This window comes from Flavobacterium sp. LS1P28, from assembly GCF_003970335.1.
GTDB lineage: Bacteria > Bacteroidota > Bacteroidia > Flavobacteriales > Flavobacteriaceae > Flavobacterium.
This window is the reverse complement of record NZ_RYDI01000002.1, coordinates 173014-230684: the sequence shown is the minus strand read 5'-3', so window position 1 is coordinate 230684 and position 57671 is coordinate 173014. Positions and strand designations below refer to the sequence as shown.

Below are 57671 nucleotides of genomic sequence, written 5' to 3'. Positions count from 1 at the left end.
AATTTTTGGTGTCTGAAGGGAAGTTGTCACATATCAACGAACAAGACAAGTACTATTATCAGGTGGAAAATTGCGGAACAGAGTTCTATCCTTATTTTGCGGACGGGAGATTATACGAAATCACATTATCGGCATCAGAATGTCTATACAAATTATTCCAAGAAAAATACAAATTACCTGCTCTAAAGAAAATAACTTACCAAGAAAAATCTGTTTGGGAGGACAATCCTAAATATAGCCCCGCAATGTCATATCTTGATGAAAATAACAAGTTAATACGATTACCAAATGCTTTTATAGATAGTTCTAATCTAGCAGGTTTAAAGGACGAAGAAAATAAAGGTATTAGTAGTGAAATGTACGTTCTACAGCAGGATTCAATTTCAGTTAAAACCTCTACCGCCGACATAATAATTTCACAACATCTTGAACAAAGTCAAATACACAAACCAAGTATAGAGTATTCTTTAGATAAGAGTCCTGAAATGGCTAAATATAGAAAAAGTGATGAGGGTGATAAGATGCTAGGTGGTTTATTTGCTACAAAACAATCAAGTTTTATTAACACAAATTCTAGATTTAGGAAAGTAATAAGAAACACTGAGAACATTATCTACATAAGGTATATTTCAACGGAATACAAACATAAAAGAAAGTTGGATAATGACAAAAACGACGAACAACAAAAACTCTTAAAACAAAAAAAAGCTGAAAATGAAGCTATCAAGGAAATATAATATTACAGAGGAGTTAAGAAAAACTGAAGATTTCACCCAAAATTTTAAAATTAGAATAAAAACCTGAAATGAATAACTTAAATTTTAATACGGAAAGATTGAATTTGCGAACAATCGCAGAAAGTGACATTGATAACATTCACAAATTACATAGTTTGGCTGAAACTGATGAATTTAATACATTAGGAATTCCAAATAATATTAACGAAACCAAAATTATTGTCGAAAATTGGATTTTTAACAATAATTTGGAGAATAACAAGCATTTCTCTTTTGCGGTCGAATTAAATGGAGAAAAAGAATTTATCGGATTAATTGGAATAAATTTAGGAAAAGAAAAGTATAGAAATGCTGAAGTTTGGTTTAAATTTGATTCCAATTATTGGAATAAAGGTTATGCTACAGAAAGTTTAAAAAAGATAATAGCTTTTGGTTTTGAAACATTAAAACTTCACAGAATTGAGGCAGGTTGCGCGATCGGAAATATTGGCTCAATAAGTGTTTTAGAAAAAGTTGGAATGTCAAGGGAAGCGCATACAAGAAAATTGTTACCTCTAAAATCAGGTTGGTCTGATAATTATGGATATGCCATTTTATGTACTGATTAAAAATAAAAATCCCCGCTAGCGCAAGCGCAATGTCATTAAGTTAAGATTTTATACCAGCTCCGAAAAGTGTTCATTCAAAGCATAACTTTGTCGTAAAAGCTGCGTAAAAGTCTCTGACTTTGCGCCCATAATAATGAGCAAATAATAAATTGATGTAAAGAGTTACCGGCATATAATTTAAAATTAATTCAGAACTACCCGAACCAGATGGCTCGGAAATACACTCAGTTTTCTCTTTAACAAATAGCGCGGTTTTGCAAACCGTGCCCATTCCAATTGGTAATTATAACACTTAGTCGGTAGGTAGCCGAAGAAGTAAAGCTAACAAACCCATAAAAAAAACTGACATTAAAACGTAAAAAAGCTATTCCGTTTTAAGGATATAGCTTTTCTGACTTGTTTTATCTGCATTCGTTGGTGGGCACGGTTTACAAAACCGCGCTAACCTTAGTGACGACATATCTGATAGACCTGGAAATTTTAAAAGCCAAATTATTAGTTGGACAAAAGAATGACATCAACGCTACATCGTGTTTATTCAAAAATAAATCTGTCGTTTAATCCTAATAAAAAACCCTTCTTTTTCACTTCAAAAGGTTTTCATAGCAATTACAAACACCGTTATTTAAGAAAAAGTAATGGTGTTTTTTTATTGCTACAATTTTGTATTTTGCAACACCATTTAATTCTAAAATAAAAACATGAATACTAATCATACAGATATTATTATAATAGGGGCAGGATTATCTGGTATAGGCGCCGCGTGTCATTTGTCACGTAAAAATCCAGACAAAAACTATATTATTTTAGAGGCAAGAACGGAACTTGGAGGTACCTGGAGTTTGTTTCAATACCCTGGAATCCGTTCCGATTCGGATATGTATACTTTTGGGTATTCCTTCAAAACATGGGAGGATCAAAAGTCTTTCGCCGACGGACCTTCTATATTAAAATACCTCAATGAAGCCGCAGACGAATATAAAGTGCGAGAGCATATCATCTACAATCAACGCGCTCTTTCTTATAACTTCGATACAGAAAAAAAATCATGGACGGTCACTACCGTAAATACTGTCACGGAAGAAGAAACAGTTTATAGGTGCCAGTTTATCTTTAGCTGTAGCGGCTATTATAATTATAACAAAGGGTACACTCCTGAATTTAAGGACCAATCCCGTTTTGAAGGTAAAATTGTCCATCCTCAAAAATGGCCTGAAAAATTAGATGTTGCCAATAAAAAAGTGGTTATAATTGGCAGCGGAGCCACTGCTGTGACCATCCTTCCGGAGCTTGCCGCCGAAGGTGCACAAGTTGTTATGCTGCAACGATCGCCAACCTATATTGCTGCTTTACCCAATAAAGACAAAATTGCTGCTCGCCTTAAAAGGCTATTCTCAAAAAAAGTAGCTTATAGACTGATTCGTTATAAAAATATTTTCTACGCTATTGTCTTTTTTAATCTGTGCAAGTTCTTTCCAGAGGCAATGAAAAAATTCATTATAAAAGGGGCTGAAAAGGCTTTGGGTAACTTTCCCGTGGACCCTCATTTTATACCTAACTACAATCCATGGGAACAACGTTTTTGCATTGCGCCAAACGGAGATTTTTTTAGAGCCATCAGAAAAGGGAACGCAGCGGTAGTTACGGATCATATCGATTGTTTTACAGCAAATGGAATTTTACTAAAATCGGGGGAGACACTGGCCGCCGACATTATAATCACCGCAACTGGACTTGATTTAGTGGCGTTTGGAGGCGTAAAAATTCAACTGGATTCGCAACCTTTTGATGTTTCTAAATCTTTTGTCTATAAAGGCCTCATGTTAAGCGACCTGCCCAACTTCTTTATTTTTGTTGGCTATACCAATGCTTCGTGGACGTTGAAAAGTGACCTTACCAGCGAATATATATCTCGGGTTTTAAATTATTTGGACAAACACCATTATAAAGCGGTGCAGTCAAAAGTAGTCGAGACAAATTTAAAACCGGTTCCACTACTTAACCTGAATAGCGGCTACATTAACAGAGCAGCGAATACGCTTCCTAGTCAGGGAAACAAAGCACCTTGGCGTATTTACCAAAATTATGTGCTGGATTATAAAATGCTTCGCTTGGATGCCGTTAAAGACAAACGACTTACGTTTTTCAAATAAAGGAGGTTCAAGAGTACAGTAAAGAATTAGGTACTAATAATCCGGAAGTAAACGGTCTTCGAGCTCCAAAATCCTAATAAAACCTGAGAACGTTCAACAACATATCAATAATGCAAATTAAATAGATTGTCAAAGTATTTAAAGCACGTTTAGAGCAATCTAAACGCCCAATTCTTTGGCTAAAAGAAAAAATATGCTATTATTACTGCATTGATGATTGGAAGGTCAAACGGAATGAACGTGGGAGACCATACGATTAACGGAAACCAAAATCATACGGAACAAAAACATAAAAAAGATTGATTTGATTGCTTGTACATACGTTGACACACAAGACATGAACAAGAATAGTATTAGCGGGTTGATCTGCAGCGTCTCCCGACTATTAATACTATTTCAGTAAGCAATAAATTTGAGTAAGAAATCTGGAAACTTAGTCAACGGATTACCTCATATTCACGAAAAGAAAAGGCCATTTAAATAGAAATCAAAATGGTAATAGCATCACCAACAGCAACAAGACCAGTTCCAGAACCGATCAAGTTTTGTCCAAACAACACATTATTTCCCGATGTCCTGTATTTTGCCAAAGTCCGCAAAGGATCTTTTCCTGATGTCACTCCTTTTTCTTGGTCTACAGTTGTCATTACGCATCTCCCGCAAGGTTTCACTCCAAAAAAAGTCAGCTCACCTATTGTGAATTCTTTCCAAGAATCCTCTTCATAAGCATCACCACCTGTAACAACAAAATTAGGTCGAAACCGATTCATCGGCAGTGCTTTTTTTAAACGGGAATTCAAATCATCCAATGACGATTGACCAATCAACAAAAAAGGATAGCCATCCGAAAAAGAATTAATATCAGCTTGCGTAACGGCATATTTAGCCTCTACTTTTCGGTGACTTTCCTCAGGCATGTATACCAAACGAGCCGAAAATCCCAATATTCGAGAAAACCAATCTGAAACAACTGAATCTACTTCATACGCCTGAATGGAGTCCTCCCAGACCATCACATCAATTTTAGTTTCGGCTTCCGAAAAAGATTGCTGCAGCGGAAGTTGTATTGTTTCTAATTGCATGCGATGTGTAATCTTCAGGAAATTCCCTATAATTTCAGGTAGAAAAAGAGCTAATTCCGGATGTTCCCTTTGCGACAGAAACATTCCGTTTTCATCAATCAACAACCAACGGCGGTCGTGTTCCAATCCACGATCGGTCACTTGAGCTTTTTGCAATTTAATTCCACCTAATGATTTTACAGGATAAATCCAGATTTCTGAAAGTTGTACCATAGCACTCTATTTTTTCCAAAATTACAAAAACAAAGTATTCCGTTTTTAATAATTCAAACTCAATCCAAAACCCATTCCCATATCGCTGTCATAATGCGTGGTAATTCCAAAATTTCTCTTGACTATATACCGCAATCCCGCCATGTATTCTTTGTCCGTATTCCACATTAAATTCATGCGCAATCTTTTAGAAACCGGAATATCCATGCGTTCAAATTGCAACCTGAAATTCCCGTCGGTATACACTTCGGCTTGCGCTTTAATCAGCATTGGCATGGTATATTCGACTCCGGCACTAAAAACGGCGCGATTGTCTTTGGTATTGGTTTGCCCAAAAAGATTCTCTTCCATTGCTCCCATTTCCATTTTTCGATACCGCCAGTCAAAACCAATAAATGGCATTAGCCACTGCATTTTCCCTAAATATCGTCCAATATGCGTTTCCGTTTCATACCCGTGATGATCGGTATAACCCAAACGCCATTCGGTACCAATACTCCAACGCGTGTTTTGAATCATCAGCATTCCATCGTTCCCATTGGTGGCAAAATCATTTTCAGCCATCACATGGAAGGCTCTGTCATCGGCAAATAATTTGCGTTGCGCTAATTTTGGATTTGGAATCAAAGGATTGGGCTCTTGATTTTCATAACTAAAAACGCGACCCATTCCCGCCATCATGTGATAGAGAATGTGACAATGAAAAAACCAATCGCCTTTGACATTCGCATTAAACTCAATCGTATCGGTTTCCATCGGCATAATATCGATGATGTTTTTCATGGGAGCGAACTCTTTCTGACCATTCAGGACTCTAAAATCATGCCCGTGTAAATGCATCGGGTGGCGCATCATGGAACCATTGAAGAGTACAATTCGAACATTCTCTCCTTTTTTAATTAAAATTTTATCGGCTTCAGAAACCACTTTATTGTCCAGACTCCACACGTAGCGATTCATATTTCCTGATAATTCAAACCGCAGTTCTTTTGTCTCCCCAGCCCCCGAAGGGGGAGTTGGAAGCGTTGTTATAGTGGGTGATTTCAGCATGGCATAATTTAAGGTAGTAATATCAGATAATGCATTACTATTATAATCTTCCTCCGTCATTTTCATACCATCCATCTTCGGAGCGGTTGCCTCCATTTTCATTTTTCCCATATCATGAGACGAATGATCCATCTCCACTTCTTGTTGTGTTCCTTCTTTAGAATCTATAGGCCCCGTAATTTCAGGATACATTACTACATTCATATCCATTTGGTTCAGCGACATTTTCATTCCCATATCATCTAAATCGCCATTCATTTTCATCATGCCGTTCATCATTTTCATTCCTTCAAAATATTTTAATTTTGGCAAAGGCGACATCAATTGCTTGATTCCATCTCCTAAATACAACGAAGCTGATTTAGTTCTATCTTCCGAAGTAACTAAAAATTCATACGCCGTTTTATCTGCTGGAATCGTTACAACAACATCATACGTTTCAGAAACAGCTACGATTAATCGGTCGACTTCAACTGGTTCCACATCGTTTCCATCACTGGCCACCACGGTAATTTTTCCACCGGCATACGTCAGCCAAAAATAAGTAGAAGCGCCACCATTGGCAATCCGCAACCTCACTTTATCTCCCGCTTTGAACTTCCTCAACCCAGACCCCTCTTCAAAGGAAAGGGGAGAAGAAACGCCATCTATTTTACTTTCATTTTTGCCGTTGATCAAAAACTTATTGTAATACACATCGCTTACATCCATCGCATTCATTCGTTTCCATTCGTTGGTAATTTTTGTCTTAAAATGTCCTGCTTTTATGGCTTCGGCATAGCTCTGGGTAGTTCCTTTTTGAATTGCAAACCAATCGGTTGCATTGTGCAGCATCCGATGGACATTTTTTGGATTTAAATCCGTCCATTCACTCAAAATGATTGGAACGGTTGGTAAATCATCAATTCCTGCTCTAAAAGTTGGATCCTCATTTCGTTTGTTCATAACAAAGGAACCGTACATCCCAATTTGTTCCTGCAACCCCGTATGACTGTGGTACCAATGTGTTCCGTGTTGAATAATTGGAAACGTATATTTATGGGTGGTATGCGGTTTTATTGGCATTTGAGTCAAATAAGGCACGCCGTCTTCTTTATTGGGTAAAAACAATCCGTGCCAATGCAGTGAAGTATCTTCATTTAATTCATTGTGTACATAAATTTCGGCAATATCGCCTTCGGTAAACGTGAGTGTCGGCATGGGAATCTGTCCGTTTACGGCAATCGCTCTTTTGGGTGTATCGCCAAAAGTGACAATCGTATCCCGAACATATAAATCATACCGAACTACTTTTTGCGCTTCAGCATTCCAAGCAAAAAGCAAGAGTATAATTATTATGGAGTATTTTTTCATAATTAAAATTTTAAATTACGCAATCGCAACGCATTTGCAATTACTGAAACAGAGCTGAAACTCATGGCCAAAGCCGCAATCATTGGCGAAAGCAACACGCCAAAAAACGGATACAAAACACCCGCTGCAATTGGAATTCCAAGCACATTGTAGAAAAAGGCAAAGAATAAATTTTGCTTAATATTTCGCATCACCGCATGACTTAAGTTTTTGGCTTTGACTATTCCTTGCAAATCGCCTTTCACTAACGTTATTTTGGCACTTTCGATAGCCACATCTGTTCCTGTTCCCATAGCAATTCCTATGTCGGCTTGTGCCAAAGCCGGCGCATCGTTGATTCCATCACCTGCCATGGCTACAATTTTCCCTTCGGCTTGCAATCGTTTAATTTCTTTGAGCTTGTCTTCAGGCAAACAACCCGCTTTATACGAACTCAAATGCAACTCCTGAGCCACTGCTTTTGCCGTATTTTCATTATCACCGGTAAGCATGATTACCTCAACTCCCTGACGCATCAGTTCTTTTATAGCTGTGACGCTTGTGGCTTTGATGGCATCTGTAATCGAGACAAATCCCACCGCAATTCCGTCAATTGAAATATAAGAAACCGTTTTTCCGAGTTTCTGTTCGGCGATAATTTTATTTTCTAATTCTTCAGAAATCGTGGCATTTACCTGCTCCATCAATTTTTTATTTCCGAGTGCCACTTTTTTATCGACTACGGTTCCAATAACTCCTTTGCCGGAAATCGCTTCAAAATCCTTGACTTCGATTAATGAAACTGCTTTCGCTTTCGCAAAATTGACTACGGCTTGCGCCAAAGGATGTTCGCTATACTGATTTAAAGAAGCAATACTTTGCAACAAAGAATCTTCTTCATTATTTAAAGAGAATACTTTTTCAACAGAAGGCTTTCCTTCCGTAATGGTTCCTGTTTTATCGGTAATCAGCACATTTACTTTATTCATATTCTCTAACGCTTCGGCATTTTTTATCAAAACTCCAGATTGCGCTCCTTTACCAACACCAACCATTACGGACATGGGCGTCGCCAATCCCAAGGCACACGGACAAGCAATAATTAATACTGCAATCGCATTGATAAATCCATACACCATTGCGGGTTCAGGACCAAATTGTGCCCAAACAAAAAAAGTGATTATGGAAACCCCAACTACAATTGGTACAAAATATTTAGCGATTCTGTCCGCTAGTTTCTGGATTGGTGCTTTAGACCTACTGGCAGTGTTGACCATTTGTATAATTTGCGAAAGCACCGTTTCCGAACCTACCTTTTCAGCAATCATCACAAAGGATTTATTGCCGTTAATGGTTCCGGAGCTAATACTATCGCCTGTTTTTTTATCTACAGGAATGGGTTCACCTGTTATCATCGATTCATCAACAGTACTTTCTCCATCGGTAATTTTTCCATCCACCGGAATTTTATCTCCCGGTTTTACCCGCAATAAATCTCCTTTTTTGATATCATGAATCGAAATCACTTTATCCCCTTCATTGCTAACCAAAACAGCTTCGGTTGGCGCTAACTTCAATAATTCTTTTATCGCTCCACTGGTTTTACTGTGCGCTCTAGCTTCGAGTAATTGCCCCAATAAAACCAAAGTTAATATCACCGTTGTAGCCTCAAAATAAAGATGAACCGCTCCGTTATCCGTTTTAAATTCATCCGGGAAAATAGCGGGAAAAAACAATCCAACCAAACTAAACAGAAAAGCGACTCCAGAACCAATTCCAATCAACGTAAACATATTGAGATTCCAAGTAACTATAGATTTCCATGCACGCTCAAAAAACATCCAACACGCATAAAAAACGACAGGAAGTGAAAATAATAATTGTACCCAATTCCACTTTTCTAAATCCATAATTTTCATTATTGGATTATTCGGAATCATATCTGACATGGCAATAATAAAAATGGGAACTGTAAAAACTACCGCTATTTTCATTTTGCGGACTAAGTCATTGTACACTTTGTTTTCTTCAGAAGCGGTGGGTTCCATTGGTACTAAATCCATTCCGCAAATGGGACAGGAACCGGGACCGTCTTTGATTACTTCGGGATGCATCGGACACGTGTACCTTGTTTTTGCAACACTCAATTCGGGAACTTTTTCCAGATTCATTCCGCACACAGGGCAACTTCCCGGTTTATCATAGACTTTTTCCCCCTCACAATGCATCGGACAATAGTATTTGCCTTGCGCAGTAGCGGGTAAAATTACGGTTGATTTCTCTTGTGGTTTATTCGAACTGCAACATGACTTCTCAATTGGTTTTTCAGTAATTCCATGAGAATCAACACTAGTATTCATTTCTATGGTGTAGTTTCCAGCGCCAGTTAAAACCTCTTGTAATTGAACTGTGGAAATGTGTTGATCCATTGTTATAGTCGCTATTGGCGGATTCAAAGTAACTGTCGCTTGAATTCCATCAATAACATTCAATGTTTTTTCTACTTTGGAACGGCAACCGTCGCAAGACATTCCAGTGACTGTATAAGTATGTTTCATAATGTTGAATTTAAAAAAAATCGGTTCTATAAAAGTATAGAACCGATTTAAAAAAACTTTAATGTTGATGATTCTCTTCTTTTGTATCACTTGCTTTTGGAGTCATCTGCATCCCACATTTTGGATATTTTACAGATTTATCACTCATTTCTTTCGGGTGCATTGAACAAGAATACATTGCTTTATGGGTTTCCTTTTGGGAAGATTTCACCACTTCTTGAGCTGATGCTATGGAATTCACTGCTAAGAATACGCTTGGTACGATAATTAATGTTTTCATTTTTTCTATTATTAAAATATTTAGCTAAACATTCATTGCTACTAAACAAAGGTACATAACCTTCTATTTTAACTTGTTGTAGAATTTTGGAAATGATTTGTAAGTTTTACAACCTATCAATTTGCAATCTGTTATTTTCTACTAATTCGACTTCTCCTAACTTCACCGAAACAGGAAAAATTCCAAGTTTTTCGAGCTCGGATTTCACAACCATTATACAGCGACCACAAACCATATTTTTGACATAGAATTTCATCGCTATTGAACGGTTCCTATTCTCCTGCCACAATTTAGCATCTCCGCACCAAAATAGGGATTAATCACGTCTTGGGTTTCACTGATCCAATACCCGTTTTTTCCTGCTCCATACATGGGACAGTAATCCTGATATACGGTTTGTTTGGTTCCAAAGGCTTTTATCAAATCAAAAACATCTTTGCTCAATAACGAAAAATACGTTCTTTGATGCTCCATTTTACCGGCATTATCCCCAATATGTTTGACATTTACTTTGGCATCCGCCACAAAAGCATTGTATTTATTTTTTAATTTGGTGTCTAATGAAGTTGCGCTGGAACTATTCAATATAGTATGCAAATCTTTTGCCGCGATGGCTGCTCCTTTTGAATCGTCTTTGGTTAATGCATTTTTAATTTTGAGATAATTAGATACAATAGCATCGGTTGGAAAAGTAATTTTATCAGCACTCTCCGTTTTGAGCACCGCACCGGATTTTGCCCTGTTTTCAACAGGAGTTAGCTCTTTTTCAGTAGGGATTGTTTGCACCACTTTCTCGGTTAATTCCATCCCGCATTCTGAACATTCTCCACCGGATGCACCAGTAACTTCCGGATGCATCGGACAGGCATATAATTCCGTAGCTTTTTCTGTTTTTTCAGAACTTGTAGCTGCTGCTTCTTTGTTTTTCTGGTCACAAGAAACCGTCATAAATACCGTTATTAAGGACAAAAGCATTATTTTTTTCATTGTGTTTTTTTTATAATTACAAATTTACTTTTATTTAAAATCAATTATTCATTGTTATAAATCTAAGCTTTATCTATTTATTTTATGATATTAAAAAAATTATATTCTAAATTTAAATAAATTCCATTGGGTGCTGTACGCATCATAGAACTCATAATTTCCCTCCGGTAAGCCAAATCCAAACGGGCTTGACTATTGAAAATAAATTGTATTGCCGGAACCACATCAAGATACGATTTTCCATTTTCATTGATCGTTTGCCCAACAAATTCAACCATCAGGTTAATATTTGTTTGTTTAAAACTGGTGTATTTTTTGGGATACATCAGTTTGCCAAAAGACAAGGTATAATTCGTGGCGTTATTGCCTAATTCACTTGGAAAAGGATAATTTGGTTTATTATCAAATGCCTTTTCAAAACTTACCGACGAACTAATTGCTACTTTTTTTATCAGTTTCGTGGCTACTAATCCGGTCTCAAAACCCGTATTGTGCCCCATTATTTCAATTTGATCCTGATGAATATCTGCGTTATTAAAACTATACCTTCCAAAAGCAGCCAAACGAAAATGACTGTTTAAATCATCTGTCGAGAAAAACCGGTATTTAGCATAAAAACCGCCTCCTTCTGTAACCAATTGACTGTTTCTATTACTGACAAATGCGGTAGCCCTAACCATCAAATTTTTATTCAAACCATAGGTTACTTCCGGCATCAAATGATAGTTGTACTCTTCACTAAATTGCTCCTCAAAAAGGGATTGTGACAGTCTTACACTCAATGAATTTGCAGGGATATTACTGGCTGGGTCCGTAACAACAAATAATTCCTGGGCTTGCATTTGAGCCGATATCAGGAATAGGACAGCAAAGCGTAAATAACTCATATTAAATTGTTTTAAGGTGAAAATTATTTTCATTTTCGACCAGATAACTAGGGTATTTCGACAATGTTTTAAATGTTTTTTTATACTCTTTTTGAGTAACAAAACCTTTATCAACCACTTTTAACTTTGTTTCCCCGTTCATTGTCTTTGCTTTCACATCAACAAATATAAAGGTGTGTTCACCCTTTTTCAATGCTAGGTTGTCTTCTATTTTCAAATTATCGAAAGCCATTGTCAACACCATGGAGCCCACAAAAAAACCAGCTTTTTCGACACTCGTTTTTAAAGTTTTTGGACTTATTGAATTATTTTCCTTCAAATAAACGGTAAACGTATTCGTATTTAGATCTGTACTGACGCTGTCTACTTCAGTCATGGCCTTTAGCTGTTTGTTAATTGCATTCGAACACATGGAACACGTTAAACCCGTTGCAATTATGTCTGCTTTTGAAATTTGAGAATAGGACTTCATGCTTGCCATCAAAACCAAACAAGCAATACCAATGAATTTTATATTTATATTTTTCATCTTATTTTATTTTTTTATTTGCATTAAAATTTGTTCTTCTGTTGGATTTACAGCAACCAGTTTCCCTGTTGCATCAAAAAGATAGGCACTAGGCAACTGCTCTACGCCAAAGACTATAGCCGATGGCGCATCAAACCCTTTGGGATCAATCAACTGCTCATATTCTAATTTGTCTTTTTGAATGGCACTTATCCATTTCGCTTGATCCGTATCCAGGGATATCCCTATAATTTCGAAATTTTCTGTTTTATACTGATTGTAAAAAGGCACCAGCTTTTTATTGGCCATTCTACACGGTGCGCACCAAGAAGCCCAAAAGTCAATTAAGACGGTTTTCCCTTTTACAGAAGCCAAACTTACAGTGGCCTCTTTATTATTTTTAAGTTCAAAATCAGGTAAATTATCTCCAATTTTCATCTGGGCATTAGCCGTTGAAAAACTGATTATTACACTTACTACCAGAATTATTTTTTTCATTTTATTTTCCTTTAAATAATTATTGAAGCGTCTCTACCGTTTTTCCACAAGTCATCATTTGCGAACCGTAATACGGATTCTTAACGGCATTTTCTTTGCTCAACCAGTTGGCTCCTTTACCGCCATTTGCCATAGGACAAAACTGAAGATAAACCGGAGTCTCGTATTTAGCCACTTTTATCAATTCATACATCGATTTTGATAAATCCATGAAATGATCTCTCTGATGAGAAATATCTTTTGTATCACCAATATGCTCTGAATGTTCTTTTAAGTCATTCAAAACTTTCATCCAAACAATATGTTCTTCCGATTTTAGTGTTTCCATCTTCACGGAATTGATTGCCGTTAATAAATCCTTCGCTTTCAAGGAAGTACTGTTTCCGTCTGTTTTCACTAAAGCATCTTTTAAAAGAAAATAGCTATCAAAAACAGCTTTTAATGTAGTATCTACTTGTTGTTTTGGAACTGCATTATCTGAGTGATTGGCGTGGCCTGCATGATTTTCTGTAGTGACGGTTTCCATTTTCGTTGCTGGAGAAACGGCTACTTTTGCTTCTCTTTCATATTGGCAACAGCCATGTAGTTTGTCATAAACAGCATCTGGAGCAAGAAACTTATCACTGTCATACCCTGCTAAAGCAATGCGTTTCAGGATTTCGTCTTGACTTGTTTTAGTCGAGTCATACGTGAGTGTTGCCATTTTGGTGTCTTTATTCCACTCGACTTTCGCTGCTTTTTTCAGGTTACCTGTAGTTTCTATGGTGCTTTTACACATCTCACAGTTGCCATATATTTTTACCGTTTCTGTTGTAGCATTTTTAATTTGCGCATGGCTGATTGTGATTGAAAGCAACAGAGTAGTTGCCATCAATATTTTTTTTATTGAATTCATTTTGATATTATTTTGAAGTGAATTAGTCACAAAACATTGAAAACAACAGCTTATTTTGCTCTGTTTTTTGAATTGTAATTGACTACGTTTATTGGTTTTTAAAGCATATACTGCTTTGAACAAGACAGTTTTTTGGCTGTCAAAAAAGAAATTTAGCTTATTTTAGGTGGAAGCCAAATAGAACGGAAATGGGATGAGATAAAGATTTCCGAGTAATAATAATTTTGTTTTTCAGTAGAAAAACTAAAAATTTGCTTGTTTAATTCCGTGTTAAATATGGATGTTAAACCCAAATGAATTGCTGTACTGCCACAAGAAATACTCTTGCAAGCACCGTTACAACCATCATGCAACCCTTTATTTGATTTTTTTTCTTTATTACAACAGTCTTTTTGCTCCGTTTTTGAAGAGAATTCTTTTTTGCAACACGATTTCTCTGCTTTTATTCCACACGCAATAGCTACGCTTGGAGTCATAAAGAACCCAAGCGTAACTAGTAACAATATGTAAAAATTTTTAGACATAGTATCGTTTAAATAAAGTACAAAGATATTGATTGATTCTTAATTTCAAATGCATTACGTCATAAATACGTGTTAAAAATAGCCTATTATTTTCCCTCGCCTAGAATTCCATTCATTATAGACTGCGATACGGATAATATAATACTAAAAAACAAGGCAGTCCAAAACGTATCTACGCGAAAACCGTCCACAATTTTTGTACACAACAAAATCATCAGTGCATTAATAACCAATAAAAACAAACCTAAAGTTAGTATCGTTACCGGCAAAGTTAGTATCACTAATATTGGCTTGATAAATATATTAAGTAATCCAAGAACAATTGCCACAATCAAAGCCGTGGCGAATCCATCTACACGCACACCCGGCATAAAGTTCGCAATAAGCAATACTAAACCAGAGGTAATAAGAATTTTGATGAGTAAATTCATAAGTTTATCTTTTTAAATTTTAATAAATGTAGTGAAAATTAGAAACCATCTCCTTTATTTTAAAAAAGAAGTGACTTTTTGATAGAACTCAGCTGGATTTTCGGCATGAAGCCAATGCCCTACATTAGGAATCGTTTCAATATTTGAATCCGGGAAATGCTGTTTTATAATTTCAAAATCGCTGTCTATAATATAATTTGATTTTCCGCCTCGAATGAACAAGGCTGGTTTCTCGAAAACGGAATTCTTAGGCAACGGAATTCCTATTTCATCCATTTTTGTATTGAAAACTGCCAAATTAAATCGAAAGGCAAGTTGCCCGGGCTCTTGCCAAAACAAATTCTTCATCAAGAATTGTCTGGTTCCAAAATCAGGAACAAACTTCTCCATGATTTCTTCGACATCACTTCGACTTGGTTTTTTTGAAAAATCAACCGCATTCAATCCCGCCAAAATATCCTGATGATGCTGCGGATAAAATTTTGGTCCTATGTCCGCAACAATTAACTTATTAACTAATTCAGGATGCAACGTTGCCAGAAACATGGCTATTTTCCCGCCCATGGAATGCCCAATGACATTAATTTTTTCTAATTTATGAAATTGGCAATAGGCGACTACATCCTGAACCATGATTTCGTAGGTAAAATTCTCTGAGTGCAGGCTTCGTCCGTGGTTGCGTAAATCGAGAATATGAACCTGAAAATCAGTTGCGAATTGCGTTCCGAGTGTTTTCCAGTTATCAGACATCCCCAGAAATCCGTGAAGAATTAAAAGTGGCTGTCCTGATCCTTCTATTTTTGAAAAAAGCATATAATTTTAGATTTTAACGTTATGATTTAAATTAAAAACCATTAAGAAAGTAAAGCTATTAAGCTTAAAACTTAATCCATCATAATTTCTTAATGGTTAAAAAAAACTATTTTAATTTTTGCAAATACATATTCACCACATTGTCTAATCCCAGATAAATAGCTTCGGAAATCAGCGCATGACCAATAGAAACTTCGAGTAATCCCGGGATATTTTGTTTAAAAAATTGAATATTATCCAAACTCAAATCATGACCTGCATTGATCCCTAATCCAAGCGCATTGGCTAGGATGGCAGCGTGTGTGTATGGCACAATTCCGTTTTGATTTCCTAAACTGTATTGGTGTGCGAATGCTTCGGTATACAATTCAATTCTTTCGGTTCCAATTTTTTTTGCTCCTTCAATCATTTCGAGAACAGGATCTACAAAAATGGACGTTCTAATTCCGTTCCGTTGAAACTCCTGAACAATTTCAGTCAAATAAGAAGCGTGCTTTATGGTATCCCAACCAGCATTAGATGTTATGGCATCTACAGCATCCGGAACTAGAGTTACCTGAGTCGGTTTTATTTCCAGAACAAGGTCGATAAAGGTTTTTTCTGGATTTCCTTCTATATTATATTCCGTATAAACAGTCGTTTTTAAATCCCGTGCATCCTGATAGCGAATGTGGCGCTCATCCGGACGGGGATGTATGGTAATTCCTTGCGCTCCGAACTTTTGAATGTCGGCAGCTACTTTTAATAAATCAGGAACATTTCCTCCACGAGCATTACGTAAAGTAGCTATTTTATTGATGTTTACACTTAATTTTGTCATTGGAACCCTTTTTGATTAAACCAGTACTATTTCTTGAAGCAAAAATACAAAGTAAAACTTAGGAGTTTTTGCTTATTTTTGATTATTTTGCATGAAATATTTTTGCCTTATTTATGATCGGAATTACAGACTATATAACCAATGATTTTAAAGCGATTAACAACCAAGATACTATTGCGGTTGTTCAAGAATTCTTCAATGACGTCCACTTTTCACATTTCCCAATAATCGAAGAAGAGGTGTATCTGGGCAGTATTGCCCGCGAAGATCTAGAAACTTTTGACAGCACTAAAAAAGTATCTGATTTTCGCTATTCACTGGAAGGGTTTTTCACAAGAACTAATACAATATGGCTTGATGTGCTGGAAGTTTTTGCAAAAAATCAGACTAATTTAGTTCCGGTTTTAGACGAAAACAACACCTACGTGGGTTATTATCAAATAGAAGACATCATGAAGTTTTTTCATGAAACTCCTTTTTTAAAGGAACCCGGCGGCGTTATCGTTGTCAAGAAAGCCGCTTTAGATTATTCTATGAGTCAAATTACCCAAATAGTCGAAAGCAACAATGGTAAACTTTTAGGTGTATTCGTCTCCGAATTAGATGTTGAGAGTGTTGAAGTTACCTTAAAAATAACGTTAGGTGCTATCAATGAAATAATACAGACTTTCAGAAGATATGATTATGAAATTATATCCGAGCATCAAGAAGACAATTACATCAATAATTTGAAGGAACGCTCTGATTATTTAGACAAGTACCTTAATATATAGTGCTCGTTTAACCGATTATTTGTTTAATCGATTAAATACTAAAACAAACATATCAACATTAAACGATTACACAAAAAGATGAAAGTAGCGATCTACGGCCAATATTATCAAAACAGTACCGAACCTATTATAAACGACATCTTTGTTTTTTTTAACAAAAATAATGTAGAGATGATTATTGAGTCTCATTTTTTGCTGATGCTCAACGAAAGGAAAATTGTAGAAAAAAAATACAAAACCTTCACATCCCACACTGAACTTGATTCTAGTTTTGATATGCTCATCAGCATTGGAGGAGACGGAACTATTTTAAGAGCGGCCACTTTAGTGCGGGATTCCGGAGTTCCTATTTTAGGAATAAATGCGGGAAGACTAGGTTTCCTTGCAACCGTCCAAAAAGAGAATATCGCAACATTCATGCAATTTGTCATTGACAAAAAATACACCATCTCAAAAAGAACATTACTGAGCGTAACCTGCACGCCACCAAATGAATCCATCCAAAAAATGGATTTTGCCATGAATGAAATTACGGTCAGTAGAAAAGACACTACATCGATGATTACGATAGACACGTACTTGAATAACGAATTTTTAAATTCATATTGGGCCGATGGGTTAATTATATCAACACCAACAGGATCTACGGGGTATTCTTTGAGTTGCGGCGGTCCAATCTTGACACCTGATGTAAAAAGCATCGTCATCACCCCAATTGCTCCCCACAACCTAACGGCCAGGCCTCTTGTTGTTCCGGATGAAACAGAAATTAGACTAAAAGTTTCCGGAAGAGAGGAAAATTATTTAGTGTCCTTAGACTCCAGAGTTACCTCGGTAAAGAACGAATCCATACTGACCTTAAAAAAAACCCCCTTTCAAATCAATATGGTAGAAATACCCGAAGAAACTTTTTTGAAAACCCTTCGAAGCAAATTACTTTGGGGACAAGATAAGCGGAACTAAATCATTTTAATAAATAATATACGATTCTATGTTTTTTTTTCGTTTGAATAAATAAAATACTCACTTTGCGCAATTTACTTGTCAATTAATCAAAAAAACACACATTTAACTGAATGGGTATTGAATCGTATTGATTATTATTATATTTGCACGCAATTTTTGATTGAATGAACAAGATTTTCTATTTATTGTTTTGCTTACTCCCATTTACGAACACCCAGGCTCAGATCCACGAAATTGGTGTTTTTGCAGGTGGAAGTAACTTTGTAGGCGATGTTGGTCCTACGACTTACCTTGCGCCAAACGAACCTGCTTTTGGGGTTTTATACAAATGGAATAAAAGTCCAAGACATGCTTACCGATTTTCATACATGCAGTCAAACATAAATTCAGATGATTCAGATTCAAAAGAAGCAGCAAGAAACCAAAGAGGATATCGTTTTGAAAACAATCTAAAAGAAGTCTCTTTAGGACTTGAATTCAACTTTTTTGACTTTAATCTTCACGACTCTCGAACTAAAATTACACCTTATGTGTTTTCAGGAATCAGTTATTTCCTGAGCAGGTACAAATTGACAGACACGCAAGCAGGTACAACAGCAGAAGGCAGATCAGAAAGAAGAAAATCAATAGCGATCCCGATGATTTTAGGAATCAAGTCAACGCTATCTCCCAGTTTAATATTGGGATTAGAAACCGGAGCACGGTATACGCTGACCGATGATATAGAAGGAAGTTATAATGGGAATTTTGGAAATATAAATAATAATGATTGGTATGTCTTCACAGGCGTTACGCTAACGTATACCTTTGGAAACAAACCCTGTTATTGTGCAGAATAAAAAAATGAATTTACTAGACACTATAGATGCAACGAACCTACCAAACCATTTGGCTATCATAATGGATGGTAATGGCCGTTGGGCAAAACAAAAAGGACTCTTACGAGCTTTAGGTCATGAAAGCGGGACAAAATCAGTAAAAAAAATAATTGAAGCCAGTGCTAAACTAGGGATTGATTTTCTAACACTCTATGCTTTTTCTACCGAAAACTGGAACAGGCCCAAACTAGAAGTAGAAACCTTAATGAAGGTACTCATCAACTCCTTAAAAAAGGAATTAAAAACCTTACAAGAAAACAATATAAAACTGAATGCTATTGGTAATTTAGAAAAATTACCAAAATCTGCACAAAAAGAGCTCCTCGACGTTATTAGTAAGACAAAAGACAACACGCAAATGACACTAACCCTAGCGTTAAGCTACGGTTCCAGGGAGGAAATTGTCACTGCTGTAAAAAACATTTGCAGTAAAGTTAAAAATAATATAATTTCAATAGACACTATTGACGATTCCATTATTAATGAGCATCTTTACACGCAAAATTTACCTGATGTAGATTTATTAATACGAACTAGTGGAGAGCATAGAATAAGTAACTTTTTGTTATGGCAAATTGCCTATGCAGAATTATATTTTACTGATGTATTATGGCCAGACTTTAAAGAACAAGATTTATATGAGGCTATCATTAGTTATCAAAAAAGAGAACGTAGATTTGGAAAAACAAGTGAACAAATTAAATAATTATTTAGTGTTAAATAAAAGCATCAGAATAGCCCTCACCGTTTTAATTTTAGGAAGTTTTACACAAGTTAAAGCACAAGAAAGAGTTCCTTTTGATCAAGGAAAAAAATACATCTTAGGAGATGTAACAGTTGTTGGCGATATCACTTTCAACACTCAAACTGTAGTTACTTTTGCTGGTCTGCAAAAAGGACAATCGATAACTATTCCTGGTGAACAAATAAGCAGCGCCATAAAAAAACTAGGAAAACTGGGCTTGTTCGATGAAATTTCATTTTATATCAATAGAATAGAAAATGACAGCATCTATCTTGATTTGAATATCGTGGAATTACCTAAATTGAGTGGTGTAAAATTTGTAGGTGTAAAAAAATCAAAAACGGAAGCTTTAATTAAAGACAACAGCCTTAACAAAGGGAAAGTAGTCAATGAAAATTTAATTACCACTACAAAAAACTACATCGAGAACAAGTATAAAAAAGATGGGTATTACAACACCAAAGTAAACATAAATACTGCCAAAGACACAGCTACGATAAACCAAGTCAACATGGTTATCAATGTAGACAAAGGAAATAAAGTAAAAATACAAAAAATTGATTTTGTAGGAAACACAAAAATATCCGATAAAGTATTGCGTAAAGCAATGAAGGATACCAAACAAAAAAACTTCCTGCGTGTTTTAAAAGGCTCTAAATTTATAAAAGAAAAATACAAATCGGATTTAGAAAACGTAATCGCTTCTTACAAAGAGAAAGGCTATAGAGATGCCAGAATACTTTCGGATTCTGTTACCTATGACAAAGACAAAAAAGCCTTAATGATTAAAATAAATGTCGAGGAAGGAAATAAATACTTTTTTGGAAACATTAAATTTTTAGGAAATACCGTTTATCCGGATCAATATCTAAACAGAATTTTAGGTGTCAAAAAAGGGGAAACCTACAACGGAGTACTTCTGGAGAAAAGAATTGCAGACAAATCAAAACCTGACGGAGAGGACATCACGAATTTATACCAAAACAGCGGTTATTTATTTTCTAATATCAATGCTGTAGAGGTAAGAACCGCAAATGATACCATTGACTTTGAAATCAGAGTTACTGAAGGACCAATTGCATACTTCAATAAAATTACAGTAGTAGGAAATGACAAGACCAATGACCGTGTAATTTACCGGGAATTAAGAACCAAACCAGGAGAGAAATATAGCAAAGAAGAGTTAGTACGAACCATTAGAGAGATTGGCCAATTAGGATTTTTTGATCCGGAAGCCATCGATCCAAAATTCAAGAATGTAGATTCAGGAGCAGGAACTGTAGACATTGAATACAATCTGGTGGAGAAAGGATCCAGCCAAATCGAACTTCAAGGTGGTTACGGTGGTGGTGGTTTCATTGGAACATTAGGACTTTCTTTTAATAACTTTTCAGCCAGAAACTTACTCAATAAAGAAGCCTACAAACCGCTTCCTATGGGAGATGGTCAAAAAGTATCGTTACGTTTACAGGCCAGCACCTTTTTTCAAACGTATAGCGTCTCGTTTTCCGAGCCTTGGTTTGGAGGTAAAAAACCCGTATCTTTTAGTACCTCATTGTCATACAGCAAACAATTTTTGAATAATTTTATAACACAAAGAGCCGATAAAAGTAAGAGTTTTAATATCATTACATTGTCCGTTGGCTTGTCAAAAAGATTAACGGTGCCGGATGACAACACGTATTTATCTCAATCCGTAAGTTACCAACATTATGATTTAAATAATTACAACACTGGATTATTTACTTTTGGAAACGGGTCTTCCAGAAATTTAGCGTATACTATAGGACTAACGCATACTAATAAAGGATTCAATCCTATATTTCCAACGTACGGTTCTGAATTTAGTTTAACCGCTAAATTTACACCACCCTATTCATTGTTGAATGGAATAGATTATGCCACACTAGGCGATAAAGAAGAATACAAATTAAAAAACACTGTAGACCGACAAAATGTGCCTGATGGAAATGGGAATATTGTTCAAATTGGAGATTATATTGACACCAACGGAAACAAAGTGACCGATTTTAACCTGGCGGCAACAAACATTAGTAAAGTAGATCAAGAGCGATTTAAATGGTTGGAATATTATAAAATAAAGTTTAAAGCGGACTGGTATACTAAGATTTACGGAAAATTAGTCCTTAGAACGTTGACTGAATTTGGATTTCTTGGAGCATACAATCAAGACAGAGGTTCAGTTCCGTTTGAACGATTTTATCTTGGGGGTGACGGACTGGCTAACTTTTCTATGGATGGTAGAGAAACCATTCAGTTAAGAGGGTATCCTAATAATTCATTGACACCCGTAAATAGCACAGGAGATCAAATTGGAGCTACGGTTTTTAACAAATTTTCAATGGAGTTACGCTATCCAATAACATTAAAATCATCCGCATCAATTTATGCTTTGGCATTCATGGAAGCAGGTTCGTCATTTAGTGATTTCAAGAGCTATAACCCTTTTGCCTTAAATCGTTCCGCAGGAGTTGGATTGCGTGTATTCATGCCCGCATTTGGTTTATTGGGAATTGATTTTGGCCATGGTTTTGACGCTCTGCCCGGACAAGCAGAACCAAACGGATGGGAAACTCACTTTATTATTGGACAACAATTCTAAAAAATTGATTTAAAATTTTTCTAGTACGTTACTATTTATGAGAAAACAATTTTTATATCTTTTTTTAATTTTAGCAGTTGCGCAGACTATGAAAGCGCAAACTAGAGGAACCAAACTGGGCTATATTGATATGGAATACATTTTACAGAATGTTCCAAATTATACCGAAGCAAAAGTTCAATTAGAGCAAAAAGCCCAAAAATGGAAACTAGAAATTGAAACTAAAAAAATTGAAATCAATAAATTGAAAGATGCGTTAAAAGCCGAAAAAGCACTATTAACCAAAGAACTCATTAGCGAAAGAGAAACAGAAATTAGTTTCCTCGAAAATGAAAATTTAGACTATCAACAAAAAAGATTTGGACCCAATGGCGATTTGATCCTACAAAAATCTATTTTGGTAAAACCAATACAGGATCAAATTTTTACTGCCGTTCAGGATATTGCTGAAGCAAAAAAATATGATTTCATCTTTGATAAAGCCTCTGATCTTACCATGCTGTTTGCAGCAAAAAGATTTGATATCAGTGAGCAAGTTTTACGTGTATTGAACCGTACAGAAAAAAGAGAACAACTGACAAAAAAACAACTTCAGGAAGAAGAAGCCAGAGAAAGCAAGGAAGATGCGTTAGATGAAAATCCTACCTTAGCCGATAGACAAAAAATCCTGAACGATAAAAAAATAGCCCGAGACAAATTGCTTGAAGACCGAAAATTACTTCAAGAACAAAGAAAAAAAGAATTTAACGACAAGCGAAAACAAATAATAGCTGACAGAGAAGCTAAAAAAACTGGCACGGTTTCTGCAAATGTCAAAACAATTGACACCGTTACAGCACCATCAGTAAGTGACTTAAAAAAAGAAAAAGCTAAAGAAACTGTTGAATTAGCCAAACAAAAACAAGCTGATGCCAGAACTAAAACATTGGAAGATCGTAAAAAAGTCATTGAAGATCGCAGGAAAGCTTTAGAAGAAAGAAGAAAAAAAATACTGGAAGACAGAGAAGCTCTCAAAAAAGCAAAAGAGGAAAAAATAAAAGAAAATACAAACAATAATTAATTACTAAATACTTTAAAAACGATGAAACAAATCAAAACCCTATTAATTGCTGCCCTTGTTATTTTAGGAGCAAATCAAACAATTACTGCACAAACAAAAACAGCACATGTAGATGTAAGTGAAATTATGACAAAAATGCCTGCAATGTTAGATGCTCAAAAACAATTAGACAAATTGAGTACTACGTATGATGCTGATTACAAAAAAATGGTTGAAGAATACCAAGCTAAATTAAAAAAGTACGAAGCAGAAGCAGCAACAGTTACTGAAGTTATAAACACAGAACGTTCTAAAGAAGTTCAGGACATGCAAAAAAGAATTGTTGACTACAGAGACAATGCTCAAAAAGAATTGCAACAAAAAGAATCTGATATCGTAAAACCATTAATGGAAAAAGTAAGAGCTTCGATCCAAAAAGTGGGTAAAGCAAAAGGGTATCAATATGTTTTAGACGGTTCAACTCTTTTACTTGCTGATGGTCCAAACTTGACTATGGATGTAAAAAAAGATTTAGGTTTCTAAGAAAAAGAACAAAATTCAAAAAAACTGCTCACCTTATATTAGGACAGAGCAGTTTTTTTTGTTCAACAAATATTCTAGGAAATTAAAATTTCAGCGCGTAACTTTGTTTCTATGAACAACAACGATCAACCTATAGGGATTTTTGACTCAGGAATAGGTGGCACCTCCATCTGGAAAGCAATTCACAAACTACTTCCAAACGAAAAAACCATATACCTTGCCGATAGCAGGAATGCACCTTACGGACAAAAAACAAAAGAGGAAATTGTTGCATTAAGCATGAAAAATACCGAATTCCTGCTTGATATGAAATGTAAATTAATTGTAGTTGCCTGCAATACGGCAACAACTAATGCCATTCAAGAATTAAGATCTAAATATAATGTTCCTTTCATAGGAATAGAACCTGCGATAAAACCAGCAGTCTCTCATTCAAAAACACAAATAATAGGAATTCTGGCTACACAAGGCACGCTAAACAGTGAACTTTTCAATAAAACCACTGAAAAGTACCAAGACACTAAAATAATTGAGCAGGTGGGACATGGATTAGTGCAATTAATTGAAAATGGAGAGGTCAACTCGCCCGAAATGACCACATTACTTCAAGCCTACCTGATTCCTATGATTAATGCCAATATTGATTATTTAGTATTAGGTTGCAGTCACTATCCGTATCTGATTCCTCAAATAAAAAAAATCCTTCCCAAACACATTCACATTATAGATTCCGGTGAAGCAGTTGCCAAACAAACTCAAAACATATTGCGGGAAAATATAGGTTTCGCATCATCACAAAACAACGAACCTATTTTTTATACCAACACCAATCCAAAAGTATTGACTGAAATTTTAGAAAACAAGTATAGGGTAGAACAGGAAAATTTCTAAAACGGCTGAATATTACTCCTCCTTGAACCAACTGGAATACATAACATAATTATTCGAAATGCGTTCAATTTCTCCTGCAAAATCGGACTGATCTATATCCTTAACTTTTCTAGCGGGAACTCCTGCCCAGATTGTCCCTGAGCCTACAACAGTGTTCTGAGTAACAACAGCACCGGCAGCTACAATAGAATTACTTTCGATAACACAATTGTCCATTACTATCGCCCCCATTCCAATCAACACATTGTCGTGAACCTCACAACCATGCACGATTGCATTATGTCCAATAGAAACATTATTTCCTATGAGTGTAGGATGTTTTTTGTACGTACAATGAATAATAGCACCATCTTGAATATTGACTTTGTTTCCAATTTTAATACAATTAACATCGCCTCTGATAACAGCATTAAACCATACACTACAGTTGGTTCCAAAAGTAACATCCCCAATAATAGTGGCATTTTCAGCAACATAACAATCCTTCGGAATAGAAGGTGATTTACCGTTGACAGATTTTATTAGCATGATAAGATAAATTAGTTAATTGCCGGACAATTGCAATCGTATTTTACAGGTTTACAAAACAAATCAATCCCAAGGGTAATTTGGTGGTAACCACCATTATCAAATTTAACCGCTCCAGACAATTGAGAATACGTATAAGCGACCATAAATTGATCAAAATTCACACCCACAATTGGTGTTATGTATTGCAGTTTTTGTTTGGAAATTGTATTGCCATCAAGATATTCTGCACCATCAAAACTTCTTCGATAGGACAATCCACCCCAAACTCTACCAAAATCTAAATTTTTATATGCTTTCAAATTAAGGTCAATTGACTTCTCTTTAGTTTGATCCACCAATTGGAATAAAACAGAAGGCTCCCATAAAATTTGATCTGAATTACCAAAAACATACCCTGCACTGAATAAAAACTTCCTTAAGTTATCACTTTCATATTCCGTGTAAATATTTCTTCTCGTTTCAATTGCGTTTTTTACTGTCGCATGCGCGTAAAAATCTAAAAAATTATAGGATATTCCAAAGTCCACGTTAAAATAAGAATCTTTTTGCACCACGGTTCCGTCAATTATTGGATCAAAATCCCCTGACTGCAAAAAAGCGGTTTCATCTAATTGACTTTGTATCAATCCACCACTAATCCCGAAAGACAATTGATTTAAATCAATTTCATCTCTTGAAAACATAAGGTGATACGCATACGTCAATTTTATTCCTTTTTGAGAATGATACCCGTTTTTATCATTAAAAAGTATAAAACCCGCTCCTGCTTTTTCACCTACTTTACCATTAAAACTAAGTGTTTGTAACTCAGGCGCGTCCTTCTGATCGAACCATTGCTTACGACCGGTTAACCTAATTTTAGCACAATTTGCCGCTCCGGCCATAGAAGGATGTATCAAGTAATAATTGTCTGACAGATAATCTGAGTACACCGGTATTCCTTCCTGAGAAAAGGAATAATGTGACATCAAAAAAATAATGGCTAGAAATCTAATCTTATTATACATTCAAATACTTTTTAGTAAAACGGATGCGATCAAAAAACAATATAAATTATTAAAAAAAAGCAAAAACCGAATCAAACACGTAAATTAAAGTTAATTTATTCATTAAAAAATCAAATATAGGTATTCGTAGAAAATAACTTTAGTAAATTTGTAAAAAATTCAAAACTGATGAACAAAGTTACCATAAAAGAGACCCAAAATCCAACGATATTAAAATTTGAATTTAACGATTTCATCACTCAAAATGAAAGTTTTGAATTCAAAAATATAGACGAGGCAAAAACATCCCCTTTAGCACAACAATTATTTTACCTGCCTTTCGTAAAAACAATTTATATCTCCGGGAATTTTATTGCCGTTGAAAAATATAATATTGTTGAATGGGATGATGTCAAAGATGCTGTGGCGCAACAAATAGAAAAATTTGTAAATGATGGCGGATTAATCATTACTATAGAAGAAAATAAGTCTAAAAAACAACCGGTGACCGTGTATGGCGAAACAACTCCTAATCCGTCAGCTTTGAAATTTGTAGTTAGCAAAATACTCACTAAAAACGCTATTGAATTCAAAAATATCGATCAAACTGGCGCTTCTCCATTGGCAAAAGAACTGTTCAAATTCCCTTACGTAAAAGAAATTTTTATTGATGAGAATTACATCTCCGTAACTAAATACGAAGTCAATGAATGGCAAGAAATTACCTTAGAACTAAGAAGTTTCATCAAGCAATACATAGAAAATGGCGGAACTGTTTTAGATGAAAATTATATTGCCACGGTAACTGCAGAAGAAAAAATAAAAGTAAAAGAATTTGACACCCTGGATGTCACTTCGCAACAAATCATTAATATATTAGAAGAATATGTAAAACCCGCAGTACAAGCTGATGGTGGAAATATAGCCTTCGATTCCTATAACGAAGCCGACAAAACTGTAAAAGTGATTTTACAAGGTGCTTGTAGCGGATGTCCTTCTTCTACATTTACTTTAAAAAGCGGGATAGAAAACATGTTAAAAAGCATGTTAAATGACGAAAGCATCAAAGTAGAGGCAATAAATGCATAAAAAGGAAAAATAATTCAAAACATTGATTTAAATATAGTTACGTTAAAAAAATGTGTTTTAAATTGAAAATACATTTTAATATTTAACTTAACACCTAGAAATCAGGTCACTATCAAAAGTAATTGAAATTCTTTGCAGTTCTGAAACAAGTTGGCAAGATGGAGCTCGAAAAGAATAGCCAAAGCCTGAAAATCTGTAAAACACATGCGGTCCGTCTATGTCCATGACCAAAGCGCAACCATCAGTACTGGTGTTATAACAGAATTTAGAATAAATCTAAAATTAACTTTCGAACACGAATAGAGTAGCTAAAAAAATCAAAGCGTTTCATCAGAAGCGCTTTTTTTAGGAGCTATTTCCCGTTATCCGTTACAATCTTTTTCTTTTAAAAAAAAAGAAAAAGGATTTCCACTTCTACCGGGGCTAAAAAAATTTCCATGAATAAATTCAATTTTGAAACCAGTCCCTATTTATTACAACACCCCAAAAATCCAGTAAACCGAAAACTCTGATTTCAAAATCATTGGCACCAACCCTAGAAAAAGACAAACCCAACATTATAAACACCGATAATTCCCCTGCCATGGACAACCAACCTGTACGGCACTACTGCAGCAATGACAGAAATACAAAACTATCAAATTCTCTTTTTTACAGGCACGCATCTCAAGCCAAGAAAAACTGTAATACTTGATTCAAAATAAAACCTGTCTACTGCCAAATACTGATTATCAACAAATTATTAATGATTTAATAAAGTAATCATAGAAAAAAATCACTACTATTGTAAGACCAATCAAATAGAAATACCATGGGACTAGCATCATTTTTTAAAAAATTATTTGGCTCAGCCAAAGAAACGACTAATGAATTAGCGAACAAAGCAGAAACTAGTTTTGATCACGCCAAAAAAACAGCGGCACCTTACTTAGAAAAAGCAGAGAATTTCGTAGCAGAAACATTTGAAAAAACAAAAGAAAGCGCAACACCCTATTTTGAAAAAGCAGAACTTTTTGCTGAAGATACTTTTGAAAAAGCAAAAGAAACGGCAGCGCCAATTATAGAAAAAGCAGAACACTTTGCCAGCAATACTAGAGAAGTATTAAGCGAGTATTCAGCCAAAACCGGAGAAGCTCTTGGGGATTTAGTAAATAGTATAAAAGAAAAAACTGATGCAACTGCTGACAAAGCATCAGATATGGCCATTGAGAAAAAAACAAGCGTATCTGAAGTTATTGATACCCTAAAAGAAAAAGCAAGCGAAACTGCTGACAAAGCAGAAGACTTAGCCAGTGATGCAAAAACAACCGCTTCTGAAGTTGTTGATACCCTAAAAGAAAAGGCAAGTTCCCTTGCACATGATGGCGATGAAGAACTAAAACAGAGCAAAAAAGAAACCATAAATAAAATAGAAGAAGAAGATGCCGATTAATTTATTCGTATTTTTGTCTTTCAAACTTAACCTTCTCCTTTTGAGAAGGTTTTTTATTATATAAAAATGAATTTAGATCCAGACCAACTTACTAATTACGCTGATACTTTTTTAAAAGTATTGATAGATTATTCTCCAAAATTAATTTCTGCCTTTATAATTCTATTTGCTGGACTTTATATCATCCGTCTCATCAATAGGTTTATCAGAAGAATAATGGTGAAAAGGAATCTAGACCCTACACTGACAAAATTTCTGGCAGATATTTTAGTTTGGGTCTTACGAATAATTTTATTTGTATCCTTTATTTCGAAACTAGGGATTGAAACATCTTCCTTTGTGGCCATTCTCGGTGCAATGGGACTTGCTGTAGGCTTATCTCTCCAAGGATCACTCTCCAATTTTGCAGGCGGCATGTTGATTATTCTCTTTAAACCCTTTAAGGTTGGCCATACAATTGAAGCCCAAGGGGTCATTGGAACTGTTAACGAGATACAAATATTTGTAACCAAATTAATCACCGCTAACAATCAAACTATTTTTATACCCAATGGATCTTTATCAAATGGAAATATCATAAATTATTCTTTACAAAGGATCAGAAGAGCTGATTTGACAATTGCTATTTCTTATGATACGGATATTAAAAAAGCGCGCGAAATGATAACGGCAGTTCTAAAGAACAATCCAAAAGTGCTTGAAACACCTGCTGCTGAAGTATCCGTAAAAAACCTCACCGACAGCGCCATCCAAATAGCGGTAAGACCTTGGGCTACAAATGAAGATTTTTGGGATGTTTATGCCGATACATTAGAAAACTGCAAACAAGCATTTGATACCGCGGGAATTATTATTCAGCCTTATGTTAAAGAGTCTTCAAAAAAGAATAACACGGAGAGTAATGAAATAGAATAAGAAAGGCAGAAGTTACGACACTATTATTTTAAAACCCAGATTCCACAAAAGCAATAACTATTTTTTTGAAGTCGTAATCAAAAAATCTTTCAAATAATAAGGCTCAAAGTACGCAACATCAACGGTGTCACTTACTTTGAATTTCTCATAACTCAAAGCGCTCATTTCTTTGGCAGAAGGATATTTAATCTCCTCTAAAAATATATGGTTTTTTTTAGTTAAAACTAACTTGCATTTCTCGGCACAATCTCCAACAAAATAGATAGATTCCTGCAAATCTTCAAATGAATTCTCCGTAATTATTTCGGCAAGAACTTCTCGTTTTTTTACTAAATTCGGGTTAAAAACAGCACTATATACTTCCATTCTTCGCGCATCAATCATGGGAATAATCAATCCGCTGGAAACTGTAACCTGCGATGCCAACGCTTGCAAAGTATCAATAGCAATCAATGGGATGTTCAGTGCATAGCAAAGCCCTTTTGCTGCCGAAACCCCAATTCGCAATCCAGTATAAGAACCCGGTCCCTGACTTACGGCAACAGCAGATAAATCCTGAAACGTAATTCCGGCTTCTTTGATAATTTCCTCAATAAAAACATGCAATCGTTCCGCGTGGGAATATCCTTCTTCTGCTATTTCTTTGCAAAGAATCGTTTTTCCTTCTTTTGCAAGAGCTACCGAGCAATTTTTAGTGGCGGTTTCAATATTTAATAAGTAAGACAAGCCGTTTAAAGTTTAAAGTTTAAAGTTCCTCTCGAAACCTTTAATTTGTTTTATTTTTGAATTACAAAATTCGCATTATTTATCCTGTTTTTCGCTTTTATTTTTTCATAATTTCCTTATCTTTTTTCAGCATCACTTTATCTCCTGAATTCAGTTCCTTAGCGACTGTAGAGTATGGCCCGGTAATGACCACATCGCCTTTTTTAAGACCTGTCAAAACTTCAATATTAGTATCATCCTGAATTCCGGTTTTAATAACTCTAATTTTTGCTTTATCCCCTACTTTTACGAACACACATTCGTATTTTTTATCACTTTTAGGCGATGCTTCTTTTTGTTCTTCAGCTGGATCTGCCACTTTAATCTCTTTGACTGAAGCCGTATCTGACTTTATAACAACAGCACTTATAGGCACTGTCAGTATATTTGTTTTTGTATCGGTAATAATATCAACCGTTGCGGTCATTCCAGGTCTAAAAGGGGAATATGTTTCTGGTCTTCCTTTAAGTAAATCTTGATAAGATTCCTTCAAAATTCTAACTTTTACTTTAAAATTAGTGACCTGATCAGCTGTCAAGGCGGAACTGGCTGAATTAGAAATACTAGTTACCGTCCCTTTAAATTGTTTTTTTAAATAGGCATCTACCTCCACATTTGCTTCATCTCCTACTTTAATTTTTACAATATCATTTTCATTGACATCCACTTCCACTTCCATATTATTTAAATTGGCCACTCTTAAAATCTCCGTTCCGGTCATTTGTTGCGTACCCAAAACGCGCTCGCCCAGCTCTACATTCAGTACTGAAATGGTTCCGTCAGCGGGTGCATAAATGGTGGTACGCCCTAGATTATCTTTAGCCTCATTTACGGTTGCCGCAGCACTTTGAACATTAAAGTAAGCCGTTTGTTTTGATGCTTTAGCAACTTCATAAGAAGCAACTGCTTTATCCCAATCTGATTTTGAGATAATGCCTTTTTCAAATAATATTTTGTTTCTCTCGTAATTTGATTTGGATTCTTTAAAAGAGGCCTCCGCCTGACTCAAAGCAGCTCGTGTGCCTGATAAATTAGAAACGGAACGATTGTATCCTGAAGTATACAAATCCGGATTTATCTTGACCAATAAATCGCCTTTTTTAACGGCTTGTCCTTCTTTTACATTCAAAGAAATAATTTCGCCTGAAACCTCCGATGAAATTTTAACTTCAATTTCTGGTTGAATTTTCCCGGTAGCCGATACGGTTTCAATAATAGTTGAGGGATTGACCTGGGCGATTTCAATTTCTGTTCCCTCATCTTTATTTCCTATAACACCTGCTTTTGAAAGCGTTACTAACAATACAATAGCTGCTACTGAAACACCTAATACAATATAAATTGTTTTTTTTGACATGATAAATTAGTATTTGATAATTGGAATTCCAAAATAGAATTCTAGTATTTTGATTTTAAAAATATAATCGTATTTGGTTCTAATAATTTCTGATTGTGCATTCGTCAGTAAGGTTTGTGATTGATTAAAATCAAATGAATTCATCAAACCTACATCATATTTTTCTTTGGCATAATCGTAAGCGCCTTGTCTCGCCTCAAGTGCCACAACTGAGGATTCATAGGTATTTAGTGCGCCTTTAGCATCTGTAAAGGCAGTAAAAACATTACGCTGCAAATCTAAATCCTGCTGTTCCACTGCAATTTTTGACCGTTCTAAACTTACTTTTGAACGTTCTACATTGTTCCTCACCGAAAACCCATTGAATATCGGAATCGACAATTGTGCTCCAAAAGACTGTCCTTTATTACTATTAAACTGTTCGAAAAACGGAGCTGAATTTTTAGTGCCAATTAGATTCCTCATACTATCAAAGAAAGGGACATCAGCATAAGAAACTCGGCTATTAAAGCTGTAAAAACCTTGTAAAGTAGGTTGAAAAGCTCCTTTGGCAATCTCCAGATCTTTCTGTGCAATCTCCAGATTTGTTCTGGCAATTTTCAGTTCAGTTCTGTTTTCTAATGCTTTGTCATAAATAGCAGCTGGAGTTTGTACCATTATATTATTTTTATCTCTAATGTCAGTATCATCTACTACATCAAAATCTTCAAACTCTTTTAATTGCAACAACTGCGCTAAACTTAATTTAGAAATTAATAAAGCATTATCTGCAGCAATAACATTTTGATTGTTCAATGCTACTGTAGCTTTGATATCTAATAAATCCCCACGAGGAATTGAACCTGCTTTAACTAATTCTTCAGAGCGTACATATTGTTTTTCATTAATTTCCAACTGTTCTTTTTGTACTTTTAGATTTTCTTTATTAAAAAGAATCTGTAAGAAAGCGTTGGCAACATTCAGGGCAATATCCTCCTGCATTTTGAGTAATTGGTATTTAGCCGCCACAATTGAAAGATTAGCTCTTCGAAGTGTATTTTGATTTTGCAGTCCTTTATAAATATCCACTCCAACATTGGCTCCAGCCGAAGTAAACTGCGTCGTTTGGTTCTGCAAAAGCCCTGTTGTAATATCCTGATTCAAACCAATGTTCCAGGAATGTGATGCATTTGCATTTAAAGACGGCAGAAAATTTCCGATGGCTCCTTTTTTATCAATAAGAGCTGTTTTACTATCTAATTCAGATTGCTTGATGGAAATATTGTTTTGAATGGCATATTTCACGCATTCCTCGAGGGTCCATTTTTTGGATTGCGCCTGAATAGACAAACTGAACAGCGTGATAAAAACGAAACTGATATAACTATTTTTTTTCATATATTTTAGATGAAAGTGTAACAAAGGTACTACACATATTTAACATTTTTTAAAAAACTGAATTTCTTTTTTAAGTACAGATTTAGGGTTTCACTTCTTCGCTTTTTAAGCCTTGATTCCAAACTTTAATCGTATCGGAAGCTTTAATTCCACTTTTGATTTCGACATAAATACCATCGCTGATACCCAAGATTAACTCCTTTCTTATAAATTCCTGCGTCCCCGTTTGAATCTCTACGAATGGTTTTTGTGTCTTCTTATCAAATTGAATCAGCGCCTCTTTCAGCGCCAATACCTTATCCACTTTTTCAAGTATAATTGACACATTTACTCTCAAACCAGCGCGAATAAAAGTGTTCTCACTATTGGCTAATGATGCTTTGATTTCAAATTGGATGGCACCATTTTCAGTTTTACCTTTTGGAGCAATGTATTGCAATACGGCGTCAAATTTTTTGTTCTCGATAGCGCCAATGGTAATTTCGATGGGTAATTTTTCTTTTATTTCGCCCACTTCTGACTCGTCAATTTTCCCCACAAATATCATTCGGCCTACATCTGCAACACTTGCAATTGTTGTCCCATCATTGAAGTTATTACTTTCAACAACCTGATTCCCTACTTTTACGGGAACAGTATCTAAATTGTAATTCCCGGAATCTGCCTCATCCAGAATTCCAAGTATGTTTAATAGTGTTAATTTCCCTGAACCAGAGGAACCCATAATGGCCACTAGCTCGCCTTCCTTGATATTGAAATTAATCCCTTTTAAAACATGTAGATCAGAACTTCATATTTTATACGATTTGTACAGGTCTTTAATTTCAATCATAATCTGGCAATTTTAAAACACTATTTAATTAGTTTCAACAGTAAATTATACGGAAATAAAAAGAATGACTTCAAGGATTTTAACCATAAGACTTCGTTGCAGATAAAATGTTACACTTTAATCTTAAAAAAGAATAGTTTTATTAATTTTACCGCTTTAAACCCGAATTAAATGCCAAAAACGCTATCAACCCTGCTTACACTCTGTTCTATAATTTTATTTTTTAGCTGTTCGTCAACAAATCAAATTGAAGCTTTGAAACCTGAGCCTGACGACGCAACACCATTAGTCTATGAAAATACTCCGTCCTTTATCAACTTGCCCATCAGTATCAAACTGAAAGAAATTCAAAACCAAACCAACACTCTAATGAACGGCTTGATTTACGAAGACAACAACATTAACGATGATGGCATTGAAATGAAAGTTTGGAAATTGGCACCAATAAGTATCGTGAATGACCCGGAGAACTCAGGAGAAAAAATAAAAACTATTTTACCCTTAAAAGCGGTTGTGAAATACCGAATTGGCACTAAAAAAATGGGTATTGAATTGTATGATACGCGGGAATTCAACCTGAATGGCGTGATCACTTTAGTAAGCGAAATTAGCTTAACCAATTGGAAACTGAATACCACAACACAACTGCAATCATTGGACTGGAATGAAAGCCCAACGATGCGTGTTTTTGGAAAAAATGTTCCAGTTACCTATTTAATCAATCCTGCCATCCAATTATTTAAATCGAAAATCGAAAATAAAATTGATGCCGCTATTGCGAAATCAATGGATTTCAAGCCGAATGTGTTGGCCGCTTTAGAAAAAATTTGCACCCCTTTTCAAATGAGTACTACTTATAACAGTTGGCTTCGTATTGTTCCTATTGAAATTTATTCTACAAATGCCCAACTAAAAAAAGACACTTTTGTGTTGCAAATGGGGATGAAATGCAACATGGAAACCATAATAGGACAAGAACCTGATTCTAAATTTGATGCCTCAAAGATCATTTTAAAACCAGTTACTAAAATTCCAGAAGCCATCACTGCAAATATCATTGCTGTTTCGACCTATCAGGAGGCTTCAAAAATAATGACCAAGAATTTTGCAGGCCAGGAATTTAGCTCAGGATCAAAGAAAGTAAAAGTGCAAAATGTAGCAATTTGGCACAAAACCGGAAAAATGATTATTGCGCTAGAAATAACAGGATCTGTAAACGGAACACTCTATTTGTCCGGATTACCCAAATATAATGAACAAACAAAAGAGATCTATTTTGATCAATTGACCTATGCTTTGGATACCAAAAATAAATTGATGCGCACTGCTAGTTGGCTTGCACAAGGATTTGTATTGCGAAAAATGGAACAATCTTGCCGATATTCCTTGATACCAAATCTTGAAGAGGGTCAAAAAAATATACTGCCTTATCTAAAAAATTATTCTCCAATGCAAGGCGTGTTCATCAATGGAAAAATGGAAAACATTCAATTTCAAAGAATCCAATTGACAAATCAAGCCATCTTAGCCTTTATAAAAGTAAAAGGAACCATCAATGTCGCTATAAACGGCCTGAAATAATTTTTCCATTTTAAAAAAAATAAAAAGTGCTGTTTAACTGGATTTGTTTTTTTTCATTCGATAAATAGCGTAACCAATCCCTGCAACCAGAAGATAAGGAATTACCATTAAATATACAATTCCGTCATTAACCGCCGCTGCTGTAGTGGTATTTCCTTCACTCGTCAATGCTGCGCGACACATCGCACATTGGGCCTTTACAGAGGACGAAAAAAGAAAACAAATTAGTACAAATATAGATACGGACCACTTTCTGATGATGCTCTTGGTTTTTGAAATCTGGCTTTTACTTTTAATATACATAATAAGGGGAAATCATTAAATAAACAATTACTCCGGTAACGGCGACATACAACCAGATTGGGAAAGTAATTTTGGAGATCTTTTTATGACTTTCAAAATTTTGTGCTAATGCTCTAACGTACGTAATTAAAACCATTGGAATAATCGCAATCGATAAAATAATATGCGTGATTAAAATCAATAAATAAACGATTCGTAATGATCCTATAGTTACTCTTTCAGAATCCTCTAATATAAGATTATGGTTAGAATCTCCAAAAATAGCAGAAACGGACGTCATGTGATAGGCAACATACATTACCAAGAAGGCAATAGACAATGCAATAGCGCCTGTCATCAACCTTTCGTGTAATTTTCTTTTTCCGTTTTTAATTGCTACTACGGCTGCTACTAACAAAATCGCAGTAACCCCATTAGTGGCAGCATAAATGGGTGGCAAAAAAGAAAGAGGCGCTACATTATATCCCAAATCTTTTAATTTGACCCCAAAGAGTATAGCCACAACCACTGGTATTAATACCGATACCGCTATAATTAGCGTATTGTATTTTTTTTCTAAAGAACTGTTTTCCATTTACTCTTTTAATAAAATATTAATATCCTGTTGGATGTTCCTTACTCCTTTTTTATCTAAACCATCGTAATATAAAATTGGATTCCCAAAATCATCTTTTCTACAACGAATATTTCCATTCTTATCAATCAAGGCAAACAATCCTGAATGCTCGAATCCACCTGCTGCTTTATTATTTTCCCCAGCATAAAGATTAAATCCCTTATTGGCCAGATTAAAAATGTAGGCTTTATCCCCGGTCAAAAAATTCCAATTCGTAGATTTTACTCCTAAAAAGTCTGCATGCTCTTTTAATACTTCTGCAGTATCGTGCTCTGGATCTATAGTAATAGAAACGATCCCAAAATTAGGATTTCCGAAAAAACTTTTTTCAATAAGAAGCATACTTTCATTCATCTTTGGACAAATAGTAGGACAAGTTGAAAAGAAAAACTCTAAAACATAGACCTTTCCTTTGTAGGTTTCATTCGTTATTTTTTTATTGTCTTGATTTGTCAATTCGAATTGTGGGGCTGGACCAATTTTAGTTAGCTTCTCACCTTCTATAACTGCTGGCCTCACACTGTCCAGACGATCGCCCTGAACCACTTTGTCATTTTTAATTCTATCTACAATTTTTGGAATCGCATAGATGCCAAAAATCAAAATAATAAACGAAATACCGATATATGATTTATTCTTAAACATAAACTATAAATTTAAATTTTTCTACTGGCATTCTTATTTTTCTTCAGAGCAGCGCGATATTCATACAAAATGACTTTAAAATCATCCAGCATTTCATTGCTTAACTCAGCGGGGTGAAACGTATTATACCCCTCTTTGGTATCTTTTACTAATTTCCTCCCTCGAAGATTGCGTTCTTTATCGATGATATACACTTTGGGAGTCCCTAACTTTTGGTCAAGGTTCTCGATCAGTTTTAATTGCTTGTGATACGCTTGAATTTCTTCAGCTGAGGCAAACACAAAACGCCATTGTGCCATATCTGTAAAAGCGGACAAGGCATCAACTACTTTCTTCGCATCTTTCTCAGTCCCTATAGGGCAAATTACTACGAACTGGACATCTTTAAACTTATGATACGTTTGATAAATTTTCTGATTTAGGTTAAAAAGGTTGCCTCGGTTTATCAAAAGATCTGTCCCTGAAAACCCCAGAACGGTAACCTTATCATTTAAACTGATTTTTCCTCCGTCTAAAGTAGACCAATCTCCAAAATCAGCTGTTTTAGGGGTTACAATAGGAAGTTTTGTAAAACTGTTTACACCAGAAGCAAAAAAGAGGTACGCAACGATGGGTAAAATAAAAAGAACAAAAAGAACACTATTTTTTTTCATTGTGACAATGCTATTTATTAAAGTACAAAAATAAAAAAAGGCACGCAATGCGCACCCTTTTTTGAATTAATATCGTGTTAAAAATTCCATTTAATCGTGGAATTTTTAAAAACCTCATGAATATAATCTCCTTCTGTCAAAAGAATGAAAAGCAGGTAAATGATCAAGAAAATTAAAGGCAAAACAACTGCACTTCTTAAACTACTTTTTTCACCCTCCATGTGCATGAAGGCCCAAACTATATAGTACGCCTTATAAATTGTAAGGCCATAAAATATCCAGTTAAGCAAATTCATACCCATAAAATTATTCATGTGAAGAACTTCAGGTTTCAAAATCCCAAGAATAACTTCTATTATGGTAACGGCAGATAATATTCCGAAAACTTTCCAGATTCTGCCTATGTTAGATACGTGTACGTGTGACATGATAATTACTTTTTTTGAAAATTAAACAAGATAGAAAACGGTGAATACAAACACCCAAACTAAATCGACAAAATGCCAATAGAGCCCCACTTTTTCTACCATTTCGTAGCTACCTCTTTTTTCATAGGTTCCAATTAATACATTAAAAAATATAATAATATTAATTATTATTCCTGAAATAACGTGAAAACCGTGAAAACCGGTAATAAAGAAAAAGAAATCAGCAAATAATTTACTTCCATATTCATTTCTGACCAGATTTGCGCCTTCCACAACATAATGTGCCTGACCCAATCTAGATACGGATTCTTCTCTAGAAAGAATTGTTTTCTGTTTGGTTGCGGTCATCACTTCTGTTCGAATCAAAAGTTCAGGATGTGCTTTGAAACCGGCTTGAACCTCGGCTACAGAATAGGAAGGTAATGATGGCTCACTCATAAACCATTTGGCTTTATTTGGAGTCAATTGCTCTCTTTCTTCGTGCAGATTGGCAGCAAAATCAGCCAAAGCTACACGATTTCCGTCTTTATCAACAAACTGAAGCAAACTACCGCCTTTTGTTTCGATAGCGCCGTATTCGCCTTTGATGAAATTTTTCCATTCCCAAGCTTGAGACCCTACGAAAATCAAACCTCCAATAATAGTCAAAAACATATAAAGGATTACTTTGTTTTTTTTCATTTGATGCCCTGCGTCAACGGCCAAAACCATAGTCACAGATGAAAAGATCAAAATAAAAGTCATTAATGCTACATAATACATCGGAGCAGATACCCCATGCATAAATGGAAAGTGTGTAAACACTTCATCAGCCAACGGCCATGTCTCAATAAATTTAAATCTAGAAAAACCATACGCGGCTAAAAATCCAGAGAACGTTAAAGCATCCGATACGATAAAAAACCACATCATCAATTTGCCATAACTTGCCCTCATTGGCTCATTGCCGCCTCCCCAAGTTTTCTCTTCACTATTTGCAGTAGTAACTGTCGCTTCCATAAAAATTATTCGTTAAAAAGTTCCCAAATTTACGTTTTTTTCTTATTTAAAGAAATATAAAAACAAAAACAAATAAACCCATAATAGATCCAAAAAGTGCCAGTACATTGCACCTAGTTCTATACCAAGGGTTTGAGATGAATTGTATTTTTGTTTAAAATGATTATAAATTATAATTAGTAGTGAAATCACACCACCAGCAAGGTGAATCAGGTGCACAACCGTTACAACATATAAAAAAGTAGTCGTTATTGAGCTTCCACTTCCCGTGAAATAATACCCGCTTTCGACTATTTCTCCAAAACCTGCAAACTGCAAAAAAACAAACAATATTCCTAATGCTAAAGTAGCTAAAAGAAACATTGTAGTTTGTGTTTGATTGTCTTTTTGAATCGCTTTTTTGGCTAGGTAAAAAGTCACACTACACCCTATAATTGCCGCAGTGCTATAGTAAAAAGCAATTGGCAATTGAAAATTCTTCAACCAGTCAGCTCTTGATTTACTCACTACAAAAGCACTCGTTAGTCCTGCAAACATCATAGTCATACTCACCATAGCAAACAACAAAATCAATTTATAGGATCTTGCCGTTCTTGATTTTTGCTCGGCTGCTGTCATTATCATTTCCATAATTTATCTTAAAAATTTATCAAATATATAGACTAATTGTAACAAAGTAATATAGGCTACACTAACTAACATCAAAGTTTTAGCCGCTTTTGCGGTTCGTAATTTATACAATCGAACGGCATAAAAAAGCATCCAAATACCCAGTAAAAATACAACAATTGCTGCAATTGGCGTGATAAAAAAACGTCCCGTATACCCTAAAACCGGCAATAAGGAAGCCAAAATAAGCCACACTGTATACAGAATAACCTGCAAAGCGGTTCCTTTGTCTTTCTTTCCCGTTGGTAACATAAAGAACCCTGCTTTTTCATAATCTTCGTATAGAAACCAACCAATAGCCCAAAAATGTGGAAATTGCCAAAAAAACTGAATCAAAAACAAGGTTCCTGCCTCTATTCCAAATTCTCCCGTTGCCGCTACCCACCCCAACATAAAAGGAATTGCACCCGGAAATGCCCCCACAAAAACGGACAATGAAGTCATTGTTTTTAATGGCGTATAAACACTTGTGTATAAAAATATGGAAATAGCACCAAACATGGCCGTCTTCGGGTTGATCGTATAAAGCATCGCAATTCCTATAACGGTAAGCAAACTTGCTACCAGCAATGCAGTGCGTTGAGACATTCTTCCCGTTGGAACCGGACGATTTTTGGTCCTGTCCATCAAAGCATCTAAATCTTTTTCAATTACCTGATTAAAGACATTCGAAGCGCCCACCATACAATACCCGCCTACAGCTAATTTGAACAACACCGCCCAATCTAAAGAGTGCAAATCATAAATCCCAAGCATAAATCCTGCAATAGATGAAAATACGACACTAACGGCTAAACGAGCCTTAGTGATTTCGCGGAAATCGATATAAATAGATTTTAATGAAAGGGTACTTTGTGTTGTGCTCAATGCTAAAGATGATTTGCTTTGTAAAAACTTTTGCAAAAGTAGGGTATCAAAAGGGATTTGACAAAAAACAATTCATAAAAAACTTTTTTAAAATGAAAATGAAAACTAATAGTCAAAATACCAGTTAAAAATATCAGCTCTTAATCCTAAAGTTAGCCAATTAGTGCTCTGATTGAAAGTTGTTGCCGTATTTTTTGAAGGGTCGAAACTCCTGTAAATATAGCTTCCAAAAAACTTTAGGTTGGTTGCCGGATTGACTAAATATCCCCCTTGAAAGTCCGCAATAAAAACAGCTGTTTTATTTCCTTGACCCACTTTTACACCACTGTCAAACGGCCTGTTTTCATCATAATCCTTGTAAATATTTCCTCCATAATTAAAAACATCTTCTGTTGTACCAAAATCCAGGCCTCGAGTTCCCATAGTAACTTTTGCGTCAGCAAAACACCTTCCTTTGTGGTATCGGGCAATTGCAATAAATTCCTTAAAATTTCCGCCCCACTGATGTCCTATACTTTGATTATTATGTCCATAATTTGTGATTGGAGCACTATGAGAATATACATACGGACGAACATGATTGTACTCTAACTGCAATAGTAAATTATCTACTTTGAAAGCATCAAAATATTTAATTCCAAGTTGGTATCCGTATTTATTTTTCCAGCTGTTATCCCGTTTTTTTACATCACCAAGCGAAAATTTATCGAGAACAAACTGTCCGTATAAGTTAATCTGGTTGCTCCATTTGTATTTATAAGTCAATCCTAAAAGCGCATTTCCGGTTCTTGCTGACGAAGCAAATTCGACCGCACGATAAAAAATTATGGGATTCACAAAACTCATGTCAAATCCTCTCTCATTGGTATTTGTCCAAATCACAGATTCGAAGAAACCTAGATTCAGCCTGTTCGAAACATTCCAACTCAAATAATGGTTGGCCATAAACTTCGTAGCGTAGGTTCTTTCCAGCGTAGCGTCCGGGCGAACGTCTTTAAGCCACATATAAGTATTGGTATATTTTATTTTCCAAAAATTAGTATTCAATTTAAAATAAGGATAGGGACTGGCGCCATCACTTTCTAACAAAGAGCGATAACCATCCCCAATAAAATTTCTTCCGTAACCCAATTGCATATCAATATGTTTGCTGGGCGCAAAAGTCAAATTGGCTTCGGCCAAAGGAAAATCATACGAATCCGTTTTGAAATCTTTTGCAATTCCGATTCCCGGAATAATCGCAGGATTACCTCCATCCGGTTTGATTGACTCAGCATACCGATTGTAATAATCCGCAAAACGACCCTGACTTTCAAAAATGGTTGTGGTAAAATTGAGTTGTTTTCCTATACCACCACGAAAATTTATCCCCCGTGTATTTACATAAGTATAAGAAGCCTCCGTTTGGGTAGCCTTCCCAAGCTGCAGGTCAAAAATAGGATTAACTGTAAACCAATAGCCTTCCCCTTGAATTGCAACTGTACTCTCATTCCATAGTTTTCTGGCCCACCAGCCGGAAACATTCTTTTTCAGCTTTTCATTGGCTCCTTTTAAGTCATAATATTTTGACACCTCCGTGTATGTATATGGTTTTGATGCCGTATGATTATTGCTCCCCACTTGATTTAACGAAGCATCAAATTGCGCATAATAACTGTGTGAAAAGGGCACATTCAAATGGCTATCAAATTCAGGGTTATTAAATTTTTTATACACGATGCTATCCAGTTCTGTTACCTTTTTATTGCTACTAGGCAGGAATTCGGCTTTCGCCAAAGCTTCAGCAACAACTTCTTCCCTGTTTTTTAAAGGAATTGCAATCGTCATTGTAAACTTATTATAGGTGGGGTTGCCGTTGTAGGTTGAGGGTTGAATTTTAGGCAATTTTGCAAAAACTCTTTTGGTTTCCTTTATCAGGTCTTGCGCTATGGCATCTACATAAATCACTTTAAATACCCCCGTATTATCTACTTCAAAGAGCACTTTTACCGCTCCTTGAAAATCATTTTGGACTAGGTGCTCTGGAATTTCAAAGTTTTGAAAAACAAAATCCTGAACCTGATTATAGAAACACGTTTCTAATGTTTTGGATTGCAAGTTTACACAATCTGGAAAAACAGGAAATCGTTCGGCTGAATTTCCTGACTCTTGCAGTAAACTATTAATCTGCTGAGCGTTTGTATAGAAAGAAGACAGGAACAAAAGCATTACAAACACTGTTTTTTTTACCTCAATTTCCTTTATAAATCTAATATTCATTGTGTGAATTTTGACCGTTAGCAATCATTTTAGCTCCCGAAGTTCCTATTCGTCTTACGCCTAATCGGATCATTTCAACAGCTTCCTCATACGTCCGCACTCCTCCGGCAGCTTTTACCGGTAAAGGCGACGCATTTTCGAGCATCATTTTTATAGCAGGAATCGTAGCGCCATTGGGCAGATTATTTTCCGTTTTATAAAATCCGGTTGAAGACTTCACAAAAATCGTAGCGAACAACTCTTGCTGAAAATTAGAAACAATAACATTTTTAATCAAACTTGATAATTGGATGATTTCTTTATCATTGAGCGCTGCAACTTCAATAATCCACTTTACAACTTTCTTTTTGGCCAATCCCAATTGCGTGCACTTTAGAATTTCATCTTTGACCAAGTCAATTTCACCATTTTTGAAGGCTTCATAATTACAAACAAAATCCAGATCATCAGCCCCATTATCTATAGCCTGTCCGGCCTCAATCAACTTCTGTTCAATTGAAGATTTGCCCTGCGGAAAATCAATTACAGTTCCTATTTCCAGATTTGAATGTGCCGAAAGAATCATTTTTCTAGCTAAAGGAACCATCTCGGGACGTATCATAATGAGTTTAAAGCGTTCCTCAATGGCTTCCTGAATAAATCCCTGAGCCACAAGCGTATTTTCTTCATGACTGAGACCCGCTTGTACCGCAGTTTTCAAATAGGTTGAGTCTAAATATTGCTTGATATCCATAGCGATTTTGATTTCATAATTATAGTGAACTCTGACTGACAAAAATACATTTTATATGCACATGAGCTTAGTGCTAGATCGTACAATTTAATTATTTTTGATACTACAACTGATACTTTCACTACCTTAAAAATAGTAAAAATCCTGTTCCGTAAAACCGCAACTCTTCTAGTGCCTAAAACATAAAATCCCACAAGAAGTGGGACTTTATCTTTATGTTTTTATTTCTTAAACAGCACCGCGATTGCTACTGCCAGCACCGCTCCGGATGTATTTGCTGAAACATCATATATGTCTGCATGTCTGGAAAGGGTAAACAACTCTTGTGAAATCTCGATTACTATTCCAAAAAAAAAGGAAAACAAAAAAGAAAACACTAACGGTTTTAAACTATTCGAACTGCTTATCTGTTTTTTTAAAAACAAATAACAAAATGACGTTAGTACAAAATGAAAAAAAGCATGGACATATTTATCTATATTTGACACATTCCCAAGAGGGACATTGTTCAATTGTATTAAACAAAAAAAGGCAATAATTCCAGCCCATACAATAGCTGCCCACAAAAATAGTTGCTTATGCACCAATAATTTCTTTATACGAATCACTCGAAAGAAGCGAATCAAATTCAGCAACATTAGTTACTTTAATTTTTACCATCCATCCGGCGCCATAAGGATCTGAGTTTACACTTTCCGGAGTGTTCTCTAGTGCGTCATTAAAAGCGATAATTTCTCCTGAGAGAGGAAGAAACAAATCAGAAACCGTTTTAACCGCTTCCACAGTCCCAAAAACCTCATCTTTCTCTAAAGTCTGATCTAAAGTTTCCACCTCAACATACACGATATCCCCTAATTCTTTTTGCGCAAAATCAGTGATTCCTACTGTTGCAATATCCCCTTCAAGGCTTACCCATTCGTGATCATTTGTGTACTTTAAATTTGCTGGTATGTTCATATTATTGTAATTGATAATTATTAAATGATAATTTGAATTTTATGTGACAAATGTAGCAATCTCAATTCAAATCTGGTTTAGATTTAAAGAAAATTAATTCCCAAAATTATACCGAAGTGTAAACCCGGAACGAACATTTGTCAGTGGAAAAGAAGTCGAGATTACTGCTTTAGAAAAAGAATGATCGTAATAGAAAATAGCCGTAAGGTTTTTACTAAAGGAATAATCAGCTTTTACGGTAAGTGACCACAAATTTTGACCGCCTGCCAGCTGATTGTTGTTATAATCCAAGTACCTTACAATGGTTTGATTGTTCCGATAGGACAAATCTGCTTTCAAATTAATATCGCTTTTTATTATTCCTGTGGGATTATCTGCGAGTCTGGAAGAAAAAATAACATCTTTGAAACGGTAGCCTAGCCCAACCACATATTCAATTCCTTTGACTTCGGTCAATAAATTATTATCAAAACTCATGGATAACGCTCTGTCTTTTTTGATTTCGGCCAATACTTTCAAGGAACTTTTCAGTTCAAAATCCATTCGCAACAACGGATTAAATTGCTCTACTAAATTGATATTAGACATGATGGTTTGATTAAAAAAATTACCACTTGCATCAGTTCCGTCGGGTGTTTTATCGTATTCAAAATTTGATCTGAATGCATTTATCGTATATGAAGCCCTGTAATTATGCTGCAGGGAGAATCGTTTGAAATTCTTTTTAAAAACTTCATAACGCATCAGTCCATTATATTTCACAGCCCAGTTTGGGATTGGAAAATTTCTAAAAATTCCCAGCGAAACAGCGGAAGCATCTCCCCCGGAATAAGCAGCTAAAAACGCTGGTAACAATACGGCCTGATTATTTTTTCCATAACCCAAAGGGAATCCTTCCGGATCCAGGTTACTCGGATTATTAATGTCGATGCCGCGCTGTGTTGCCAGTCGATTTGCCACAGTAAGCCTGTTTGATCTAAAGTCATCAAATGCAGCTGATATATTTTCATCACTACCCGAAAAGGAAGTTTTTATCAGAACGGTCGATATCGAGAAAATCCCGGCAGTGTAGGGAGATCTTGCGTTATAAACGCCATCGGTAACGTCATATTGTTCCGAAAAATTTTCAGAGTAGGCCCGGTCTAAAGTCAAATCAATTTTTAAATCCGGCAGTAAATCTACATTTGCTGTAGCTTTAAATAATTTATTTGTCACTCGGGAAAAATTTTGGTTGAAATCCGGATAATTGGTCAGCCATCCATTTTTTGCTGCTTCAAAGCGAACATCATCCTGACTTCCAAAAATAAATCCTAACGATGGTCTTGAAGAACCCAGAAACCCCACGCTTGGTGTGTATCCCGGCAAAACGGTACCGCTATTGTGTGTATAGGTCATCTGAATGTTTTTGACACTAGTCAACATCCCAATCAAACCATCTACAAATGGATTGTTTTTTGGAGCTTGGTTTGCATTCCTATTTACTATTTTTTCTCCCGGTTTTGGAGCAGTCATTCTAGGTTTAGGTACTGTCTTAGTACTGTTTTTGGCAAGTCCTAAATATTTATACAACAAATCCATATTGAATGTTGCATTCAAATTATTGGAATTTGCATTTTGAACGGTATTTCCCAGATTATAATTAGCGCCTTCAATTTGTATTTCTGACAAAGCATTAGAAGTACGCTGCCAGCTGTAATCACCGGTATAAGAATACGTTGCTCTTACAAAACTGAACAACGGAATTTTATTAATTGGAATTTCATAATTCAAAACCAGTTGTTGCATGTGTTGATTTGGATCTCCCATGTCCCAATAACTATCCCAAATTGTAAACGTATCAATAGGCTCATTATTCTCGTTCAAATAGCTTTTTACAATATTGCTGGATGAAGCGGTATAGTTTAATTTCAGTGATTTTGTCAAATTATAATTAAATCCATATTGGTAATTAAAAGCAAAATTTCTGCGATACAACGGATCAAGTCCTATGCCTTCTACCTCAACCTGTCTGAATTGCTGACGGTTGTATTGTCTAATAATATTGCTGTTAAACGAAATATTTGAAGGCAAATAATTAAAATTAAAATCACTCAGTAACTTCCAATAATTACTGTTTTTCATGAACTTAGTTTTCTTGAACGGCTCCACTGATTTAGGCTGAAATGTGTACGCATAATCTACAGAAGAGTTTACCTGTTGATCCACATAATCTTCGATTTCAAAATCATGTCTTTCTACTTCATTAAAAGATTGCGAAAAAGTAAAGTTTTCCGGGTCGTAAACATGCTGTTTTTGTTCCGGACCACGTTCTTTTCTAACCCCGATAAAGTTTATGCTTTTGCGTTTTGTATAATCAATAGCTCTACTGGCAATATTATCTCTTTGATTTTGATCCGTGGTTTTATCCAGTAACTGTTTTAGTTTTATATCTTGATTAAAAGGATCGTATTCCGGCGTTATTGTTTCTTCGCCTATAGCGTAATTAAAAGGCAGGTTAATCTGCCATTTTGGAGGCAGTAATTTTCCTAAATTCACATTAGCAACAATAGTATACTGTTGCGTATCTTCTCTGCTTCTTTCATTTGGGCCTTGTTCCAATGCTCCAAAACCAATAGTGCTTTTTCTACCGGAAGCTGAAACAGTGGCGAAATCAGCTAAATTTGAATCAATATTCAACACTGCGGCCATTCCGCCTTTGTTATCCATATCGGCCAGGCGAAGTTCATTAAACCAAACTTCTCCTTTAATATCGTTGCGGGCATCATTGTTTTTTACCCCAACCATTAAGGTTCGCACTAACCCAAAATTAGGATTCCCCTTAACTCCTATTCTTAATTTATTTATTTTATTGCCCAGGGAGGAATCCAATTCATCTTCATTTTGATAATAAATCCCATCTAATGGCAGTGTGGCAGGATCGATACTCATAGCCAGAATCTTCAATTGCGTTAATAAAGCAAGTGACAAATCAATTTCATTCTCTGCGGGCCAAACTGTTTCGGCACTCAAAGGTGAGCAATCAGAATTAGATGCTGATGATGGCGTGGTGACTTTTAAAGGAATTTCAATTTGGTAAAAATTCTGGGTAAAATCATTTCCAAAACGAATGAAACCTACCATTTGATTTTCTTGAAGTGCAATTTCGTTTGGTAAAGATTCTGCATGCAAAAACATTTTTAATTTCTTGAATTGGCGCATATCAATACTAACGTTTTTAAAAACGGCTCTGGAGTCTAATGGTTCCAGTCCGTTTCCGGATACCCGCAAGGCTAATGATTGTTCGTTTTGATTAATTACCGTGTTGTTATTAAACAGTTGTTCACGCGTTACGCCCGGTGGAGTAATGTAATTAACAGGACATCTTTGGTTGTTTTCCTGAACATTTACGGCTAAAACATCTAAATTAGTATTGTCATCGTCTATGTTAGTATCATTAAAATCAAGGGTATTGGTATAGCGCCTCCATTCTCCTCGAACTAAATCCAAGGCTCCAAAACGAACCGTTACTTGATCTTCAAAACCGGTCATAAACATTCTCATGAAACGAATAGATCTAAAATCGGAAATATTTCCTATTGTGTTTTCAGGTTGCGAAACCGGAATTTTAAACTGCAGCCATCGGGCCTCTGTATTTGAACCATCGGGCAAGGTCACTTGCGTATTTCTAATATCCGTAATGTAATTTTGTCCCACGGCCATATTGGGCTGGACAGTAATGCTGTATTCATAATACGCATTAATGGTATTCATCGTATTATCCTTATTGATATCCTCGACATCAGGAAGAGTGGTAGACCCTCTGTTAGGATCATTGATATCTACTGTTGAGTTGCCATCAGTACCGTTGTACATTTTGTATCGATCAATAATGCCGCCTGATGCATTCAAGTAAAAAGTATAGTCATCTGCCGCTGGATCCAGCTCAGAAGCAAAATTAGTATATACTGATCCTTCATTAGCATTAGACAAACCATCTAAACCAATGTCTTGATTTTTTCTATTATCAACATTTGTGTCAAAAGCATAAATCAATGATTGAGAAGCCGGGACATCGCCCCATATTGGCTGTGGATTTGCCACTATCTGATCCGGTCCTAATCCGTTTTCATATTGTTTTCTTCCATCTTTCAGGACATCCTCTGATATCTCTCCTAAGTTGAAGTATATTTTACCCGTATTTGTTTGTGCTGCCTGACCATTTCCTACATACGGATCTAAAATCCAAAACTGGATGTATTCCACATTTCCTTGTTCGAAATTAGTCGAATTTAATGCTCGCATGATTCCACCAAAATTGTCTTTGGCATTTGCACCAACATTTAGGCTGTTGTTATATGGCCCCCGTTCTGAAGGATAATAACTTAAATCTAATGTGTTTATCACTTGTGATTGTCCTTGAGCGATATCTGTCAGGGGATACAATTCCTGACTAAAAATTCTTCTGGTGGTATTGAAGGAAAGGTCTTCATTAGAAACACCGGATGGTTTTTGTGTATAAAATATCGGATCTATAGAATACCATGATAATTTGGCTCTTTTAAACCCGTAACTTAAGTCATTGGCACTGGCATTAAAATCATACGCACTAGTTGTGTTTTTTTCTGGGGTTGATGCAAGACTCCAAGAATATGGGCTTCGCATATCAATAGTAGATTGAGTTCCTTCAAAATCATCTACATAAATCGTAGATTCACCCTGAAATTGATCTGCTTTAGGCGAATCCGGTTTCAAGAAAGCAACTTCGCCTCGTATAGAAAGATTAGAAGTCACATCCGTATCCAGATTGGGTAATTTATTTACCAATCGAGTCAAGAATGGCACTTCGGTTGAAAAATTAGTATTAAATCCAAAAATAGTATTGTTGACCGATTCCTGTCCAAAACTCGATTTTTGAGTAAATGGCCTTTCGCTCATTTTCAAAAAAGTGGCTCCAACCACAAAATTATCAGCAATTTTATGCTCTACATTTACACCCATAAACCGCCTGGTTTGCTGGCCAAAAACAGAGTTGTTTTCCAATGACACCTCAATAGGCGTATTAGAGGCTTGAAGTGAAGCATCTAAAATCTGTACGCGACCCAATTGATAATTGACACTGTAGTCAATTCCTTCTACCAGAACCCTTCCTGCTGCGGTCACTACAACAGAACCTCTAGGAACATTAAAAGCGCCAATTGGTATTCCATCACCACCTGTAGATTTGTATTTCCCTCTTAATAAGAACTTATTTTTCTCACTATCCTGCAAAGCCCCTGATTGGGTGTTGCGGTACATATTGCGGAACACATATTTTTTCTGATTCTCATTATAAGAACTTACATTGTTATAATTTTCTATTAAAGCGGGGTTTGCTAATTTAGAAAACAATAATTCTCCAAACGGTTCTTTTGTGGTAAAAATAATTCTTCCGTTTTGAGCATCTATAGTCAGCCCTGGCATAAAGTCAAAAAAACCATCACCTCCGGCTTGCGGATCATTATTGAAATTTAATTTGTCTAAATTAAAGACTTTCAACAATGGTGTGCTGGTAACAGTATAATCTTTTGGAGGAATTTCATTTTTATTGTTAGCATCCGGAAAAGGACTTCCGGATACTTCCGTAATATAGTTTAGAGGCGAAGGATCCGTGTAGAGAATATTAAATCTGAAATCTTCTTGTTTCAATTGATAGCCCCCTTGAATCTGATAGATATTTTTCATCATCAGGTTCCAAATAGGGTTTCTAACGTTAGTCAAATTACTTTTCAGCATTTTCAATATCAAACTTTGCGAGATAACCGCTTGATTTGAGGAACCATTCCCCGTAACCACCGTTGCATCTACTCCATCATTACCAAATTCCCCCACTTGATAGACCTGATCGCCTATGGTATATTGATACGCCACTGCCAGAACCTCATCATTTGCCAGTCGTTGTTGCAATGAAATATATCCTAATTGTGAATTAAAAGTATATTCATTTGGATTCAGTTTTCGAGCATTTTCTAGTTTAGAATAATCCTGTGCTTCACTTACTGTCACATTAAAACCGGAGTTTGCCGTTACAATTTCACGTATATTGGGATTCAGCAAACCTCCTCCTGTAGTAATTTGTGCCGGATCATAATCATTATTTGAATTGTCAGCAGGAGAATCTAAGGGATTATTAAAAATACCTGTTGATGGATCTAAAACAACTACTTCGTTGTCTGCCAAACCCGATAATTGTCCTTCCCCTAAATCCTGAAGTGCAATAATATTTCTAAGGTTATTATTCGTGGTCGTGACACGGTTTTGCTTATTGGTTACCCAAATTTCGATTCGGGAGATCTGAACTCTACTGTCAATAAAAGGATAATTTGCCAGGGATTTATCATACCTGTTTCTAAAATATTGGGATAAGAAAAAATGCCTGTCACTATCATAATCTAAGGCAAACATCTCAAAATCTTCAATTGTGCCTCCACCTTGAGCGATTAAACTTTTAGTCTGCGATTTTTGTTCCGAAAAAATACCAGTGACTGTTGTTTTCCCAAACTGTAATTGTGTTTTTACACCAAATAGACTTTGTGCTCCCCGGATCAAGGAACTATTCAATGGCATGCTGACATTACCCACTTCTATTTTTTGAATAATATCGTCCTCTGATGGTGCATATTCCAGCTTGATCAGGTTTTGAAAAGCAAATGTTGACTGCGTATCATAATTTACATTTACATTGAGCCGAGTCCCTACCTTTCCCATCAAACTCATGCTAATTCTTTGATCAAAATCAAATGAAGTAGTAGTCCTGTTTCTCGGGGAAAATGAGGGATTGTCTTGTTTGGTATACCGCATTCCTAAATCCATTTCAACAGATCCGGTAGGTTTTACATCAATGGTATTGCTACCAAAAACAGATTCAAAAAGCCCTGATTTTACATAATATCGAGGTAATAAATCTCTTTTAGCAATTTCACTTCCTTCCTTTTTTCCGTCAATAGCGTCTACTTTTTTCTTGAAATAATCCCGCATGGATTCCTTCAAAACAAGATTTTCATACTCTTTTGGTGTTAAAATAATAGGGTAATTAATAGAAAAACCATCCACGGAATTTGTATAGATGTACCTGTCAGTTACAGGATCATAGGTATATGCCGAAAGGACACTTTGAGGATTTTTTAACTGTACCTTCCCTATAGAAAATCCGGTTTTTACGGTATCCTGAACTGCCTGAGTTACTTGTGCATTTGACATAAAACCACAAAATAAAACAAGTGAAAAAATACAAATTTTATGCATACAACTCGTGTTTCTTGAATCCCTTTTTATAGATTTTTCAATGCTTTTTTGATGATTGCTTCCACTGTGGCGTCCGGATCTTCTTTAACAATTTTTTCTATAATTTTTTCCGAAGTTTTTCGTACAAAACCTAAAACTTCCAAAGCTGATAACGCTTCATCTCGATTTGTATTGTTCTGTGACATAGAAACTTCATCTAAGTCGTATAATTTTAATACTTTCTCTTTTAGATCCAGTATGACTCTTTGTGCTGTTTTACTTCCAATTCCTTTTATAGACTGAACAGTAATTACATCCGCAGTCGCAATTGCTTGTATGATTTGTTTAGGATCTAGCGAGGAAAGCATTGTTCTTGCTATGCTCGCTCCTATTCCTGAAACGGACAATAACATTTTGAATATTTCTCTTTCTGACTTTTCCATAAAACCAAAAAGTGTATGCGCATCTTCTTTTATCTGAAGATACGTATACACTTTTATAAAATCTGTACTAGGAAGTAACGAATAGGTATGTAAGGAAATATTTACGTGGTAACCTACGCCACCACAATCAATAATTATGTGAGTGGGTGATTTCTCAACTAGTTTCCCTTGTAAGTGTGCTATCATGAATTAACAATATGTTAACAAATATAACAAAATTAGCATACTATTTTAGTAAATTCATTAATTTAACTTTGTTAGCTTCTTGACGCTTTTCTGAATTTAATTTATTTTTTCTTTTGTTTTTCCTGAGCATCAATCACAGCAATAGCTGCCATGTTTACCATTTCCTCAACACTGGCTCCCAATTGAAATATGTGAACAGGTTTTCCCATCCCTAACATGATTGGCCCAATAGAATCTACTTTATTTAGTTCTTTCAACAGTTTATAGGTGATATTAGCCGATTCCAAATTGGGAAAAATAAGGGTGTTTACTTTTTTGCCTGCCAATTTAGAAAACGGAAATTTCTCTTTCAGCATTTCTGGATTAAGGGCAAAATCAGCCTGAAGTTCTCCATCAATAATCATTTCCGGATGATTTTCATGCAAATAAGCAACCGCTTGTCTTACTTTAGTGGCACTTTCATTTGAGGAAGATCCAAAATTAGAATAGGAAATCATGGCAATGACTGGCTCTACTCCAAACATTCTGGCGGTTTTAGCTGTCATAACTGCAATTTTTGCCAAATCATCTGCTGATGGATTAATATTTATAGCCGTATCAGATAAAAACATTGGCCCACGAGCCGTCATCATCATATTAGTAGTAGCCACCAGCGAAGCACCAGGTGCTTTCTCGATAAGCTGTAAAATAGGTTTTACCACCGTAGGATAGCTTCTGGAATATCCTGTTACCAATGCATCAGCTTCGCCTTCATTGACCATCATAGCCGCAAAATAATTTCTTTCGCGCATCAGCTTCTGAGCATCTAATAATGAGATTCCTCGTCTTTGTCTGGAGGTCCAGTATGTCGTGGCAAACTTATTTCTTCGACCTTCTTCTTCAGTGATTTTCGGATCAATAATTTCAACATCGGCATCAAAGCCAATTTCTGCTTTCAATTCTAAAATAATTTCTTTATTCCCCAATAAAACTGGAAAACCTATTCCTTCTTCCAATACTATCTGGGCTGCTTTCAAAACATCTAAGTGATCTGCTTCGGCAAAAACGATTTTTTTAGGATCCATTTTAGCTCTATTGGCAATCAATCGAACCATTTTATTATCATTCCCTAAACGCTCTAAAAGTTCCTCTTCATACTTGACCCAATCCGTTATAGGATTCAATGCAACCCCAGAATCCATTGCTGCTTTAGCTACCGCCGGAGCAACAACTATAATCAATCTTGGGTCAAAAGGAGAAGGTATAATATAATCCCGTCCAAATGTTAACTTTTTAGCCCCGTAAGCGATATTCACTTGTTCAGGAACGGACTCTTTCGCTAAAGCTGCCAGCGCTTTGACTGCAGCCATTTTCATGGCTTCATTTATTTTGGTCGCACGCACGTCTAAGGCACCCCTAAAAATATAAGGAAATCCAAGAACATTATTCACTTGATTAGGATAATCAGACCTTCCAGTAGCCATAATCACATCTTTTCGAGTTGCAATGGCTAAATTATAATCAATCTCCGGATCTGGATTTGCCATAGCGAAAACGATAGGATTTACAGCCATTCCCTGTAACATTTTAGGGGTCATAATATCTCCTGATGATAACCCTAAAAAGACATCAGCACCAACTAAAGCTTCTTCAAGACTGATAGGTAAAATGTCTTTGGCATATTTTAATTGTAAATCAGACAATTTCGGATTGTCTTTGGTCAACAATCCTTTGCTGTTATACATTAGGATATTTTCTAGTTTTACACCCAGTAAAATATATAAATTTGCACAAGCAAGAGCGGCTGAACCTGCTCCTGAAACTACCAATTTTACATCTTCTACATTTTTGCCGGCCAGCTCAAGGGCATTTAGCAATGCTGCCGAAGAAATGATGGCTGTACCATGCTGATCATCGTGCATCACGGGTATATTAAGCTCTTCTACAAGCCGTCTTTCTATTTCGAAAGATTCCGGTGCTTTGATATCTTCCAGATTAATGCCCCCAAAAGTTGGCGCTATGTTCTTTACCGTCTGGATGAATTCTTCTATATCTTTTGTCCCAATTTCAATATCAAATACGTCGATATTGGCGAAAATTTTAAACAACAACCCTTTTCCTTCCATTACTGGTTTTGACGCTTCCGGACCAATGTCTCCCAATCCTAAAACTGCAGTTCCATTAGTAATCACTGCAACTAAATTTCCTTTTGCAGTATATTTATAAACATTGTTTACGTCTTTAGCAATTTCTAAACACGGCTCAGCTACACCAGGAGAATAGGCCAAAGATAAATCTCTTTGTGTTGCATATTTCTTGGTGGGAACTACTTGAATTTTACCAGGAGTCGGCTTTGCGTGGTATAATAATGCTTCTCTTCTTTTGCTATTCTTTTCCATTGTTTTTAGATTTTATTCTAGCGCGTAAAGATAGGGGTCTAGATTTAAAAAGAGAGGACTTTTCTCCCATTCTTTTGCATAAAAAGGTCTGATTTGATTCCAAAAAAAAAGCTACACGTAATGCAGCTTTAAATAATTATTATTTTTTTGAATCTTTTTTATTGGGTAATGTAGGAGTTTAAATGTTGAATAGTCTCTTTTTGGATCTCGATTATAGCCTTTACCACATCACTTATTGAGATAATTCCAATTACAATTTCATTTTCCAAAACGGGCAGGTGACGCACTCTTTTGGCACTCATCAACTCCATGCAGTACTCCAAATTATCCGATGGACTTACTGTAACCACATCCGTCTCCATGATTTCATAAACAAAGGCTTTTTTTGAAGATTTTGCTTTCAGAACAATTTTCCGAGCATAATCTCTTTCAGACAGCACACCTTTCAAAATCGTATCTTCAATAATAAGAATTGCTCCGATGTTTTTTTCACTCATCACTGACAATGCTTCGTAAACAGTGTTAGTGGAAAGTATGGAATACACTTCTTTCCCTTTAGTACTTAAAATTTGATTAACTGTCATAATTGATTCATTTAGTGAATCATAAAGTTAAAAAAAATATGCATTCAAACAACAAAAACTTTTTTTTAAGCTCTAAAATATAGCATCAGGAGAAACCAACGCTCCTAATTTAGCTTTTAATTCTTCATTCAAAATTTGTAATCCATATTGATAGGACGCATTCACCCAGCCAAAACCTTCCTTTGCGATGTAATCAAATTCAGTCCCTACATTACCATATTCGGCAAAAACTTTATGGGAACTGATTTCCAAATCAAATTTTTCCGGGATTGTTCCATTATAATCCACTGCATTTCTAGTAATCAACCACAACCATCGGTACACCATTTCTTGTGCTTTATCTAGATAATTATAGTTAATCAATCCTTCCCACAGCAACATTTGGTGCGGTGCCCAACCAAAAGGATAATCCCATTGTCGTTGCGGTACCTCTTTTGAAGCATTAGCAATACTAGCCTTAGTGCTTCCTGTAATTCCACCTGTTTTCACAAATTGCGGCAAAGCAATTTCCACTAATTTTTTGGCCTGATTTTCATCACATAACCCAGCCCACAAAGGAAAAAATGTTGTCGCCGCTTCAAACGGGAACTGCTTATGGCTCACAAAATCATAATCAAAATACATACCTGCGTCCTCGTTCCAGCACAATTCATTCATTTTATCTTTACGGGAAAGTGCTTTTTGCTCCCATTCTTCTGAAGTGTAAAGGATCTCGCCACTTTGAAAAGCATTACTAAAATATTCTTTTATCAAGTAAGCGACATCTTTTTCATATTTGTAAAGAAAACTATTGACATCTACTGAATTCAAATTAGTACACGTATTTATCAGGCGGTTTGTTGTATCATGCCCGCTTTCTCTCATGCTTCGATCATGAACAAAATAAATGTCCAGTTCGTCATCAACAAGCGTTCGCTGTAAATATTGTTTTTCAAATTCTCGAATAGGTAAATTGTATTTTTTAGCATACGGCTCTAAAACATCATCAAAATGCCCCGGTTCTACTTCAAATGGCATTCCAATTCCATCGGCTTTATACCTGTTTAAACCTGTTGGGGTCAAGCGATTTCCTTGCACCATCCAAACGGTATTGTATTCCAAAATGACCGTTTCCAAATGGCTTCTTAACCAGTCTACACTTGGCGTTTTCTTTTTTGCAATTTCGATTAGCAAAGAAGAATACAAAGGCGGTTGTGTTCTGGTCAAATAATAACTTCTATTCGCATTCAGAATTTTACCATATTGTATAATTTGGTATTTAAAATTTTCAGCAATTGCGATTGCTTTGTCTAATTGACCATCTATTAACAAGCCAACGCCAATAAAATAGCTGTCCCAACCATACATTTCGTTGAATCTTCCACCAGGAACAACAAAAGGCACACCTTGCAGACTGTATATTTTTTGTTCCAAAGCCAAAGCCAGAATTCCTGGTTTTTCATTTAAAGTTTCCACATATTCCACCGAATAATTCTCAGGCAGAATTTCAACTTTAAAATTTGGCAATTCTTTTTCTAATTCTTGAAAATAAGCAACTCCCGTTTTGTCTTTGGCAGCAACATAAAGTGTTGCCACATCACTGGACGTTTTTTCATCTTCAATAATTTGTTTCAACCCTTTTTTATCAATGGTACGAGTCAGTTCCTCCCAATAATCATCCTTGATTTTTCTTGAAATTCGGTGAACTGGATTCTCTTGAATGCGACTCAAATCGACTTCACCCAATACTGAATTCGCTTCCTTAAGCTGCGCTAATTCCTGTAATAAATTGGACAAATGATACGTACCTATAATAGCCACTTCCTGTTTGGTGTTTTCGTCTACCAAAACAAATTTTTTAGGCCCATTGTCGTCTTTCGTGATTTTTTTATCCTGATCTGTATCCTCTTGAAGCAATAGTTCTTGGAATACTTTGTCTATATTGAGTATGAATTTCATTGTTTAGCGGTAAGTTTTTTTAAAATAAAGAAAGAAACAAGCAGTAATGACATTGGAATTAAAGTGTAATAAAAG

Annotated in this window: 53 protein-coding genes (2 of these 53 only partly in view); 16 read left to right on the top strand and 37 right to left on the bottom strand. The window is 35.7% G+C overall.

All coding sequences use genetic code 11. The features are described 5' to 3' along the window. The 3 genes from EKL97_RS02950 to EKL97_RS02940 form a co-directional block, all read left to right on the top strand. Positions 1 to 737, top strand: partial view of a hypothetical protein gene (locus EKL97_RS02950; protein WP_126455665.1) — the 3' portion only. Its footprint begins 202 nt before the window's first position; the window shows 737 of its 939 coding nt (coding positions 203-939); its start codon lies off the left edge, out of view; the stop codon is at positions 735 to 737. 68 nt (positions 738 to 805) lie between these two features. Beyond that, the gene (locus EKL97_RS02945; protein ID WP_126458604.1) at positions 806 to 1345 is read left to right on the top strand and encodes a GNAT family N-acetyltransferase; all 540 of its coding nucleotides are present in this window, start codon (positions 806 to 808) and stop codon (positions 1343 to 1345) included. Positions 1346 to 2046: 701 nt separating this feature from the next. Continuing rightward, a complete protein-coding gene (locus EKL97_RS02940; protein WP_126568048.1) occupies positions 2047 to 3498 on the top strand; it encodes a flavin-containing monooxygenase in 1452 nt (483 codons plus the stop codon). 476 nt (positions 3499 to 3974) lie between these two features. Here EKL97_RS02940 and EKL97_RS02935 read toward each other — a convergent pair whose 3' ends face one another. The 13 genes from EKL97_RS02935 to EKL97_RS02870 form a co-directional block, all read right to left on the bottom strand. After that, on the bottom strand, positions 3975 to 4793 hold the full coding sequence (locus tag EKL97_RS02935) for an MOSC domain-containing protein (RefSeq protein ID WP_126568046.1): 819 nt from the start codon (positions 4791 to 4793) through the stop codon (positions 3975 to 3977). 45 nt (positions 4794 to 4838) lie between these two features. After that, positions 4839 to 7196, bottom strand: coding sequence for a multicopper oxidase domain-containing protein (locus EKL97_RS02930; RefSeq protein WP_126568045.1), 2358 nt, complete (start codon positions 7194 to 7196; stop codon positions 4839 to 4841). 2 nt (positions 7197 to 7198) lie between these two features. Further along, complete coding sequence (locus EKL97_RS02925; protein WP_126568043.1) at positions 7199 to 9733, bottom strand: heavy metal translocating P-type ATPase; 2535 nt, start codon at positions 9731 to 9733, stop codon at positions 7199 to 7201. Between the two features lie 58 nt (positions 9734 to 9791). After that, positions 9792 to 10013, bottom strand: coding sequence for a hypothetical protein (locus EKL97_RS02920; RefSeq protein WP_126568041.1), 222 nt, complete (start codon positions 10011 to 10013; stop codon positions 9792 to 9794). Positions 10014 to 10271: 258 nt separating this feature from the next. Further along, on the bottom strand, positions 10272 to 11000 hold the full coding sequence (locus EKL97_RS02910; RefSeq protein ID WP_126568040.1) for a DUF3347 domain-containing protein: 729 nt from the start codon (positions 10998 to 11000) through the stop codon (positions 10272 to 10274). 77 nt (positions 11001 to 11077) lie between these two features. Beyond that, the gene (locus tag EKL97_RS02905) at positions 11078 to 11920 is read right to left on the bottom strand and encodes a hypothetical protein (RefSeq protein ID WP_233579257.1); all 843 of its coding nucleotides are present in this window, start codon (positions 11918 to 11920) and stop codon (positions 11078 to 11080) included. Continuing rightward, positions 11889 to 12416 carry a heavy-metal-associated domain-containing protein gene (locus EKL97_RS02900; protein WP_126563392.1) on the bottom strand — a complete coding sequence of 176 codons (528 nt, stop codon included), beginning with the start codon at positions 12414 to 12416 and terminating at the stop codon, positions 11889 to 11891. Before EKL97_RS02900 ends, EKL97_RS02905 begins: the two co-directional genes overlap by 32 nt. Positions 12417 to 12422: 6 nt before the next feature. Continuing rightward, complete coding sequence (locus EKL97_RS02895) at positions 12423 to 12893, bottom strand: TlpA family protein disulfide reductase (protein ID WP_126458574.1); 471 nt, start codon at positions 12891 to 12893, stop codon at positions 12423 to 12425. A gap of 19 nt (positions 12894 to 12912) precedes the next feature. Beyond that, positions 12913 to 13788, bottom strand: coding sequence for a DUF3347 domain-containing protein (locus EKL97_RS02890; protein WP_126568038.1), 876 nt, complete (start codon positions 13786 to 13788; stop codon positions 12913 to 12915). A gap of 152 nt (positions 13789 to 13940) precedes the next feature. Continuing rightward, entirely contained in the window at positions 13941 to 14312 is a 372-nt protein-coding gene (locus EKL97_RS02885; protein WP_126554815.1) for a hypothetical protein, read from the bottom strand. Positions 14313 to 14398: 86 nt separating this feature from the next. Beyond that, positions 14399 to 14743, bottom strand: a complete 345-nt coding sequence (locus EKL97_RS02880) for a phage holin family protein (protein WP_126458568.1) — start codon at positions 14741 to 14743, stop codon at positions 14399 to 14401. 54 nt (positions 14744 to 14797) lie between these two features. Further along, positions 14798 to 15556, bottom strand: a complete 759-nt coding sequence (locus EKL97_RS02875) for an alpha/beta fold hydrolase (RefSeq protein ID WP_126568036.1) — start codon at positions 15554 to 15556, stop codon at positions 14798 to 14800. 106 nt (positions 15557 to 15662) lie between these two features. Further along, the gene (locus EKL97_RS02870) at positions 15663 to 16376 is read right to left on the bottom strand and encodes a pyridoxine 5'-phosphate synthase (protein ID WP_126458562.1); all 714 of its coding nucleotides are present in this window, start codon (positions 16374 to 16376) and stop codon (positions 15663 to 15665) included. Positions 16377 to 16489: 113 nt separating this feature from the next. Between EKL97_RS02870 and EKL97_RS02865 the strand changes: the two genes are divergently transcribed. From EKL97_RS02865 to murI, 8 genes are all read left to right on the top strand, one after another. After that, positions 16490 to 17149: a CBS domain-containing protein gene (locus tag EKL97_RS02865; protein WP_126568034.1), complete on the top strand. Its 660-nt coding sequence runs from the start codon at positions 16490 to 16492 to the stop codon at positions 17147 to 17149. Between the two features lie 78 nt (positions 17150 to 17227). Continuing rightward, complete coding sequence (locus EKL97_RS02860; protein ID WP_126554809.1) at positions 17228 to 18112, top strand: NAD kinase; 885 nt, start codon at positions 17228 to 17230, stop codon at positions 18110 to 18112. 167 nt (positions 18113 to 18279) lie between these two features. Continuing rightward, entirely contained in the window at positions 18280 to 18954 is a 675-nt protein-coding gene (locus EKL97_RS02855) for a DUF6089 family protein (protein WP_126554807.1), read from the top strand. A 4-nt stretch (positions 18955 to 18958) separates the two neighbouring features. Beyond that, positions 18959 to 19699 carry an isoprenyl transferase gene (locus EKL97_RS02850; protein ID WP_126458549.1) on the top strand — a complete coding sequence of 247 codons (741 nt, stop codon included), beginning with the start codon at positions 18959 to 18961 and terminating at the stop codon, positions 19697 to 19699. Further along, complete coding sequence (locus tag EKL97_RS02845; protein ID WP_126458546.1) at positions 19632 to 22361, top strand: outer membrane protein assembly factor; 2730 nt, start codon at positions 19632 to 19634, stop codon at positions 22359 to 22361. The genes EKL97_RS02850 and EKL97_RS02845 overlap by 68 nt, the downstream gene beginning before the upstream one ends. A 37-nt stretch (positions 22362 to 22398) precedes the next feature. Continuing rightward, on the top strand, positions 22399 to 23421 hold the full coding sequence (locus EKL97_RS02840) for an OmpH family outer membrane protein (RefSeq protein WP_126562598.1): 1023 nt from the start codon (positions 22399 to 22401) through the stop codon (positions 23419 to 23421). Between the two features lie 21 nt (positions 23422 to 23442). Beyond that, positions 23443 to 23943 (top strand): OmpH family outer membrane protein, encoded by a 501-nt coding sequence (locus tag EKL97_RS02835; protein WP_126458540.1) that lies wholly within the window; start codon positions 23443 to 23445, stop codon positions 23941 to 23943. Between the two features lie 111 nt (positions 23944 to 24054). Continuing rightward, positions 24055 to 24834, top strand: coding sequence for a glutamate racemase (gene murI, locus EKL97_RS02830; protein WP_126568033.1), 780 nt, complete (start codon positions 24055 to 24057; stop codon positions 24832 to 24834). A gap of 12 nt (positions 24835 to 24846) precedes the next feature. On the opposite strand, the gene EKL97_RS02825 is transcribed toward murI, so the two are convergent. Both EKL97_RS02825 and EKL97_RS02820 read right to left on the bottom strand, forming a co-directional pair. Further along, positions 24847 to 25362, bottom strand: a complete 516-nt coding sequence (locus tag EKL97_RS02825) for a gamma carbonic anhydrase family protein (protein WP_126458534.1) — start codon at positions 25360 to 25362, stop codon at positions 24847 to 24849. A gap of 11 nt (positions 25363 to 25373) precedes the next feature. Continuing rightward, the gene (locus EKL97_RS02820; protein ID WP_126562599.1) at positions 25374 to 26372 is read right to left on the bottom strand and encodes a type IX secretion system membrane protein PorP/SprF; all 999 of its coding nucleotides are present in this window, start codon (positions 26370 to 26372) and stop codon (positions 25374 to 25376) included. 168 nt (positions 26373 to 26540) lie between these two features. Between EKL97_RS02820 and EKL97_RS02815 the strand changes: the two genes are divergently transcribed. The 4 genes from EKL97_RS02815 to EKL97_RS02800 all read left to right on the top strand — a co-directional run bounded on the left by EKL97_RS02815 (position 26541) and on the right by EKL97_RS02800 (position 29787). Continuing rightward, entirely contained in the window at positions 26541 to 27440 is a 900-nt protein-coding gene (locus EKL97_RS02815) for a NifU family protein (RefSeq protein WP_126562601.1), read from the top strand. A gap of 204 nt (positions 27441 to 27644) precedes the next feature. Then, complete coding sequence (locus EKL97_RS16020) at positions 27645 to 27743, top strand: dodecin domain-containing protein (protein ID WP_317125150.1); 99 nt, start codon at positions 27645 to 27647, stop codon at positions 27741 to 27743. Between the two features lie 508 nt (positions 27744 to 28251). Next, a complete protein-coding gene (locus EKL97_RS02805; protein ID WP_197037217.1) occupies positions 28252 to 28872 on the top strand; it encodes a hypothetical protein in 621 nt (206 codons plus the stop codon). 66 nt (positions 28873 to 28938) lie between these two features. Continuing rightward, positions 28939 to 29787 carry a mechanosensitive ion channel family protein gene (locus EKL97_RS02800; RefSeq protein ID WP_126568031.1) on the top strand — a complete coding sequence of 283 codons (849 nt, stop codon included), beginning with the start codon at positions 28939 to 28941 and terminating at the stop codon, positions 29785 to 29787. 57 nt (positions 29788 to 29844) lie between these two features. Here the strand turns inward: EKL97_RS02800 and tsaB are convergent, their stop codons facing one another. The 4 genes from tsaB to EKL97_RS02780 form a co-directional block, all read right to left on the bottom strand. Continuing rightward, entirely contained in the window at positions 29845 to 30513 is a 669-nt protein-coding gene (gene tsaB / locus EKL97_RS02795) for a tRNA (adenosine(37)-N6)-threonylcarbamoyltransferase complex dimerization subunit type 1 TsaB (protein WP_126568029.1), read from the bottom strand. A gap of 97 nt (positions 30514 to 30610) precedes the next feature. Continuing rightward, on the bottom strand, positions 30611 to 31909 hold the full coding sequence (locus EKL97_RS02790) for an efflux RND transporter periplasmic adaptor subunit (RefSeq protein ID WP_126554790.1): 1299 nt from the start codon (positions 31907 to 31909) through the stop codon (positions 30611 to 30613). A 6-nt stretch (positions 31910 to 31915) separates the two neighbouring features. Further along, entirely contained in the window at positions 31916 to 33286 is a 1371-nt protein-coding gene (locus EKL97_RS02785) for a TolC family protein (RefSeq protein WP_126554788.1), read from the bottom strand. 82 nt (positions 33287 to 33368) lie between these two features. Then, positions 33369 to 34049, bottom strand: a complete 681-nt coding sequence (locus EKL97_RS02780) for an efflux RND transporter periplasmic adaptor subunit (RefSeq protein ID WP_199742810.1) — start codon at positions 34047 to 34049, stop codon at positions 33369 to 33371. Positions 34050 to 34289: 240 nt separating this feature from the next. On the opposite strand from EKL97_RS02780, the gene EKL97_RS02775 reads away from it, so the two are divergent. Next, complete coding sequence (locus EKL97_RS02775) at positions 34290 to 35699, top strand: DUF4403 family protein (protein ID WP_126568026.1); 1410 nt, start codon at positions 34290 to 34292, stop codon at positions 35697 to 35699. Positions 35700 to 35732: 33 nt separating this feature from the next. On the opposite strand, the gene EKL97_RS16015 is transcribed toward EKL97_RS02775, so the two are convergent. From EKL97_RS16015 to EKL97_RS02685, 18 genes are all read right to left on the bottom strand, one after another. Further along, positions 35733 to 35882: a hypothetical protein gene (locus EKL97_RS16015; protein ID WP_317125129.1), complete on the bottom strand. Its 150-nt coding sequence runs from the start codon at positions 35880 to 35882 to the stop codon at positions 35733 to 35735. Between the two features lie 109 nt (positions 35883 to 35991). After that, on the bottom strand, positions 35992 to 36576 hold the full coding sequence (locus EKL97_RS02765) for a DUF420 domain-containing protein (RefSeq protein ID WP_126554782.1): 585 nt from the start codon (positions 36574 to 36576) through the stop codon (positions 35992 to 35994). Further along, the gene (locus EKL97_RS02760; RefSeq protein ID WP_126554780.1) at positions 36577 to 37263 is read right to left on the bottom strand and encodes an SCO family protein; all 687 of its coding nucleotides are present in this window, start codon (positions 37261 to 37263) and stop codon (positions 36577 to 36579) included. It lies immediately after the preceding gene. Positions 37264 to 37274: 11 nt separating this feature from the next. After that, complete coding sequence (locus tag EKL97_RS02755) at positions 37275 to 37916, bottom strand: hypothetical protein (protein WP_126458498.1); 642 nt, start codon at positions 37914 to 37916, stop codon at positions 37275 to 37277. 77 nt (positions 37917 to 37993) lie between these two features. Beyond that, positions 37994 to 38344 (bottom strand): cytochrome C oxidase subunit IV family protein, encoded by a 351-nt coding sequence (locus EKL97_RS02750; RefSeq protein ID WP_126454166.1) that lies wholly within the window; start codon positions 38342 to 38344, stop codon positions 37994 to 37996. A gap of 21 nt (positions 38345 to 38365) precedes the next feature. After that, on the bottom strand, positions 38366 to 39343 hold the full coding sequence (locus EKL97_RS02745) for a cytochrome c oxidase subunit 3 (protein ID WP_126458495.1): 978 nt from the start codon (positions 39341 to 39343) through the stop codon (positions 38366 to 38368). A 42-nt stretch (positions 39344 to 39385) separates the two neighbouring features. Continuing rightward, positions 39386 to 39973, bottom strand: coding sequence for a heme-copper oxidase subunit III (locus EKL97_RS02740; protein WP_126458492.1), 588 nt, complete (start codon positions 39971 to 39973; stop codon positions 39386 to 39388). 3 nt (positions 39974 to 39976) lie between these two features. Further along, positions 39977 to 40879: a heme o synthase gene (gene cyoE, locus EKL97_RS02735; protein ID WP_126554776.1), complete on the bottom strand. Its 903-nt coding sequence runs from the start codon at positions 40877 to 40879 to the stop codon at positions 39977 to 39979. 105 nt (positions 40880 to 40984) lie between these two features. After that, the gene (locus EKL97_RS02730; RefSeq protein ID WP_126568024.1) at positions 40985 to 43138 is read right to left on the bottom strand and encodes a gliding motility protein RemB; all 2154 of its coding nucleotides are present in this window, start codon (positions 43136 to 43138) and stop codon (positions 40985 to 40987) included. After that, positions 43128 to 43871 (bottom strand): deoxyribose-phosphate aldolase, encoded by a 744-nt coding sequence (gene deoC / locus EKL97_RS02725; protein WP_126554899.1) that lies wholly within the window; start codon positions 43869 to 43871, stop codon positions 43128 to 43130. The genes EKL97_RS02730 and deoC overlap by 11 nt, the downstream gene beginning before the upstream one ends. Before the next feature lie 221 nt (positions 43872 to 44092). After that, positions 44093 to 44509: a VanZ family protein gene (locus EKL97_RS16065; protein ID WP_126454173.1), complete on the bottom strand. Its 417-nt coding sequence runs from the start codon at positions 44507 to 44509 to the stop codon at positions 44093 to 44095. Continuing rightward, positions 44448 to 44828, bottom strand: coding sequence for a glycine cleavage system protein GcvH (gene gcvH / locus EKL97_RS02715; RefSeq protein WP_126568022.1), 381 nt, complete (start codon positions 44826 to 44828; stop codon positions 44448 to 44450). Before gcvH ends, EKL97_RS16065 begins: the two co-directional genes overlap by 62 nt. 93 nt (positions 44829 to 44921) lie before the next feature. Beyond that, positions 44922 to 52088 (bottom strand): cell surface protein SprA, encoded by a 7167-nt coding sequence (gene sprA, locus EKL97_RS02710; RefSeq protein ID WP_126568021.1) that lies wholly within the window; start codon positions 52086 to 52088, stop codon positions 44922 to 44924. Between the two features lie 26 nt (positions 52089 to 52114). After that, complete coding sequence (ruvA, locus tag EKL97_RS02705) at positions 52115 to 52696, bottom strand: Holliday junction branch migration protein RuvA (protein ID WP_126568019.1); 582 nt, start codon at positions 52694 to 52696, stop codon at positions 52115 to 52117. 101 nt (positions 52697 to 52797) lie between these two features. Further along, a complete protein-coding gene (locus EKL97_RS02700; protein ID WP_126568017.1) occupies positions 52798 to 55074 on the bottom strand; it encodes an NADP-dependent malic enzyme in 2277 nt (758 codons plus the stop codon). A 158-nt stretch (positions 55075 to 55232) separates the two neighbouring features. Then, positions 55233 to 55658 carry a CBS domain-containing protein gene (locus EKL97_RS02695; RefSeq protein ID WP_126458474.1) on the bottom strand — a complete coding sequence of 142 codons (426 nt, stop codon included), beginning with the start codon at positions 55656 to 55658 and terminating at the stop codon, positions 55233 to 55235. A gap of 72 nt (positions 55659 to 55730) precedes the next feature. Then, positions 55731 to 57596, bottom strand: a complete 1866-nt coding sequence (locus EKL97_RS02690; RefSeq protein ID WP_126554767.1) for a trehalase family glycosidase — start codon at positions 57594 to 57596, stop codon at positions 55731 to 55733. Continuing rightward, positions 57593 to 57671 carry the 3' end of an MFS transporter gene (locus EKL97_RS02685; RefSeq protein ID WP_126458469.1) on the bottom strand. The gene runs 1136 nt beyond the window's last position, so the window shows 79 of its 1215 coding nt (coding positions 1137-1215); the start codon falls outside the window, past its right edge; it ends in the stop codon at positions 57593 to 57595. The genes EKL97_RS02690 and EKL97_RS02685 overlap by 4 nt, the downstream gene beginning before the upstream one ends.

What these genes read in the sequence shown, in the direction of transcription:
- EKL97_RS02945 (WP_126458604.1), top strand. Translation starts at nt 806, where the DNA reads ATGAATAACTTAAATTTTAATACGGAAAGATTGAATTTGCGAACAATC.
- EKL97_RS02940 (WP_126568048.1), top strand. Translation starts at nt 2,047, where the DNA reads ATGAATACTAATCATACAGATATTATTATAATAGGGGCAGGATTATCT.
- EKL97_RS02935 (WP_126568046.1), bottom strand. Translation starts at nt 4,793, where the DNA reads ATGGTACAACTTTCAGAAATCTGGATTTATCCTGTAAAATCATTAGGT.
- EKL97_RS02930 (WP_126568045.1), bottom strand. Translation starts at nt 7,196, where the DNA reads ATGAAAAAATACTCCATAATAATTATACTCTTGCTTTTTGCTTGGAAT.
- EKL97_RS02925 (WP_126568043.1), bottom strand. Translation starts at nt 9,733, where the DNA reads ATGAAACATACTTATACAGTCACTGGAATGTCTTGCGACGGTTGCCGT.
- EKL97_RS02920 (WP_126568041.1), bottom strand. Translation starts at nt 10,013, where the DNA reads ATGAAAACATTAATTATCGTACCAAGCGTATTCTTAGCAGTGAATTCC.
- EKL97_RS02910 (WP_126568040.1), bottom strand. Translation starts at nt 11,000, where the DNA reads ATGAAAAAAATAATGCTTTTGTCCTTAATAACGGTATTTATGACGGTT.
- EKL97_RS02905 (WP_233579257.1), bottom strand. Translation starts at nt 11,920, where the DNA reads ATGAAAATAATTTTCACCTTAAAACAATTTAATATGAGTTATTTACGC.
- EKL97_RS02900 (WP_126563392.1), bottom strand. Translation starts at nt 12,416, where the DNA reads ATGAAAAATATAAATATAAAATTCATTGGTATTGCTTGTTTGGTTTTG.
- EKL97_RS02895 (WP_126458574.1), bottom strand. Translation starts at nt 12,893, where the DNA reads ATGAAAAAAATAATTCTGGTAGTAAGTGTAATAATCAGTTTTTCAACG.
- EKL97_RS02890 (WP_126568038.1), bottom strand. Translation starts at nt 13,788, where the DNA reads ATGAATTCAATAAAAAAAATATTGATGGCAACTACTCTGTTGCTTTCA.
- EKL97_RS02885 (WP_126554815.1), bottom strand. Translation starts at nt 14,312, where the DNA reads ATGTCTAAAAATTTTTACATATTGTTACTAGTTACGCTTGGGTTCTTT.
- EKL97_RS02880 (WP_126458568.1), bottom strand. Translation starts at nt 14,743, where the DNA reads ATGAATTTACTCATCAAAATTCTTATTACCTCTGGTTTAGTATTGCTT.
- EKL97_RS02875 (WP_126568036.1), bottom strand. Translation starts at nt 15,556, where the DNA reads ATGCTTTTTTCAAAAATAGAAGGATCAGGACAGCCACTTTTAATTCTT.
- EKL97_RS02870 (WP_126458562.1), bottom strand. Translation starts at nt 16,376, where the DNA reads ATGACAAAATTAAGTGTAAACATCAATAAAATAGCTACTTTACGTAAT.
- EKL97_RS02865 (WP_126568034.1), top strand. Translation starts at nt 16,490, where the DNA reads ATGATCGGAATTACAGACTATATAACCAATGATTTTAAAGCGATTAAC.
- EKL97_RS02860 (WP_126554809.1), top strand. Translation starts at nt 17,228, where the DNA reads ATGAAAGTAGCGATCTACGGCCAATATTATCAAAACAGTACCGAACCT.
- EKL97_RS02855 (WP_126554807.1), top strand. Translation starts at nt 18,280, where the DNA reads ATGAACAAGATTTTCTATTTATTGTTTTGCTTACTCCCATTTACGAAC.
- EKL97_RS02850 (WP_126458549.1), top strand. Translation starts at nt 18,959, where the DNA reads ATGAATTTACTAGACACTATAGATGCAACGAACCTACCAAACCATTTG.
- EKL97_RS02845 (WP_126458546.1), top strand. Translation starts at nt 19,632, where the DNA reads ATGAGGCTATCATTAGTTATCAAAAAAGAGAACGTAGATTTGGAAAAA.
- EKL97_RS02840 (WP_126562598.1), top strand. Translation starts at nt 22,399, where the DNA reads ATGAGAAAACAATTTTTATATCTTTTTTTAATTTTAGCAGTTGCGCAG.
- EKL97_RS02835 (WP_126458540.1), top strand. Translation starts at nt 23,443, where the DNA reads ATGAAACAAATCAAAACCCTATTAATTGCTGCCCTTGTTATTTTAGGA.
- murI (WP_126568033.1), top strand. Translation starts at nt 24,055, where the DNA reads ATGAACAACAACGATCAACCTATAGGGATTTTTGACTCAGGAATAGGT.
- EKL97_RS02825 (WP_126458534.1), bottom strand. Translation starts at nt 25,362, where the DNA reads ATGCTAATAAAATCTGTCAACGGTAAATCACCTTCTATTCCGAAGGAT.
- EKL97_RS02820 (WP_126562599.1), bottom strand. Translation starts at nt 26,372, where the DNA reads ATGTATAATAAGATTAGATTTCTAGCCATTATTTTTTTGATGTCACAT.
- EKL97_RS02815 (WP_126562601.1), top strand. Translation starts at nt 26,541, where the DNA reads ATGAACAAAGTTACCATAAAAGAGACCCAAAATCCAACGATATTAAAA.
- EKL97_RS16020 (WP_317125150.1), top strand. Translation starts at nt 27,645, where the DNA reads ATGCGGTCCGTCTATGTCCATGACCAAAGCGCAACCATCAGTACTGGT.
- EKL97_RS02805 (WP_197037217.1), top strand. Translation starts at nt 28,252, where the DNA reads ATGGGACTAGCATCATTTTTTAAAAAATTATTTGGCTCAGCCAAAGAA.
- EKL97_RS02800 (WP_126568031.1), top strand. Translation starts at nt 28,939, where the DNA reads ATGAATTTAGATCCAGACCAACTTACTAATTACGCTGATACTTTTTTA.
- EKL97_RS02790 (WP_126554790.1), bottom strand. Translation starts at nt 31,909, where the DNA reads ATGTCAAAAAAAACAATTTATATTGTATTAGGTGTTTCAGTAGCAGCT.
- EKL97_RS02785 (WP_126554788.1), bottom strand. Translation starts at nt 33,286, where the DNA reads ATGAAAAAAAATAGTTATATCAGTTTCGTTTTTATCACGCTGTTCAGT.
- EKL97_RS02775 (WP_126568026.1), top strand. Translation starts at nt 34,290, where the DNA reads ATGCCAAAAACGCTATCAACCCTGCTTACACTCTGTTCTATAATTTTA.
- EKL97_RS16015 (WP_317125129.1), bottom strand. Translation starts at nt 35,882, where the DNA reads ATGTGTCGCGCAGCATTGACGAGTGAAGGAAATACCACTACAGCAGCG.
- EKL97_RS02765 (WP_126554782.1), bottom strand. Translation starts at nt 36,576, where the DNA reads ATGGAAAACAGTTCTTTAGAAAAAAAATACAATACGCTAATTATAGCG.
- EKL97_RS02760 (WP_126554780.1), bottom strand. Translation starts at nt 37,263, where the DNA reads ATGTTTAAGAATAAATCATATATCGGTATTTCGTTTATTATTTTGATT.
- EKL97_RS02755 (WP_126458498.1), bottom strand. Translation starts at nt 37,916, where the DNA reads ATGAAAAAAAATAGTGTTCTTTTTGTTCTTTTTATTTTACCCATCGTT.
- EKL97_RS02750 (WP_126454166.1), bottom strand. Translation starts at nt 38,344, where the DNA reads ATGTCACACGTACACGTATCTAACATAGGCAGAATCTGGAAAGTTTTC.
- EKL97_RS02745 (WP_126458495.1), bottom strand. Translation starts at nt 39,343, where the DNA reads ATGGAAGCGACAGTTACTACTGCAAATAGTGAAGAGAAAACTTGGGGA.
- EKL97_RS02740 (WP_126458492.1), bottom strand. Translation starts at nt 39,973, where the DNA reads ATGGAAATGATAATGACAGCAGCCGAGCAAAAATCAAGAACGGCAAGA.
- EKL97_RS02730 (WP_126568024.1), bottom strand. Translation starts at nt 43,138, where the DNA reads ATGAATATTAGATTTATAAAGGAAATTGAGGTAAAAAAAACAGTGTTT.
- deoC (WP_126554899.1), bottom strand. Translation starts at nt 43,871, where the DNA reads ATGGATATCAAGCAATATTTAGACTCAACCTATTTGAAAACTGCGGTA.
- EKL97_RS16065 (WP_126454173.1), bottom strand. Translation starts at nt 44,509, where the DNA reads ATGTTGCTGAATTTGATTCGCTTCTTTCGAGTGATTCGTATAAAGAAA.
- gcvH (WP_126568022.1), bottom strand. Translation starts at nt 44,828, where the DNA reads ATGAACATACCAGCAAATTTAAAGTACACAAATGATCACGAATGGGTA.
- sprA (WP_126568021.1), bottom strand. Translation starts at nt 52,088, where the DNA reads ATGCATAAAATTTGTATTTTTTCACTTGTTTTATTTTGTGGTTTTATG.
- ruvA (WP_126568019.1), bottom strand. Translation starts at nt 52,696, where the DNA reads ATGATAGCACACTTACAAGGGAAACTAGTTGAGAAATCACCCACTCAC.
- EKL97_RS02700 (WP_126568017.1), bottom strand. Translation starts at nt 55,074, where the DNA reads ATGGAAAAGAATAGCAAAAGAAGAGAAGCATTATTATACCACGCAAAG.
- EKL97_RS02695 (WP_126458474.1), bottom strand. Translation starts at nt 55,658, where the DNA reads ATGACAGTTAATCAAATTTTAAGTACTAAAGGGAAAGAAGTGTATTCC.
- EKL97_RS02690 (WP_126554767.1), bottom strand. Translation starts at nt 57,596, where the DNA reads ATGAAATTCATACTCAATATAGACAAAGTATTCCAAGAACTATTGCTT.